The organism is Flavitalea sp. (assembly GCF_035489435.1).
Classification (GTDB): Bacteria; Bacteroidota; Bacteroidia; order Chitinophagales; family Chitinophagaceae; genus DATHKG01.
Genome location: NZ_DATHKG010000009.1, coordinates 1 through 57671 on the forward strand (window position 1 = coordinate 1; position 57671 = coordinate 57671).

The window sequence follows — 57671 nt, forward strand, 5'->3', positions numbered from 1 at the left end:
AACCCTAACAAAGCTGATCAAGGCAAAAAAAGCCGATCGGAGACAAGAACCACTCATGGCATGAGCAAAGGTATTAACCACGGGACACAGCCGCAAAAAGGCACAATCCTGCTCCCAACGGAGCGAAGAAGCGACCAAAAACTGTTGCATAATAATGCTGGTAAACAAAGAAAGCAAACCAGCATGTCGTACCGTGGTCAGCGTTACTGAAGCCGATCAGGGCAAAAAAGCCGATCGGAGACAATCCCGCACGTGCGGGACATGAGCAAAGGTATTAACCACGGGACACAGCCGCAAAAAGGCACCATCCTGCTCCCAACGGTGCGAAGAAGCGACCAAAAACTCTTGCATAGTTGTGCTGGTAAGCTATTAAAGCTAACCGGCAACTAATCGGCCGTTAATGTTTTGTTAGCGGTTAAACCCTTGGTTTAATCACTCTTCTCATATATAAGTAACAATTAAAATAGCAACCATGAAAAGTAAAATCATTATCGCACTCACAATTCTGATCACGCTGGCAGTGACCAGTGCAGACGCGCAATCAGTCAGGGAAAAAAGGCAATATCAACGTGACGGAATAAGTAAAAACTATGGCAATAGCCGGGGCAAAATATCGAAACATGACCGTCATCGTCTTGCCCGAGAAAAACACCAGTACCGTCGTGATAAGCATTTTGGCCGAAATGAACGCCGGTATAGCTATCGTGAAAAAAGATATCAGCGTCATGACAATCGTAAGTACGGACGTTATGGTTACGACTACCGAAATAAACAAAGAAGATTTGATTAAAGTAGGATGATTAATGAGTTAATCATTGAAGGTTCGATCAATGAAGGATGATTAATGAAGGATGATTAATGAGTTGATCATTGAAGGTTCGATCAATGAAGGATGATTAATGAGTTGATAAATGAGTTGATAAATGAAGGCTTGAATTAACCCGTTCGAAGGAATTAATTCAAAACAATTCCGCAAATTCGATTTAATCAAAAACGGTTAATTGATTCTATAGATAGTTTGATGATTGGTGTTTATTGTGGTGTTGACAGATCCCGCCCTCCAGGCGGGATCCTGTTTTAGACGATATAGTTGTTTAATAAAGCATATCGCTGAAAAAACTTTGTTTTCTTTCAGTCCATTCATCGCGCAGCAATCCAAAATACATGGTATCACGCCTTCGGTTCGAATGCATTTGCATATGGCTACGTAGAATGCCCTCGGGGATCAGTCCGACCTTGAGAATAGCAGCTTTTGATCTTTCATTCGAAGCATCGGTTTTTATTTCGACTCTTTCCATTTTCATTGTTTCAAAGGCATAACTCAATAAGGCAAATTTTGCCTGCCTGTTAATTCCCGTACCGATGAATTCTGTGCCCAGCCAGGTCCAGCCAATCTCAATACGTTTGTCTTCAAAGGAAATGTTCCCAAAGCTCGTACAGCCACAAATTTGCTTTGTGTCCTGGTCAAGAATCACCAGCGGCATCCGGGTTTCTGCTATTCGTCCGGCCAGTGCTTCATCCATCCACCTTTTCAATTCCCCTTGCTGGCTAAGGTCCTGTTTGAACCAGGTCCAGATATCGGCATCATGTGTCAGCGGCTCAAGCGCATCATAATCTCCCGGTATCATCGGCCGCAGAATAACTCTTGAAGTTTCTAACATAAACCCATCTGAAAAAAATTTACTGTACTCCGGTTGCATATTGCCCATTTTGTAAAGATATTAATCTGTTGGCCATTCCCCTAGCCCTAAGCGGGTAACTACCGGTTCGTCACCTGTACAATCGATTATAGTTGAAGGTACTGTGCCCCCAATACCACCATCTACAACTATATCTACCAGTTTATGAAAATTAGCGTGAATCAGCTCAGGATCAGTATATTCTTCTACCATCTCCCCGGGCAAGGTGGCGCTAAGAATAGGGTGACCCAGCTCCTTTACTATCGATAAGGCAACCAGGTTGTCGGGAATCCGTAAACCAACCGTGTTTTTCTTGCTTTTTAGCAGTTTTGGAACTTCTTTGCTTGCCGGCAGGATAAATGTGTAAGGTCCGGGGAGATGGCTTTTGATTAAGCGGTATAATGGGGTTGACAGGCTGCGGGTATACTGACTCATATCGCTGAGATCATAACATACGAAGGAAAGCTGTGCCTTTTGGGGATCAACGTTTTTGATTCTGCAGATTCTTTCGATAGCTTCCGGATGAAAAATATCACAGCCCAGGCCATAAATTGTATCTGTGGGATAAACAATAACCCCTCCTTTTCGCAGAGTCTCTACAATTGTCTTTATATTTCTGGGCTGGGGATTCTGAGGATGAAGCGGTAATAGCATGATTATGGTATAGATTGTTGTAAGAACAAAGACAAAAAGATTATGCCTATTCTAAAAGATATGTCAAAATGAACTTTTTATCGCGCTCTCAGTTATCCGAAAGATGAATTTAATATTAAATTTGCCCAAAACGGAGCTATGCAGTTACAACCTGTTGATACAGTAAATAATATAAGTGCGGGTGAATTTCAGCAGCGTTACTATAAGCCGATGAAACCCCTTGTTATCAAAGATATGGCGAAGTCATGGCCTGCATATGAAAAATGGAATTGGGACTACTTCAAATCAATCGTTGGCGATAAAAATGTTGCATTGTATAATAACGTCAAAAGTGACGCTTATACTACAGTGAACGCTGCAGATGATTATAAGACCTTTGGTGAGTACATTGACATGATCAGCCAGGGACCAGCGGGATGGAGGATTTTTCTTTTTAATATTTTTGACCATGCGCCACAGTTAACCCAGGATTTTTCGTGGCCCGATGATTACATGAAGGGTTTTATCAAAAAATACCCTATGCTTTTTGTGGGCGGCGAAACCAGCATTACCCATATGCATTTTGATATGGATCTTTCTCATATATTTCATACCCAGTTTGCGGGACGTAAAAAAGTGTTGCTTTTCCCTTATGAAGAACAACATAAACTCTATCGCAAGCCTTTCGAGGTGATGAGCATGGCTGATTTCTCCAATTATTATCAGCATAACGGAAAACCTGACTACAAACAATTTCCAGCATTAAAACATGCTAATGGTTACGAAGTGGTGCTGGATCACGGTGATACGCTGTTTATGCCTGCCGGATACTGGCACCACATGGAATACCTCGACAGCGGATTCGCCATGAGCCTTCGTGCCATGCAATCGTCTATCGGAGGTAAGTTGCATGGAGCCTGGAACCTGATAGGTATGCGTCATATAGACACGCTTATGAAAAAAACTGCCCCGAAATGGTGGTATGATTATAAAAAAGAAAAGATTTTTAAAGCGGCAGAAAAAGAGCTTTCAAGCCTTTCCTAGTCGGATTAACAGGCCTTATCAACCTCTTGACTTGCATTAAATAACTGTTGAAAAAGACTGGTTATTAAAGATTTTTCAAAAAATTATTGATATTCTAGAAACTAGTCTTTACTTTTACCGCGGCTCATGCAGCACGACGCTTTCCTGACTGCGTGTCTACAGCCCGGCTTAATCCAATCTCTCTATTATCCCAAACATCCAATTTCTATTTTCTATCAATTTGATTTAGATCCTGATTTTTTTGAAGTGGTTATCTTCAAAATTTTGGTGTCTCTGTTAACGATCTCCGCACCCCTTGAAGTCCTGATGTTTGTACCCCTATTTTCGTTTGTGCCTGCAAATTTTCGTTTGATTTAATCTTATTGCTTTAAGCATGTGCTGAGCAGTAATTCCATTCACTACCTCAAGACAATTGGTCAGGTTTTGTATGCTGATATTACTATGCTGGGTACTGTTGGCTCTGTGATAAAGATTAATTAACTGAACATATAACATCCGAAAAACCCTTCATTCAAAGTTACTATTGATACCCTCCCAACTTCTTTCTTTTTGTGGTTTCAGAGGTAAGCACAGGCCGGCGATTTCCATCGCTGGCATTTTTTTTCGTGGATCTGTTAGCGTTAGAGAGATTGTTGCCTTGTTTCCTGGTTTCAGGTAGAAGGGTCATTGGGAGCCGCTAACAATGCAGATGAATAAATTGCAACTTCATGTAGAGGGGTCATTTGAGCTGCTAACAATGCAGATGAATAAATTGCAGATATCTTTTGCACCAATTTTTTGTTGCCATGATATTATTGCTGGTTTCCTATGCGCAGATCTTTGAGTAGCCGGATAATTATTGGCAGATTTTCTGTACGCACGGGGAAGCCCAGTGATGAACGCCAGGTTTCTTCGTTTACGCCATCCGATGGGCGGCTTACCAGGTGATGCACATTCAACCTTTTCTTTTTGTTTCGCAAATATAAAAACTGGAATTCATCATTCTCTGTATCGATCGCATCGATCTCTTCAGGTTTAACTGTAAAATAGATTTTCTCAATAAGCATATTTTCGTTCAGGGCAAGGAGGTTGGTTCCTTTGTAGTATTTATATTCTATAGACAGAGAGTCGTTTCGCCAGCCGGCATCGACCGTGAGTAACACTTCCTGGTCTTTCCAGCGGGTATTAAAAACAGCTCTCAGCAACGGTAATATTGCCACCCTTGCTTTTCCTCGTTTATCCAATCCGGCAATATCCCCCTTAATCATTGTTGAAGGCGCAGCTACATATAATGTTGATGATCGGGCTGCATTCGAGGTGTTGTTTCGGGAAGATTTCGACGTTGAAGCGATTGTTTGGGCGTTCAGGCTATTCAGGAAGCCGGCGCCTGACAAAGTCAGTGCAATGGAGAATTTCTTCATAGGATACAGGTTAGTTCATAGGATACAGGTTAGATCTATAACCCCATTACTGACGGATATATTGTATGTATTTGGATCAGTTTGTCAACATGCCGGTCTCCCTCAAAAAGAAGATTGATAATCAATGCGTTACGGAACAAATCCAGGAAAGAATTTTACGTAGGAATTTTAGGCAAGAATTTTAGGCAAGAATTTCCCAGGTCTCTCTACCCCGGAGTAGTTTGTCCAGGTCGGCTTTACCTTTTGAAGCGATAACATCTTCAATCTGAAGGTTTAGAGTATCTTCATAACAAGCCCTGTCAACTTTGTAGAAAACGCCAAAAGGACGTGGCAGATGGCCTTCAATCCTGGGATCATCAAACATTCTCACGAGGATCTGGGCTTTGTAAAAATCCTTTTCGTCATGAACCCAGAGGTCATCGGCGCTATAGCCTTCGTTCAGATCCACAACTACCGGTTTAAATCCGTCGAGTTTGATTCCTTTGTTCTGGCTGGCTCCAAAAATCAGTGGGCGGCCCTGGTCCATAAACAGACCCTCCTGCGGTTTCGTACTTTTTTCGGTGAAGATCTCAAAAGCACCGTCATTGAAAATATTGCAGTTCTGGTAGATTTCAAGGAAAGATGCGCCGTGATGGGCATGACTTCTTTTCAGCATATCCTGCAAATGTTTTGGGTCCCTGTCCATGCTTCGGGCAATAAATGTGGCATCGGCCCCCATTGCAAGCGCAAGGGGATTGAAGGGATGATCCAGACTACCGTAGGGAGTCGATTTGGTAACTTTACTCTTCTCCGAAGTCGGAGAATATTGACCTTTTGTGAGTCCGTATATCTGGTTGTTGAATAGCAGGATATTTACGTCGAAATTGCGGCGCAGAAGATGAATAGTATGATTTCCCCCAATACTCAGGCTGTCTCCGTCACCTGTTACGATCCAGACGCTTAATTCCGGCCTGGTGGCTTTCAGACCTGAAGCAATAGCGGTAGCACGACCATGGATCGAGTGCATACCGTAGGTATTCATGTAGTAAGGGAAACGCGAGCTACATCCAATTCCTGAAACGATAACTATATTTTCTTTTGGAACACCGATAGTCGGCATTACTTTCTGAACCTGGGCCAGGATCGAATAATCACCACAACCCGGGCACCAGCGTACTTCCTGGTCAGTTGTAAAATCTTTGGCAGTTAACGGAACGGCATTGATAGTCTCACTCATCTATTGTTTTTTCGTTTTGTAAAGATATTTCTTATTTCCGTAACACTAAGTCCCTGAACGCGACCACCTGCAATTTTACAAATTTATTACGCCTTCTTTATTAAGCCCTCCTTTAATTAAGCCCTCCTTTATTGAGCCCCCTCATTCCGAACCTTTAGCCGCCTCATACCAACCTTCTTCTTAGTATCTCAACTCCAGGCTTTTCCAACCCGAAAATCAACCATTCAGGGCATGAAAAAAGCTTTGATAGCCGGTAGAAACCGGTGGTCAAAGCCCTTCCTAATAAACGCTCAAAAACTTATACGAATCTATCCTCATACTTTGCCCTGGCTGCCGTTTAAAAAGCCATTTGAATGGTTTTTTTCCGCATTGTGGTTTCGGGAATTTTGAGTATTTCGTTTTTCGGGATTGATTTGTAACGATAGCAGCATTATTATGCAACAGTTCTGTTTCATTCCTTCGCTCCGTTGGGAGCGTGATGGTGCCTTTTCGCGTCTGTGTCCCGTGCTTAGTTTCATTCTTTATGCCGGTGGCTACTATTGTCTCCGGTCAGCTTTTTGTGCCATGCTTAGCTTTGTGAGGTATGCTTCCAGTGGTAGTTGCAGTTGGTCCCGCACGTGCGGGATGTAGTAACTCTCGCGTAAGAAAGGGAGGACGAAGGCCGCTCAAAGGCACCATCCCACTCCCAACTCTCTCATCCATTTGGGGAATAGGCGACCAGTCATAACATTTCTTACTATTCCTCCATTGCTGGTTTTCTAGTTGGCTTCATTGCCGGTATCATCAAAGCATCATCCGTAGCGCCAATCACTTTGATCAGAATAAATAAATCAATGGGCTAAAGTTCAGGATCTGCATTTGTCTGCAGCGCTCACCTTCAACTATAGCGGTAAAACTGCAACCGGTGAAACTGCAACCAGCGCGGTTTGCAACCTTGAAACCCTTTAACGTTGCAATCAGATGATCAGCCATTCTATATTATCTGCTCGTATCATTGGTAAGCTCCAGTTATCAGGTTGCCGGGGAATTGAAGGCGGTGTGGTTCAATACAGATAAAGAAAAGAGAAAACAGAAATGTCGACAGCTGAATGTCTACCTCTAAATTGTTGAATTATAATTCGACAGGTGTAATTCAGAGAATCGTAATTCAGAGAAGCCTATTCGGATAATTGCCATTGCGACCATTGCCAAAGCGATAAATGCAATACCGATAAAAGCAACGCCGATAACTGTGCTGATAATGGAATGCAGAGACTGCAATGCTGGTAACTGCGATAAATGAATGTTGAATTTTGTTTTGCTGGTCGCATATCCCCCAAGTGATCGAGGTTAGAACGTGCAGGATGGGCCTGAGGTTGGGTTGATTTGCCACATTCGATTCCTGGGCGGAGTTACTAAAGCCGATCAGGGCGGGGCAGCAACTACCGCTGGAAGCATACCTAACAAAGCCGATCAAGGCACAAAAAGATGACCGGAGACAACAGCAGCCACCGGCATAAAGACACAAACTAAGCAGGAATCACAGTGGCAAATCAAACTAACCGAAAGGCCCATCCAGCGAAGTGAAGAACCGAGTGAACGCCATGAACATGCAAAAGAAGCAATGTAACAATAGTGTAACAGTAGCGCTATGACCGAACCGCCTCAGGAAGGCGCAAAAAAAAGAGCCACGAAGGCTCTTAAAGTATCGAACAGTGATCGATTGAAAATTAACGGCTGAAACTTCCTTTGCGTGCAAAGGGTCTGTTGCCTGTTTTTTCTTCACGTGGGCGCGCTACTGCTACACTGATGGTCCTTCCATCAACAACAGCTCCGTCCAGTTCCTGAATAGCTTTGTTAGCAGCTTCTTCATTAGGCATTTCTACAAATGCAAATCCACGTGACTTGCCAGTAAATTTGTCTTTAATAACTGTTGCAGAACTAACTTCTCCGTAGTCTGCGAAATAGCTTTCAACGTCTTCATCAATGACGTTAAAGCTAAGGTTTGAAACATAAATGTTCATACTACATTAACTGATTAAAATGATTAAATTCCAATCTGAAAAAATACAGGGGAGTAAAGATGATTACGAGCTACCAGCGTAAAACGGGGAAATGATCGTGAACTAACCTTAAAACTGTGAATCTCAAATTGAGTCCGCAAATATACTTCAATAAACTGGAATTAAATACTGATTTCAACTGAATTAATAAAAATTAACCTGATTTTTTAAAGGACCTGTAAGCAAGTACCGTGCTTATAAGTGTAAGCATTGACCCCGCCAGGAAAGGTGCTCCGGGTAGACTAATACTTCCCTCAGGACGAGTGAACCATGCAAACAAAGTTGTCATCAAAGGTGGTCCGATGATAGATGTTACACTCATGAGACTGGTAAGTCCACCCTGCAGCTCGCCTTGTTCATTAGCGGGCACCTGGTTACTGATGATACCCTGTAATGCCGGGCCGCAAATACCTCCCAAACAATAAACCACACTAAAGGCAAACATCATCCATCCCTGGTTGGCAAGACCGAATAAAACAAGACCGATACTATACAACAATAAACCTATATAAACGCTTCTCTCGTTTCCGATTATGGGGATCACTTTCCTGATCAGCAATCCCTGAACCAGGAAGATAAGCAAACCAATCACGCCAAGAGAATAACCAATGGTTTTCTCATCCCAATTAAATTTTTCGATTGTATAAAAAGTCCAGGTGCTTTGAACTGCGTGAACTGCGATATATACCAGCACAAGCGAAAAGATAAGACCTGAAATCTTCGGATATCTTCTTAAATGAATCAATGAACCCATAGGATTTGCCCTGCGCCATTCAAACCTGCGCCGGTTTTTCAGGGGCAATGATTCGGGCAGCACAAAATATCCATATGCGGCATTCAACAGGCTTAGGCCCGCAGCTGTAAGAAAAGGTGCACGGGTTCCGATGCTGCCAAGTAAGCCACCCAAAACAGGACCAATTATAAAGCCAAGCCCGAAAGCAGCACCAACCATTCCAAAATTCTGTGCTCTTTTTTCCGGGGGGCTTATGTCTGCAATATATGCTGTGGCAGTTGTGAAGCTTGCTCCCGTTATTCCGGCAATGATTCTTCCAACAAACAGCCACCAGATAGTAGGGGCAAAGGCCACGAAAATATAGTCTATGCCAAAACCCAATAATGAAAATAACAACACAGGTCTTCTGCCATATTTGTCACTCAGGTTACCAAGCACAGGCGCAAAAAGAAATTGCATGATGGCATAAGCAAAGGTCAGCCAGCCGCCATATTCAGAAGCAACGCTGTTGTTTTCCCCGGTCAGATTCATGATCAGTTTTGGTACAACCGGAATAATAATGCCTAATCCTATAACGTCGATGAGAATGGTTACGAAGATAAAACCCATCGCAGCCTGTCTTGATGGAGCCATACTAACTAATTATTACAAAGAAATGATTTATTCATTCACAGCACTGCTCACCAGGAAAGTTTCATACCAGAAAATGCAACAAGTGAAAATACAAATTACCTACTTTTACGCCTTCTTAGACAAGCTTAAACATGACAAATCAACAATTCGACTTCGGAATGATCGGTCTCGGTGTAATGGGCCAGAACTTTCTTTACAATCTTGCGGACCATGGATTCAAGGCAATCGGGTATGATAAGGACATAAAAAAAACCGCGTTACTGGAATCTTCAGCAACTCCTGGCACAACAGTAAAAGGTGTTAACAGCCTTGAGGAGATGGTATCCAGCCTCGCAAAACCAAGAAAACTGATGATGCTGGTTCCTGCCGGCAAACCTGTTGATGATGTAATCGCTTCGCTCAAACCATTGGTAGAGCCAGGAGATATTATCATCGACGGTGGAAATTCTCATTACACTGATACGCTTCGACGTGTAAACGCCTTGCATGAAACAGGTATCCATTTTATGGGCATGGGTGTTTCAGGGGGCGAACAGGGAGCACGTACAGGCCCAAGCATCATGCCGGGTGGTAACGAGATTGCATGGCATGCAGTAAAGCCGGTTCTTGAAGCAGTTGCCGCCAGGGTTAACGGAGTACCTTGCGTGGCTTATCTCGGCAAAGGTGCGGCAGGCCACTATGTAAAGATGGTGCATAACGGTATCGAATATGCGATTATGGAGCTGATCAGTGAAGCATATGATGTGCTTCATCGCGGACTGGAGCTCTCAAACGATGAACTGCATGAAATTTTCAAAAGCTGGAACGAGGGTGAACTGGAATCTTTTCTCATAGAGATCACAGCTTCTATTTTCAAACAAAAAGATGATGTTACTGATGGTTACCTGATAGACCAGATCCTTGACAAGGCCGGGGCAAAAGGCACAGGCAAATGGACTTCACAGGATGCCCTCGATATAGGAGTTCCAATTCCTGTAATAGACATGGCGGTGGCTATGCGTAACATCAGTTCCCTGCGTGATGAAAGACTGAAGGCAGCTGCACTTTATCCATCAGCTGTTAAAACAATTCCGCTGCCAAAAGAAGTATTTATCCAGGAGGTGAAAAACGCCTTGGCTTTTGCTATATTAATCAGCTATGCACAGGGGATGGCTATGTTGCAAAAAGCTTCTACAGAACTTGCGATGGATATTCCACTACCGGAAGTTATCAAAGTATGGCGCGGGGGTTGTATTATCCGTTCAGCCCTACTCGATCTGTTTGCCAAAGCTTATGCACAGGATCCAAAACTTTCCAATCTTTTGCAGGACGGAGCTATCGCCCGATGGATACTCAGCAAAGAAGCTGATGCCCGCACAGTAGCTTCATTGGTTATTCAGGCTGGTTATCCTGCCGGAGGGATGTTGAATTCCATTGCATATTTTGATGCATATCGCAGCGCCCGACTACCTATAAACCTGGTCCAGGCCCAACGTGATTTTTTTGGAGCACATACTTATGAAAGAAACGATGGCACCGGCACTTATTATCATACCGAATGGACAGTCGGAAAGTTTGAACATTTACCCTGATCATTGCAAAACGCTAACCGTTTTACAAAATAAATCGTACCAGAAATTTATTTTTCAATTGTAGATATTCTTTATGATACAGAACCACAAAAGACCACCGGCATCTCTCCTTTTTATTTTCGGAGGAAGCGGTGATCTGAATTTTCGCAAATTATCACCTGCGCTTTATAATTTATTTATAGACGAATGGATGCCCGAGAAATTCGGGATAGTAGGAATCGGAAGAACCGAATATTCAAACGAAAAATACCGCAGTCACCTTCTGGAAGGAATCAATCAGTTCAGCCGTCGTAAGGATGAACAAAACGGGAAGTGGAAAGATTTTTCTCAACATATCAGCTATCTGCAAATGGATGCTGAAAATGAGGAAGAATATATAAAGATTGCAGAGGTTGTAAAAGAAAAGGAAAAAGAATATGGCGAACATCCCAATGTGGTTTTTTACATGGCAGTTGCTCCCCAGCTGGTTCCTGAGATCGCCAGTAAACTTGGACCTCTAAACATTTGCGCAGATACAAAATGCACAAGAATAGTAGTGGAAAAACCATTTGGCAACGATCTTCAAAGCGCACATAAATTAAACCAGTTGCTTTCTTCGATGTTTTCAGAAGAACAGATTTATCGTATAGATCATTATCTCGGAAAAGAAACGGTTCAGAATATATTGGCAATGCGTTTTGCAAATGCCTTATTCGAGCCAATCTGGAATCGTAACTATATTGACCATGTCCAGATAACCGCAGCTGAAACTGTGGGCCTCGAGGGCCGCGGTGGCTATTATGAACATTCAGGGGCGCTTCGTGATATGATACAGAATCATATTCTCCAATTGGTCTGTATGATCGGAATGGAGGCACCCGTTTCTTTCGATGCGAATGAAATCAGAAACAAAAAAGTCGATGTTTTAAATGCAATCCGGCCAATCGGGCCAGATGAAGTTCACAAGTTTGTTGTGCGTGGGCAGTACTCCCATGGCTGGATGCAGGGAAAAGAGGTGCCTGCTTACCGCGAAGAGAAAGGTGTTGATCCCGAATCACCGACTGATACTTTTGCCGCAGTAAAGTTTTTTATTGACAACTGGCGTTGGCAGGATGTACCATTTTATGTAAGGACCGGTAAGAGAATGCATCAAAAAACAACCATTATCACTATCCAATTCCGCCCGGCTCCCAATTTTGCTTTTCCACCCGAAGCAACCCAAACATGGAGACCGAACAGGTTGACAATAAGTATTCAGCCCGAAATGGACATAAGGCTCCGTTTCCAGGCTAAACGTCCCGGCCAGGCTATGGTGCTCAACCCGGTAGATATGATCTTCAGTTATGAGGATGCTTATGACGGCCATGAACCCGAAGCATACGAAACATTACTGCTTGATGTAATGGAAGGAAATGCAACGCTTTTTATGCGGGCAGACCAGGTTGAGGCCGCATGGAAAATCATCATGCCTATATTGGATGCCTGGGAAGCCCGGCCACCCGTTGATTTCCCCAATTATGCTCCTGGTTCCTGGGGCCCGGAAGATGCAGAAGCTTTGATAGCCAGGGATGGGCACAATTGGATCACGCTGCCACTACCCCACAAGGACTGATTAAATCATAAAATTGAACCGTGTATGAAACTTCATATCTGTAAAGACTCCAATGAGCTGAGCAAACAGGCCGCAGTCTGGATCGGCTCCAGCATCAAACAGACCCTTGAAAAACAGGACCGGTTTACTTTAGCCCTTTCGGGTGGGTCAACCCCACAAAAACTGCATGGACTTTTAAGCAGCTATCCTTATAAGGAAGAGATCGACTGGTCGAAGATTCATATTTTCTGGGGAGATGAAAGGGTGGTACCGCTCGAAGATGACCGGAACAATGCAAAGATGGCTTTTGATACCCTTCTTGATAAAGTCGACGTTCCCATGGAACAGATTCATATCATGAGAACAGATATCGATCCGTCGGAAGCAGCTGCTGAATACGAGAAAATTATTAAAAAATATTTCGGATCGGGCGGTCATAAGCTGGACCTTCTTCTGCTTGGGATGGGCGATGATGGACACACGCTTTCTTTATTTCCCGGCACTCCCGTGGTACATGAAAAGGAAAAATGGGTTACTTCATTATTCCTTGAGTCACAGGATATGTATCGTATCACGCTTACAGCACCTTTCGCAAACCGTTCAGCAAGAGTTGCCTTTCTCACAGCGGGCAAAAGCAAAGCACCCGCTTTAAAACAAGTGCTGGAAGGCGACTACGATCCGGATCATTTTCCGGCGCAGCTTATTAAACCAGTGGGAGAACTACATTGGTTTGTAGATAAAGAAGCTGCTTCTCAACTTTCGCGAACATATTAAGTAATAGCGCGTTTAAACATCTACTGAGTCATACACCACCACCTTTTGCCAGAGTGAAGAATAGTCTTCGATAAACTTCAGGTGAATTGGATCTGTCTGATAGCTTTCCTGGTCGGCTGCATTGTTAAAATTAAGCATCCATGAAATGGAATAGGATCTTTCAATTACATCCCGATGGGTGTCGGCAGGCTTGCCTATATGAAAAGTTTTTATCGTCTTAACTTTTGATAATTTTCTCAACCCTTCTACCAGTTTATCACGATCGGCAGTGCTGGCTGGATTCTTCAGGTAAAAAAATACATGGTGAATAAAAATGTTATTCGCTGTCATAGCTGATGCTGTTGTATATGTTAATGATGCAAATGTGGTAACTAAAGCAGCCTTACCCGTATTTGTGATAAAACTGCGGCGGGAATGTTTCGACATAAGCTGGTACAATTGGTCTTAGGGCAATAAATTTATGTATTTAATACCGAATATTCTGAATTGCTAAAACGAAATCAAAATATGTTTTAAATTTAATATAATTAATCCGGCGTTCTTTAACATGGATCGCTGTGTGCTAACCTTAATCTTATCTTTTTTTTGAAAAAACCACGCAAATGGAAATTGCTACTGTTCGTGTTTACGGGCATTGTCTTGCTGATAACAGCGAGCTATTTCATCTTTATATATAAATTCAAAGAAATATTAAGGACAGTTATAGAAAAAGAGTCACAGGGAAAATACACGTTCAACGCGTCCAAGGTAAACTTATCGCTGTGGGACCAAAAGATTACACTCAATAATGTTATTGTAGCAGCGGTTGATTCAGTCCAGGCATCTGCAGATTATTTCATCTCAGCCAAAAAAGTCCATCTCTCCATTGAGTCACTTCGTGATGTAATGTTGAATGACAAGTTGGTTGTGAACGATGTTATTATCAGCGAACCATTTTTTCGTATCAGTGTCCTTACTGATAAACCCAGGGCAAATGATAACTTTCATCCATCCACCGTCACCGATATCATCAACAACCTGACCCAACGTTTGCAGGTCAGAAGTCTCCGGTTAACAGATGCCTCATTTGAGTATATTACTTTTAAACACCCGGAACCATTTAAAGCGGACCATATCAATCTGAAAATATCCAATTTCAGAAAAAAAGACTCGATGACGAATGACCTGATGTATACTGATGATATCGATCTTTCAGTTACAAACCAGTCATGGAAATTTCCTGGTGGAAATCAGGATTTGAATTTTACCAGGCTTCATTATTCTGCCAGGGATCAATATATACAGATTGATTCCAGCACACTTATTATCAGGGGGAAGAAGACAGCTGATACCGTTACACTGTATGCAGATCAATTCAGATTCAGTCCAAGACGACTTCAGGAGCACCTGGCCAATGATGAATTTGTGGTTGATAGCCTGGTCTGTGTCCGGCCGGTATTGATTCTCCAGAAAGGAGAAAACAGTAAAAAGGATTCAAGCGGATCTATTTCGGGTGCGCTTAACCAGATGTTCAACAAAGTGAACCTGCGTTATATTAATATTATCAAAGGCTCTTTTGCCATTTTTGAAAAAAACAGGACAAGTAGTTCCTATTCCACTGAACAGGCTGATATAAAGATTTATAATCTCCAGGCTCAAAGCAATCACCCGAAGCCATTAAGTGTGGATAGTGTTATGTTCAATCTTAATAATCTTACTTTCCTGACCCGGGATAGTTTGTACCAGTTAACAGTTGATAAATTCGGACTTCGAAACAATGATCTGACCTTTATAAATGCAAGTTTTGGAAACGCACCGGGTAACACAAGGCCTTCCAACATGACTTTTACTACTCCTGAGTTACGGTTCAGAGATATTGATCTTGAAGAGCTGATGATGAAAAAGCTCAAAGCACCGGCAATCTCAATATACCGGCCGACTATCAGGCTTTTTACAACTGAGAAAAAACACAATGACAGCGACAGTAGTGGAAAGTTTTCCTTCAAAAGTTTTTATAAAGCAATGCACGGGCTTGATGAACTCATCAATGTTGACAGCTTCCGCATCATCGAAGGGAACATGAGATTAAGGTCGAATAAAAATATTTTCAATGCGGATTTTAATTCCATCAACGGGGTGATTCTGATTAACAAATTGCTTAAAAGCGATTCGCTGGTTGATATTAAGCGGGCAATCCCCGATATGAATATTCAAATGGCCTCGATATCATCACCAGGATTCAATCTCGCGCTGGATAATTTTCATTTTAATGGCACATCCAGGCACAGTTATGTTGAAACATTCATGTTCTCAATCCCGACCGGTACTAATATCTCTGGTAAAAATCTGTCCTGGGATATCCTTGACTGGGACATATTTCAAAAATCAAATATCCTGCAGATAAAGAAACTTGTTATTGATGAACTGACTACAAATTTCGGGGTAGGTCCATCTTCAAAAAACAAAAAAAATGGTTTCCCGGTTCTCATCATTGATACACTTGAAATCGGGAAGTTAGGCTTCGGGATGAAAACCAAAAATTCAACACTGAATCTGAATGCCCATCAAATCAATCTACGTGATTTTAGTTCGCAGGCCGAACATTTAAGCTGGACTGACTTAAGTGCCTCTATTAATCAGTTTCATTTTCAAAAGAAAGGCCTGGAAGCTTCATTCAAATCCCTGGCCTTATCCAATAATGGGATTAATCAGCTAAAGGATGCCACATTTCATTTTGATGATCTGGACAAAGAAATCGATTTCCAGGCACCCCTGATGAATCTAAAAATGGAATTTCAAAGTTCTGATTTTTCAAAGTTTTCGATCCATTCATTGGTGTCTGATACTGCATCGATAACAATTCTTGCCAAAAAGAAACCGGAATCAAATAATGCCGTGATGGCTTCCGGGCTGCAACAGGAAGAAACAGATATTCAAAAAACTACCGTCAATAGCATTTTAGTCAGCCAGGTTGAATTAAACAATAATTCGGTTGTTTATATCAATCAGTTCGATTCAATGATGGCGAACGCAATGCTTGATTTATCCGGCAAAACAATCGTTTACCAAAACAATGAAAACCTGCCGCTCAGGTTCAAAGAATTGAATTTAGCAATGCGCGACCTTCAGTTTGATCAAAAACAAATCAAGGTCTCCACCCCTTCATTTGATGCTGGATTTACAGACGGAGAATTAAGTCTCACAGCCGATAAGTTATACAGTCTAAAGGCTGGCATTGATATCAATTGGAAATCACTTGATTTCGCAATGGGTTTCAAAGATTCAGCTACACTATCTGTAAAAAACATATCAGGAACATTGTTAACGCCAGGCTTTGAATTTTCGCCGGGCAGGAAAATAAACTGGGCGCCTTTGGTAAAACTTGCAACATGGAAGAACGGACAGGCAAGTTTTGAGAACCGCGATCTTAAGGCGGAAGCAGAAGGTCTCAGCTGGAATGGTCCTGAAAGTGCTTTCACAACAGGATATTTTTCCGTCAAACCAAAAATTAATGCTGCAACTGCGTATAAAAAAAATCTTTGGCAAAGAGATGAGCTGGTAGTTGATGGTGAAAAATTGACAATAGACGGGATTGCATACGATCCCGCTTCAGGAGATTCTACGCTTGCCATAGATAAGATCATCCTTGAAAAAATAAATCTGCAAGCCAGCCGGGATAAACGAATTCCCTTCAGGCATGGTATTGAGAAACCCATGCCAACTAAACTGATCAGTTCGTTGCGTTTTCCTGTCGTCATTGATTCGTTGATAATCACCAGGAGTAATATTACCATTCATGAGGTTTCCGCTAAAACTAAAAAGACCGGGACCATCCCATTGCGGGAGCTTGAAGCAACCATAACAAATATCCGGAACAGGGTCAGTCCTGACGACGTGCTTGGTATTTCAGCAACAGCTTTAATGTTAGACAACAGAATTAATCATATGAGATATGATGAGCTGTATGGAGATTCACTGTCTCCATTTATTATGAAATTTTATGCTTCGCCGATGAAGCTGACAAATTTCACTAAAGCAACTCAGCCCCTGGCTAATGTCGGGGTCAGAAATGGATTGTCTGACACGCTGTACGCGCACTGGATTGGGAACAAACATGCAGCGATCGGTAGAATGAATTTTCATTATAGAGGTTTAAAGATCGCACTACTGAATAAAGATGATCCTGAAAAAAAACACCTTACCCTGCGATTGGTGAATCTCTTTGCTAATTCAATTGTTCGTAACGCTAATTCTAAAGAGGCGATTATTTATTATGAGCGGGACCCCGAAAAGTTTGTATTTAACTACTGGGTGAAAACAACGTTTAGCGGACTTATGTCAAGCGTTGGGGTAAAGCGTAACAGGAAGTATATAAATCAATATAACAAGTCGAAAGAAAAGTTTTCTTTACCGGATATGCCGCCAAGTGCACCTAATGGTACACCCATCATATTGACCAGGTCTTATTAATCCTGGATCTTAAACCGGTCGTTCAAATATATTTGTTCGACAAGTTTTTGTTCATTCAGCTTTGTTTGACGGCTTTGTTTGATCGATTTGTTTGATCAGCTTTTTCAATCCAGTTTATTCAACCAGTCTTTCACTCCTTTATGTATTTGCTTTGCCACACGTTTCTGAAACTTTGGATCAGCAATCAGCTTTTCATCTTCCTCGTTGCTCAGGAAAGCGATTTCTACCAGGCAATTGGGATATTCAGTGGGGCCGCTAAGCGCAAAATTGAATGCACCCACATTGCCAAAATTTGATAGCCCCAGTGCCAGCATTCTTTGCAGAATACTTTCAGTTAGTGGTCGAAATCCGATGTAGCGGTAATAAGTACTGGCGCCGCGGATGGCAGCATTGGCGGACGAGTTCAGGTGCAGGCTAAGTAAAAGGTCAGGGTTTAGGGCACGCAACATAAGTGCCCGATCGATCATACTGATATCAACATCCGAGGTCCTGGTCATGATTACCCGGAACCCTTTTCTTTTCAGCCTTTTGTTGAGCTCGTTAGCAAACTTCAGCGTGTAATCTTTCTCCAAAATTTTTGTCATCTTGCCCGAAGCTCCTGTATTGGCTCCACCGTGGCCGGCATCAATGGCAATGGTAAGATTTTTTGATTTCAGTGAAGGTTGTCTTTTGATCCTTATGAGTAATTTTTTCGAAGCACTATCATATGAAATATAATGACCCCAGTGTTGCTGATGTTTGAGTTGAATATGGATCCTGATCACATCGTCTTCAACCTGGTCGTACCAAACGTTTTTGATTTCTGTTGCTGTACCCGTTTGAGTAATCCAGTTTGTGTTACTTGTTGCACCAAAAATATCAATAGTGAGACCAGCAGGGGTCAATGTTTGCTGACTACGATATGGCAATCTCTCATCGAGCTGCACACTGATGAAATCCTGGTGCTGATCGCCATAAACCTTCCAGCTGCCACTTAGGTAATAGGGCTTTTTGATAGCAAGGGAATCTGGTTTTGTATTTGTTTTCTGGATATATGCTGAATGATTTTTTGATAGCTGCACTTTGTAGTCGGTTACGGACGAGTCGACGATTCTCAAAAGAAGATTGCTATCCAGGTAAGTCATTTTCGCTCCGCCAAGACGATCATCCCCAAGGCCATATTCGAGATAAGGCATCGGCCCGGTGCTCCTTACAAAAAAAGATGATTTAGCTACGATTGTATCGTACGGGGTTGAATAAAGAACATTGGTATCCTGGGCGATTGAATTCAAACTGACAAATAAGAGCAGGATTGCGCATTTCATTTCAGGAAGTTAAGAAATCCCGCCAAAATGAAATCACTATCCAACTTATTCTAAGCAAATTTCAACTCCACTTATGCCTGATTTCTCAATAGCATAGATTTAGCGGACTTAACCGTTAAATCTATGCGCTTATATTTCAATTATAAAGGATACTTATTATCAGCTATAAGTTTATCGGCTATACGCCTGCGTGAAAGTTTCGAATTAAATGATTCCGCCTTGGTAAATCGTTTTATGCCGAGCAACATCATCCTTTGTTCATCACCATCAGCAAATGAATTGATAGCATCTTTTCCATATTTGTTTATTCTGTCGGCCGTATCATAAATGAAAGTCTGAACGATATCCTGTTCATAGCTGCAGGCAGCTATCCCTTTTTGTTCAGCTAATTTGATCAGCCTCAATAAGGCACTTTCAGCATGATAGGTCTCGATAGCCATATCTGCAATGTTCATAAGAATCTCCTGTTCAGATTCAAGCTTCAACATTAATTTTTGAACAGCTGCACCGGCAGTCATCAAAATTGCTTTTTTAAAAGAGACGATCATTTTTTTCTCTTTTGCAAATTCACCATCATCATCGCTGTTGAAATCCGGAATACTCATTAGTTCTTTGGAAACAGCCATGGCGGGCTCCATCAGATTTATTCTTCCTTTCATTGCCCGTTTCAGGACCATGTCAACTGTCAGTAAACGATTGATTTCATTGGTGCCTTCGAAGATCCTGTTGATACGGCTATCGCGATAAGCTTTTGAAACCAGGTACTCATCACTGAATCCGTTACCACCATGAATCTGTACCCCTTCATCAACTACAAAATCCAACACTTCTGAGCCGAAAACCTTCAGCATGGCACATTCAATCGCATATTCCTCAGCAGCACCCAATAAAGCTTCATTAAAAGGTTTACCCTTTTGGACGAGTTCATGTTCTTTGTCATCGATCCATTTTGCTGAACGGTAAAGTCCGCTTTCACATACCCAGATGCGAATAGCCATTTCCGCAAGCTTTGATTTTATCGCTCCAAAATTTGCGATTGCCATTTTAAACTGCTCCCTTGTATTTGCATACTGAATGCTGTTGGAAGCAACACGTTTTGAAGCCCCGAGCGCTGCTGCACAAAGCTTCAACCTGCCTATATTTAATATATTGAATGCGATGATATGACCTTTGCCAATTTCACCAAGCACATTCTCAACAGGAACTTTACAGTCCTGGAAATACAATTGTACAGTAGATGATCCCTTGATACCCATTTTATGTTCTTCAGGGCCCTGGGTAAATCCCTCAAAGCCGCGCTCAACAATAAATGTGGTGAATTTATCGCCGTCGATTTTTGCAAACACGGTATAAACATCTGCAAACCCGCCGTTCGTTATCCAACATTTCTGGCCATTGAGTAAATAATGTTTACCGTCAGCAGAAAGTGTCGCTGTTGTTTTAGCACCCAATGCATCGCTTCCGCTGTTTGGCTCCGTAAGTCCATAAGCGCCTTTCCATTCACCGGTAGTAAGTTTTGGAATATACTTCTGCTTTTGTTCGTCATTGCCAAAATAAAGTATAGGCAAGGTACCAATACCGGTATGCGCGGCTACTGCAACAGAAAATGAATAACCTCCACCGAGCCCTTCGTTCACCAGGGTGGCTGTTATAAAATCCTTACCAAGCCCCCCATATTCTTCAGGTATTGAAATGCCTAAAAGCCCCTGGTCACCAGCTTTTTCAAGCAGGCCCGGCATCAATCCAGCCTCCATCTTATCGATGCGGTCTATAGCAGTCATAACCTCCGTGTCAAGAAAAGACCGGCACATATCCTTAACCATCTGTTGTTCTTCGTTGTATTCTTCAGATGTATAGGTATCAGCGGCAGTACTTTCGCGAACCAGCCATTCTCCGCCTTTCAGCAATGTTTTATTTTCTGTGATGGTGCTCATATCTGCAAGTTTTATGATTAGCTAATGATTTTAAAACTTCTGCTTATTTAAGATTGTCATAAACGATTTTCAACACCTCTTTACATACTTCGATTCTTTCCTCGGGAACACCGGTCAAAGCTTCGTTTAAGGTCTCTTCTGCAAGACCCATTGATTCATCCTGCAGGGTCTGGGATTGTTTGGTAAGATAGATGAGGTTGATTCGGCGGTCTGAATCTGAAGGAACTCTTTTAACCAGGTCGAGTTTCTCCAGGTTGTCTACCAACCTGGTGATACTTGGCTTATCCCTGAAACTGGCATTACATAATTCCTGCTGGCTGATCCCGTCTTTTTTCCAGAGATGATATAAAACGCTCCATTGCTCAATAGTAAGATTGAGACCTGCGTTGTTGAACTTTTTTTGCAGCCTCCTGGCTATTGCGATTGACGCGATTCCCGTGATAAAGCTATAAAGTTCTCCCTTCTTAAAATGGTTGTTTGGCATATAGTTGTTTATGCAACTATCCAAAGTTAATTCATTTCTTTGGTTTCATCAAGTGCTTGGCCGGGATTTTTTTTGCACGATTATGTTAAAACGGCGGAATCGGGAATTCGGGCAGTACTGATGGTAATACAAGTTTCCGGCAGTAGATTGCGGACGGAGATGCATGCAGAATTCATAGAACACCAGACATCGCTGATTCACTATCATTTTGTTGACCGGGGGCACCGTCTCATAGTTTGTTTCCATGGATATGATGAAAATGGATTGTCTTTCGATATCATGAAAGAAGTATTACCTGCCAGTTGTTCCTTGTTGGCTATCGATTTGCCGCATCATGGAAAAACAAACTGGGATGACTCTGCGCGGTTTGATGTGACGATACTCTGGGATCTGATCAGTAGTATCTGTAAGAAGCATGGACGTACCAATGGCAGGATTGAGCTTGCAGGTTTCAGTATGGGCGGTCGCATTGCGCTTAGCCTGCTGGATTATCAGCCGGAACATATAGACCGGATGATTTTGCTGGCACCGGATGGTCTGCGTAGTAACTACTGGTACTGGATCTCAACAAGCACTATTGTTGGTCGCAGGATTTTTGCAATTACGGTAAAAAACCCCGGTTGGTTGTTGTTTACGCTTCGGGTGGCAAACAAGTTGAAGATTATCAATCCCGCTGTATTCAAATTCAGCTGGTTTTATCTGAAGGAAGCGGGGACCCGGAATATGCTGTATAAAAGATGGATGGCCATGCGCTGGATGCGTCCCGATATAAAAAAAATCAAACAGCATATACATAACCGTGATATTCCCGTGCTGCTGATTTATGGCGCTTACGACCGTATTATGCCGGCTGAAACAGGACTCGCATTTTGTCGTGATACCCATGATTTGTGTAAAGTTGAGCTATTGCCATGCGGGCACCAGATCATGCAGCTGAAAAACAAAAAAAATCTTTCAAAAATTTTCAGGCGCCTGAGGTTTTGATAAATGCCCGGGCATGAAAAAGATCCTTGATTTAGCTTCGAATCATTATGGTTTTATTCTACTTTTTCTTTATCATCCTGATGATTGGTTATGCGGTCCTGATCGCATATTATCATCGTGAATGGAACAGGATAAAAGAGGTCGGGTTGCCGGATGCTCTTTCAATAAATGCAACAAATGCGGAAGAAACAAGGAACGGAACCCGGATCTCTCTGATCATTCCTATGAGGAATGAATCAAAAAACATATCGGGTCTGTTAGAATCTTTGAAACGCCAGGATTTTCCCGTTGAACTAACTGAGATTATTTTGATTGATGACCATTCAACAGATGATACCTGGCAACTGATCAGCGCTTATAATCAACCCGGTTATATCCGCGCGATCAGGCTGCAGGATATAGCCGGTCTAAGTCCCGGATCTTTTAAGAAACAAGCGATCAGCGCAGGCATTGATATTGCGTCCGGGAAACTGATAATAACCACTGATGCAGATTGCAGCTTTCAGCCACAATGGTTAAGCACTATTGTCGCATGTCATCATGCCACAGGTAGTGTATTCATAGCTGCACCAGTCAGGTTCAGAACAAAAAATAGTTTTTTGTCCATCTTTGAAACGCTGGATTTTATAACTCTTCAGGGCATCACCGGTGCTTCGGTTGCTTCAGGATTTCACACGATGTGTAATGGAGCAAATCTTGCTTATACCAAAGCAGCTTTTATAGAAGCAGATGGTTTCAATGGCATAGATCATATTCCAAGTGGTGATGATATGCTGCTTATGTATAAGATATTTAGGAAACACCCTGATAAAGTCTCCTATCTGAAGGCCAGGCAGGCCATTGTTGATACATCAGGAGCTGATTCTCTACGTACTTTTTTTAACCAGCGGATTCGCTGGGCGAGTAAAGCCGTGCATTATGATGATAAAAGGATTTTTTGGGTATTGATGACGGTTTATCTTGTCAACGTTTCTTTTTTGATTGCCGGCATTGCATCATTCTGGAAGACAAACTACTTCATATTTTTTTTGCTGATGCTGATTGCAAAATTGTTGATTGAATTCCCGTTTGTAAACAGGGTAGCAATGTTTTTTGGCCAGCAGCGGCTGATGCGGTATTTTCCCTTTATGCAACCCTTTCACATTATGTATACGATTATTGCCGGCTGGCTTGGCAAATTCGGATCATATGAATGGAAGGGAAGAAAAATAAGTAATCATGGCAAAAGGATCAAAGGAACGTAGTACCTGGCGAAGGCTCCGGAAAAACAGGGGAGCACTTGCCGGTATTGTGATCATTATCATAGCCTTGTTGATAGCCTTGTTGGGTTACATGATTGCACCTGATAGTTCTTCCAACGCAAATCGCATGATCGTTGAAATTGGTGGCCAGAAGCCCGGCTTTAGTATGTTGTTTCTGAAAACCCCGACACAACGTGAGCAGGCGCAGCCTTCATTCCTGGAGAAGTTGTTTTTTGGCGGTAAGGATTTGTATGACTATACGCCAATAACCAGCTATAACGAAAACCGCGACAGCCTGGTGATTACACAATACATCGACGAGGGGCTGGAAGAACGAAAAGCATTTTTACTTGAGAAGCCGGGTATTAACAACCCCAACAGTGGCAGTAAAATTAAAAAGGCCGGTAGTCAGAAAATTAACAGTGATTCGAATATCAATCTGCTTAATAACGGGGAACGGATAATCAGCGAATACCATATTGAAAAAATCCGTTTTCATCTTGGAACAGATAAATACGGTCGCGACATATTAAGTCGTTTGTTGATTGGCGTTAGGGTAAGCCTTGGTGTTGGGCTTATAACAGTCATTATCTCGTTAAGTATTGGGGTAATGCTTGGCGCAGTTGCCGGTTATTATCGTGGTTGGGTAGATGAGCTTGTGATGTGGTTCATAAACGTAATATGGAGCATACCCACCTTATTACTTGTGTTTGCAATCACACTGGTTTTGGGCAAGGGTTTCTGGCAGATATTTATTGCCATTGGATTAACGATGTGGGTAAGCGTTGCCCGTATTATTCGCGGCCAGGTATTGGCCGTCAGGGAAATGGAATATGTGGAAGCTGCACGTGCTCTTGGATTTACCAATGCCAGGATCATTGTGAGACATGTTTTGCCGAATGTGATGGGCCCGGTGATCGTGGTTGCAGCTTCAAACTTTGCTTCTGCTATAGTTATTGAGGCAGGTCTTAGCTTTTTAGGAGTTGGAGTGCAGCCTCCTCAACCGAGCTGGGGACTGATGATTAAGGAAAATTATAATTTCATCATCACCCATAATCCGATGCTGGCTCTTGCACCGGGTATTGCTATTATGATACTGGTGCTTGCATTTAACCTGCTGGGAAACGGGCTGCGGGACGCGCTGCAGGTTAAAGATTGATTCAGTACAGAATCGGATTCGCTTTCCTGTTATTATTTCTTTGAGTACCTGTAGTTACCGGTGAATTTGTTGGTAGCGCAACTTTTTGAGGTAACTGTGATCTCAACAATTGCCGGAACGCCGACCGGGGTAGCGGTAATAGTGAAATTGGTCATCGCAGCTGTCGCTGTTTTTGTTTCGGTATAGAATGCTGTTGAAGACGATTCAGGTCTTGCTTTTACTTCGATGGTTACTCCTGCCGCCGGAAGATTGGCTGAAACATTTACAGCGAGCGGGAAAGTGGTTCCTGCTGACGGTGTTTGCACACTGCCAATAGCCGGGTTTGTTGTCACGGTCATCGCAGTTTCGGTGCAGGATCCTGTACCGCCACCACCGCTTTTCTTACAAGCAGCAATACTGGCCAGGAAAAATATTATGATTACAAGAGGGTTTAAGGTTCTTTTCATGTCAGGTGCGATTAGCTTCGGTTGAAATTAGTTAGGTATCTAAAAATAATCTTAATATTCAATGTTCAGAAACACTAATTTATTGTGTAATGACAATATAATTATTTGAATTGCTGTCTAAAGCGTCCCGTTTTCTATTGTTTATATACCTGCACATTCCTGCTGAGGCTTTCTTCAAGTGAAATAAATGTTTCCGTACGTTCTATTCCTTTGATCTTCTGTAGCTCGTCGTGTAACACAAACCTCAGTTGTCCAATGTCTTTGCAGATAATTTCAGCAAACATGCTGTAATTTCCGGTAGTGTAGTTTAACCTGACGATTTCAGGAATCTTATGGAGCTCTTTTGCAACGGAATCATACAAACTGCTTTTTTCAAGATAAATGCCTATAAACGCGATCACATCATAGCCTAATTGCTTTATATCTACATTGAGTTTGGTACCTTTCACAATGCCCGCTTCCTGTAGTTTTTTGATTCGGACATGTATGGTTCCTCCTGAAACAAACAGTTTTTTGCCGAGGTCGGCATAGGAGATTTCTGCATTGTCCATCATTTCGTGAATGATCTGCAGATCCAGTTTGTCAAGATTTAATTTAGCTCCCATTTTTGCAATGTGTTTTTAGATTTCATCAACGGTATCCACAAATATTTGAATAAAATCGAATTTTTCAAAATTTTTATTGAAAATATTACAAGGAAATGAGCATTTTGATATAATATTGCACTATCAACGTTTAATTATAGCGGGAGATTATCCAAGATACTCCATAAATCCGCAAAAATCGTTGAGAATATTGTGGGATGATGAAATTTTGGCAGACATACCCTCTTGTCTCGGGGGTGGGGAACATAGGATAAACGTGACGTAATGCCGGCTTCCGCTTCGGCGAAATTCGACTGGGGTTGACCACCACACATTGCGTTATGGCTAACTACCCCGTGGAGGTTCGAGTCCTCCTCCTACAGCTAAAAAATCCCGTAAAAGTTGTAACTCAATTTTTACGGGATTTTTGCTTTTTCCCCGGCTTCAGTTATGAATATAAGGTTGGCCGGGTTTTCAACAAACTGGTTTTATTCATCATCATCTTTTTCTTGCTTTTGTTTGAAAAAAGCTGCCCTTACAGGAGCTGGCATCCGGGAATTTTCACCATACACAAATTTCCAAAGTATTTCATTCATCAACTGGTCAGGTATACGGTCTTCGTTTGAAAAATCAAGCTTTGCGGAGGCCAAAGCCATCTTATTCTCGTCCTTGTTCTTGTCGTTCAAATCTACCTGTGCGGGCAAGGACACAAATCCACTGGGATTAACTTCACTGGCAAAACAACGCCACATGGGCGTAGCCGCCGCATCGTATTGAGTCATAGGCGGCATTCCTAAAATCAGCTCAATGGTACGTAGCACAGAACTAGTGGAATACATAGTGTGATCAACAAAGCCGCGCTTTACAAAGGGCCCTGCAACATATGCGGTGGATCTGTGAGCATCCACATGATCCGGCCCGGCCTGGGCATCATCTTCGATTATAAAAACCACACTTTCTTTCCACACAGGGCTCTTGCTCAGGTATTCCACAAACATTCCCACTGCCAAATCATTATCAGCCACATGTGCAAAAGGAGTAGGCCGGCCGACAGCAGTACCTTCAGTATGATCGTTAGGAAACTTTATAGTCATCAACTGTGGCAAGGCATTTACCGCCACAAGTGAGTCAAATTCCCTTCTCCATAAACCAAATCGGGTAGTATCCCTGATTTTTCCATTAAAGCTGGGAAAATAAGGACAAACATGCCCTTCTAAAACAGGCACTTGCGGACGGAATTTATTGTCAGAAAATTCACCGTATGTTCTAAAGGTAACTCCGGATCGGCTGGCATTATCCCAGATAAATCCTGCTTTATTATTGGCCACATTACGCATCCCCGAGGAAGCTTCGGAACCACCTTTCCTGCCATAATAAGCTGGCCAGGTCTTCTCCAGAAAATCTGTTGCATAAGCGCCCATGCTCCAGTTATGTCCATCAGAACTCACCTCTCCATCTACATAAAAATTATCCAGCAGAACAAACTGTCTTGCCAGTGCATGTTGGTTGGGTGTAATTTTTTCACCAAATAAAACCAGCTTTTTATCACCGTTACCCTCTGGCATATCACCAAGCACCTGATCGTAGGTTCTGTTTTCCTTGATTATATAAAAAACATGCTTGATAGGTGATACATCTCCCTTCTTTTGAGGGATAGGATTACCCTTCTCTCCTTCGGCTGATACCTGTTGTTCTTTATTAAAAGGTGCATTGTTATATACTGCCTGTGCATAAACAGCTAACTGCTTTTCTGAAGGAACATCAATAATGCTCATGTCGCCCTGAAACATGCCGGCAATGTATTGCACCTCTTCGGGCTTGTTAGGGATGCCTTCATGAAGCACTACCGGTTGTTTTTTTACCATTGGATTAGGTCCTTTGGGATTTGCAAAAGGTTTAAGCCCCTTTCCATTACTTATGAACAGTTTTTTTCCGATTACTCTCACGCATGTTGGATACCAACCGGTGGGAATAAATCCTTTGGAGGTGCTTTTTCCCTTTTGACTTACATCATATACCGCCAGGCAATTGTTATCTGCATTGGCAATATATAAGGTCTTCTCATCCTGGCTAAGGGAAACACTATTGGTAGTAGAACCGCTTAGCTGAGTGGCATATAAAGCAGTAGTAAGTGTTTCCAACACTTTCCGTTTTTTGATATCGATCACTGATACACTATTGTCATTGGCATTGGCAACAAAAAGATAAGCTCCTTTTGAATCAAGACAAATATCATTGGGATTATCTCCTACGGCTACACTGTCAATCATTGTGTGTTTAAAAGTATCATAGACCAGGATCTTATCGCCTGCCCATACGCTGATATACAGCTCTTTTTTGTCGGGTGACAAACGACAGGTATAGGCCTCACCTCCCAATGCCAGTTTTTGCGGTATCGCTTTCGTTTTAAGATCAACTACATAAAGGCTATTATCTTCCTTAGTTACCACATACAACAACTGACGCTGATCATCAATGGTGATTCCGGATGGAGATATTTTGTTGGGCCAGGGTATGCCTAGTTTAAAGGTATCAACAGTATTCAGCTTACCATTTTTGATCGCGTATTTCAGGATCCAGTTATCGTTACCCCCGGAAACATACAGGTATTTTTCATCACTGCTGAAAACAATACCGCCCCAGCTATTTTGAATGATTTTATTATCCAGAATCTTTTCGGATTTTGTATCAACCAACTGAATCGAATGGATACTCTGGCCATTATTGGTAACAGCCAGGTAACGTTGTGAACGGCTCACTGCTATATTCAGAGGCAGATCACCTAATGGCAGGTGCCGGCCCACTGGTGTAAGGCTCCAGCCGTTTGGCAATAACACCCTCGTTTTTTCAATGTCTTTAAGTTCCTGGGCAAATACAAGCTGTCCAAAGCTCAGAGTAAATGCAAGCACTATAATAATCTTCTTCATCTGTTTATCCGTATTGTTTATCTCTATTTTATTTGCGCAAGAAATTACCAACTTTGTGTGTTCATGAAATTACCAACCCGGACTCTGGGTGAGTTTTGGATTTAATACAAGTTGGTTGGTAGGGATAGGGTTATAATAAAACTTGTCATTCCATTTACGGGTGGCATCATAATTTACCAGCCAGTGAATATTGCCGGAATTACCATTCGTTAAGGAAACGAAACTGCCGTTGATCAGATAATAACTCACTCCTGGTACAGGGTTAGCAGGTGTAGCGGTTACAAATGAAACATTCTTTACACCGTCTCCATTCATGTCATAAAGCGTATTCATTTGTGGAACATAAACACCATGGTAAGGCATCTCCATCAGATAACCTGCTTTCCAGCGCCGGACATCATCAAAACGAAGCCCCTCACAAACCAGTTCTACTCCTCTTTCTCTTCTTATTTCCAGCAATGCAGGGTCTGAAATATTGGGGAAATAAGTGTTATGCAGATATGGATCGATAGTAGCAGGATAAGCCGTGCCCGTTATACCTGCCCTGGCTCTCAACGGCACTATGGTTGTATTCCAATCTTCCGCAGAGAACTGCCCAAGTACTGCCTTTGCTTCGGCATAGTTTAGTAATATTTCTGCATACCGGAATATAGGAAGGGAATTATTATTCTGAGATCTGAAATCAAGGTTCTTGTCATCAAGAGTATACTTCAGGAATTGATAACCCGTGAAAGTATAAGCATAATCTGGTGGTGCCGAAGAACCATCCAGACGCTTATACCCGTTACAGCGAATGGTTTGCTGAAGACGCAGGTCCCTGTTCTTCATTTCATTTACAAAGGGGATGTTGTCAAACAAAGGCTGGTCCGTAAAACGGGAACCGTCCCGGTTGAGGTAAGTATTCACAAACTGCTTGTTCAGTCCTGACCTGTTGCCAAGGGTAGGACTGGTAAAGTACTGGTTTAACTGGCTCCAGAGTCTCAATGAATTGCTGTAGACAGAGGATAAGATTACTTCATCTGACCAGGGGATTTCTGTGGTGAACAGTTCCCTGTAATCTGAAACAGGCTTACCTGTATTGTGCAGTTTGTAATTGCCGGAGTTAATTATTGCCCTGGAAGCATCCAGCGATTTATTAAGGAAGTCATCTGCGGATGCTGCCAGGTTCAGTTCTGTGTGATATTTACGGAATGTGCCTTCAAACAAACATATCCTTGATTTAAGGGCCAATGCAGCCCACCTGGTGATGGTAGAAGCGCCGTTATCCTTGGCAGCCGGCACATTCGCAATGGCAAAATCCAGGTCGGCCAAAATGGAATCCATTACCAGTGTTCGGGCATCCCTGGTTTTATACATCGCAGAATCACTGATACTTAAAGCATGGCTAAACCAGGGTACATCTCCATACTCTTTTACCATGCCAAAATAAAACAAGGCGCGGAAATACCTGGCTATACCCGCATAACCATTACGGGTAGCTTCAGGAATATCCGGGTTATTATTATAATTGTCCAGGAAATAATTGATATTCCTTAAAACGCTCCAGGACCAGCCCCCAACGTTGTTGGCGTTGGTGGAAGGTGACATAAGCCCCGGTATATTGTTCCCTGATATGTAATCAGAAAGGTTATCACCAGTAGCGATAGTGATAGCCGATGGTATCTGGTCTATATAAAAAGAATTCACATACAAGGCCATGTTATTGGCATTCTGAAAAACCTTGTCTGATGTTAGACTTGCAATAGGCTGCTTGTCCAGTAATTTTTGGCAGCCCTGTAAACCTGCTGCGACAATCAGTAAAAAGAATATTTTTTTCATGTTTCCAGTTAAAATATTTAGAAAGTCAGATTTACGCCTACAGAATAAGATTTCAGCATAGGGTAGGCATACCCGTTACCCGCATTGGCGTTTACCTCAGGATCAGAACCATCGATAACTTCGGGATCAAAATTCGCCGCATATTTATGCATCGGTGTAAACGTGAGTATATTTTGGCCGGTCACGTACACCCTGGCATTGGTCAATTTTAGCAGCCTCACCCATTTTTGCGGCAGGGCCCAGGTAAGATTCACGTTTTTCAAGCGCAAATAAGCTGCATTTTGCAAATAACGGGTTTGTTTTACTGCCAGTTCCCTTGTACCGCTCAGAGCCACGTAGCCCCTGTATCTCGGAAAATAAGCATCAGGATTTTCAGGTGTCCATACATTTTTCATCATATCTGCGGGTATCGATTCATAAGGCCGGTTATATTGACCCCAGAAAGGACCAGCTTCGATGCCAGGCCACCAATCCCTGTATCCTATGCCCTGAACAAAGGCACTGAACGAAAGGCTTTTCCAGTTCATGCCAAGGTTAACTCCAAAATTATAGCGTGGAAGGGAATTGCCTATAATCTTCAGATCTCCATGATCTGCCAGGGTTCCCTTTCCTATATTAATAGAATCATCTCCATTAAGGTCTCTGAATTTGATATCGCCCGGTAAAGGAATATTAGAGTTGGAAACTGAGATATAGGAGGTCTGATTGGGATGCGGCTTGTCAAGATCTTCCTGGGTATATAAACCCTCTGTTTCAAATCCCCATATCTCGCCTAAACGTTGTCCTTCATAATAGGTGCCTGCATTACCCCCATAAGGTAAAACTCCATTGGGATTATTGTACTTGGTGATATAGGCCTTGTAGTCAGATAGCACCAACCCCAGGCTATAACCCAGATTCTCATTGATATTATCATGCCAGTTGACGGATAGCTCCCAACCCGATGTTTTCAGATCAGAGTAGTTACCGTAAGGCACTGTTGCCCCGAATGTGGATGGCAATGGCTGGCTGGGTGTGAACATGTTAGTGGTATACCTCTGATAATAATCAAAGGAAACATTCAACCTGTTCTTCAGCATTCCAATATCAATTCCACCGTCAACAGTAGTGGATGTTTCCCAGGTAAGATTGTCTGGCAGAACGCTGGGATTACGAACGTAAGTAGGATAGGCACCGTTCAGCGCTATAGATCTTCCCTGTGTTACATTCATCAGGGATATAAAACGGTAAGGCGCAATCTGTCCATTACCCAGGCTACCTACAGACACCCTAAGTTTCAGGTTATCCAGCCAGTTGTCGCTGAAGTTCATAAAGGGTTCCCTTGAAACGAGCCATCCTGCAGAAACAGAAGGGAAAAATCCGAACCTCGAATAGGAAGGGAATTTAGAAGATCCGTCGTACCTCCCGTTCACTTCTACCAGGTATTTATTTTTGTAAGAATAGTTACCCCTGAAGAATAATCCTGCAATAGACCATTCATTGCCATCGCCTGAAAGAATATAGTTCTGGCCGTTCAGCAAGTTAATATTTGGCAGGGAAGGGTCGAGGATACCATCCCGTTGAACCAGCGTACTATCGTTCTGGCTAACTTCAATATTCATCCCTCCCAGCAGTTTTATAGAATGGTTGCCAAAATCCTTTTTCGCTTCAGCGTAAATGTTAGTTGCATAATAGTTAGTAATATCTGTCGTTTTTGTAAGCCTGTTATTGGTGTTGGCACCTTCAATACCAGGACCTGCGCTATAGCTAACCGGATAAAGTTTTTCATCCATCGTATTATTAGTATAGGCATAAGTGAAGTCGCCTTTCAGGTTCAGGACGTTCTTGATAATATCTGCACTAAAAGATAAGGTGTTCCTGAAATACATCTGTTTGGTAATTTGATTATTATTACCGGTATACATATCCCCTACAGATTGATAAGAAGAAGGTGTCAACGTACCATCAGGATTAAACATAACCGCCATAGGAACAGCAGACACGTCCATATAGCGCCATACAGGCGATCCGCCATTCACTATGGGATAAAAATACTTATAGGCATTAAAGTCTATATTGTTGCTAAGCGTAAACCAGGGCGTGAGTTTGATATTTCCTTTCATACGCAGGTTATACCGGTTGAACTCATCAGTGTTATAACGGAAAACACCACCTTGCTTATAATACCTGCCTGAAATTAAAAAGTCGCTGTTAGTATTACTTCCGGATACGGTCAGGGCATTATCAAAAGCTGGCGCACTTTTGCGGTATAATTCATTGTACCAGTCGGTGCTTCCATAATAAATATATCTGCCGGTAGCCGGATCAATAGTTACTTTAGGCAATGAAGGATCGGCTGATCTTGCCTTCAGCGAGTCGAGATAAGCAGGTGTGTACGGAATAATACCGTTGATAGTAGCCGGGAGCGACTTATAATCATACCATGCATTATAGGAGTCTCCAAAATTTTTGGTCCACTCATAACCATCATTTACAAGCTTCGGATTCACTGTTTTCTGATTAATGGTATAGCTGGAATTGAAGTTCACCTGCACTTTCCCTTTATTTGGATTTTTTGTAGTGATCAATACTACACCGAAAGAGCCCCTGGCACCATATATAGCAGCAGACGCTGCATCTTTCAATACGGTTACAGTTTCGACATCATTAGGGTTAAGTAAATTTGGGTCGCCAGCAACGCCGTCTATCAGCACCAGCGCCTCTCCTCCGGTACCGATAGATGTGATACCCCTGATATTATAACCAGGGGAACGGGTAGGCTTTCCATCGGTCATTACAATATTCAGGTTGGGTATAAGTCCCTGCAGACCTCTTGAAATATTCGGCATAGGCCGGTCACTCAACACTTTGCCGCTCACCTGTGTTACAGCGCCAGTAAGATTTACCTTCTTCTGCGAGCCATATCCTACCACAACTATCTCGTCCAAAGAATTATCATTAACAGCCAGTTTAACCAATAAACGGATCATATCACCTCCTTTAAAAGTATAGCCCCCCAATACTTTTTTTTGATAACCGACATGTGTAAAACTAAAGGAGTATGAATCCCCTGCTGTCAATGTTACAAAAGTAAAAGCACCGGAAGAATCAGTTTGAGCTGTAGCAGAATATTGCCCCGATTTGTTTGTGACAGTCACGGTTAAATTTGGCAAAGCCTCACCTGTTTCACTTTGTACCATGCCTTTAACTGCCGGTTGTTGTTGTTGGCCCAATGCCTTGTTACCCGCACAAAAGATTACGAAAGCCGACAGTACGAGCAAATAAAATAGTTTCATTTTATGGATTGATTTAGACAATACAATTCCTGTCCCCAACAAGGGGATAATTTTCATCCTTAGCAAGCTTGATTAATTTAGAATCACTACATATTGCCTGCCAGTGTCTGCCACTTTTATACAGGCGCATATCAATGAGAAGCAGAAGGCCAGGTATACAATAACTATACGTTTTACAGGTTGGGTTACACCCACCGGTAATAATTTGTTAACACAGGCTTTGTTGAATGGGGAATCCTTAAGTGTTAAGCAGGAATAATATTAAGAAAGGAAAAGCTATGTTAGTAGCAGAAGCGATATGAATGCGAATTTCTTTAACAGCTTTATTGAGTTGATTTTCGACTGTCTTTTTAGATATACCGAGTTGTTCGGCAATCTCTTTATTGGTCAATCCTTTCAGACGGAATTTAATAATCTTGCTTCGTTCAGGAGAAATTTTGTCCAGTGTTGCATTAACCTCATCTAACCGATGATGTGAAGAAGCAGGAGCATCAGGAATATCCATAACTGAGGTACAACCCTCCAGGCTCACCAGCCTTTCATTAGCTTTTTGACGCAACAGATCAATAAGTGTTGTTTTAGCAATGCGGAATAATTGATGGGACAAAGCAATATCCTGGCTCAGATGTTTCCGATAGTTCCAGCATTTAATAAATGTAGTTTGCACCAGGTTGGCGCTGGTAGCTCCTGATTGTGCATTCCTGCGAAAGTAAAAATAAAGCCTGGCTTCATATTGCTTATATACTGTTGAAAAAATCGCTTCGTCATTTCTTTGAATTCCTTCTATCAGATACACATCCATAACGCTCACATTATCATTATCAGAAAAAGGTGTAAAATTTGTATTGTAAACAATTTTCAAAAATATTTACCCGCTTGCCTGACTGCGCGAAAATTTTTCTGGTGCAAAGAAAAAACCTATATGTTAAGTAACCAAGAATTCAGATTAAAAAAGATTACTCATTAATTAATGAGCAAGAGCAAATAGAAAAATTACATTGAGCAATTACAACAATCATAACTTTCCTGGTGATAAATAAAAAATATCAGGCATTACTATGTCCCTGGATCGCTATATTACCCGGACAGAGATCTCTAAGAAATTACCCTTAGTAAAAAAAGTAAATTACCTGCCAATGATCTTAGATATTCTTATCATTTCAAAATTTACACAGACGTATTTGCCTTTGTAATGTCTAACAGTTATATATAACCGAATTTAAAGAACTATAACATCATTCGTAAATGAGTCGCTGCTCAATTATCCAATTTGCTACAAACTTTAACCCGATGATTTTCGTCATTTTAACCAGGATAACAACAAGATTTACTCTTGAAGCTACAATCCCGTGAACCTTAACAGTATTTTTCAAAGTTCCCATTTCGGCAGCAAGCATGGAGTCATCTGATTGGTCGAAAAAAACTTTGCTTTCCCCAGTTTTTTTACACGTTCGATGTTATTTTATCTAAATTCCAGTTTATGATAGACCGTAGAAAATTTATCAGCATGTCTTCGACGATTGGAATGGGTTCATTGCTATGGCCAGCGCTTATTGAGAAGGCCCTTGCGGTAGAAGCTGATAGTTCCACCCGATCTATTAACGATGTCAAACACATAGTTATCCTGATGCAGGAGAATCGTTCTTTCGATCATTATTTTGGAACAATGAAGGGTGTGCGGGGATTTGGGGACCGTTTTCCTATCCCTCTCGAAAGCGGAAAAAGGGCATTTTTTCAGTCAGATGGATCGAAAACAATACCTCCCTACCGGGCAAACTTGAGAACCAGTAACGCCGCACTTGTTAAGCCAACACCGCATGATTTCCCGGACATGCAGGCTGCCTGGAACCAGGGAAAATATGGCTTCTGGCCAAAGTTTAAAACGCCACACTCGATGGCCTATTACACTCGTGAGGAAATCCCTTTTCAATATGCGCTGGCTGATGCATTTACAATTTCAGATGCTTATCATTGTTCCATTGCAACAGGCACCGACCCAAACCGGATCATGTTCTGGTCCGGAACAAATTCGGATCCCGATAAACGTGCAGCTGGAATAAATTGTACAGACAAGGATTCGGAGCCGGTCAATCAACGTTGCTGGATAACAGGAAAACATCCCGATCCGGGTTATACTTACAAAGGCAGTGCTTTTAAATGGGCGACTCTACCTGATGTGCTTGAGGCAGCCGGGGTTAGCTGGCGCTTTTACCAGGATCCCAACAATAACTGGACGGGTGCAATGCATGGTTGTCTCGCATTTGAAAGTTTCCGGACCGCAAAACCCGGCTCCCCTATTTATGAAAAGGGTATGAAACATTGGTCGCTGGAACACTTAACAAATGATGTTGCCAATGATACACTTCCCGCGGTTAGCTGGATCCTTCCATCCAGGGATGATTCCGAGCACCCGGGTGGTCCATCCAGTCCATATCGCGGTGCTGATTTTACTCATGCGGTATTGACTGCCCTCACTTCAAATCCGGAAGTTTGGTCTAAGACGGTGTTTTTTTTGACTTTCGATGAGAACGATGGTCTTTTTGATCATCTTCCTGCCCCTGCAGTTCCTTCTTATAACCTTGATGGTACAATTGCGGGAAAGAGTACGATTGATTTGGCAGGTATGTACTTCGATAACAACAGGAAGTTGAATAAAAGAAATTATCTCGATCCCGTTGATACTATAAGTGGGGATCTACGGCCCTGGGGTATGGGGCCGCGGGTTCCTCTTTATATTATTTCACCCTGGAGCAAAGGAGGATGGGTGCATTCTGAAGTGGCTGATCATACTTCGGTCGCACAATTTATCGAGAACCGGTTTAGTGTTCAGCTGCCTGGAATCAGTCCCTGGCACCGGGCTGTAAGCAGCGACCTGCTTTCAGCTTTCGATTTTAAGCACCCTAATGACGCAGTTTTTCCGGCAATGCCTGCAACCAATGATTACGCTTCGGTAGAGGCAGCGCTTAAAAGTTTGCCCCGGGCATCTCCCCCGGAAATCCCTGAACCTTTATTCCAGGAAAGAGGCGTGAAATATTCCCGGTCCCTGCCTTATCGTTTGAATACAAGCGCCGAAGTTGCGCAAACTGCTATCAGTTTAAGTTTTGAAAATACAGGTGAGGCAGGTACCGTTTTCCATGTTTATGACTTGAAACACCTGGAAAAGATTCCGGGGAGATACACCGTTGAAGCTGGAAAATCGCTTACTGATAGCTGGGCATTTAATGAATCCGGATATGACCTGGAAGTTTACGGACCAAATGGTTACTTCCGAAAGTTTACCGGCAAAGGGTTTGAGTTTGAGCCTGAGATTTCGTTAACCTACAACCATCGGAGAGGTGGTATCGGCCTGGAGATCGTTAATAAAAGCAGCGAAACCATTGATGTTATTATTACCGGTAATGCATATGATTATGGTTCGCCATTGAAGGTTAAAGTGCCTGGGGGCAAATCTGTAAAAAAGAAATGGAAACTGGAGCCAAGTGGAAACTGGTATGATTTTTCAGTTAACACGGGCAATACCTATCTCAGGCGTTTTGCAGGCCGGGTTGAGACTTCAAAACACGGCATCAGTGATCCTGCAATGGCAACGGAGATTTGAGTTTAAGAAGATGAATGATAATAAGCAGCCGTTTAGCAGTTTAACTTATTACAGTTTAGCTTTTTGAATTAACGATTCATGTGCTTGTTTTTGCAACTCACCCGTTTGTGGCATTTCCTGCCTTTCTATTAAAGAAATTGCATTTATGTCAATCAAACCCGCCCTTTTTTTTCTCCTCTTTCTGAACATAAGCAATGCTTTCGCGCAAAGCGGAAATGAGCAGGGAGTTATTAATCTAACGAAGATTAGCTTTTTAAGCCCCGGCATCAGTTATGAACAGAAAATTGGTCGGTTTCAAACACTATACGGAAGGGCATATTTCAACCCTTCAGGATATCTGGGCTATTCCAGTACTTTCGGTACAACTTCCCATCTTTATCTTGACCCTGCAATTACAATCCAATATCGTTATTACTACAACGCATTCCGACGCGGAACTAAAGGAAGAAACATCGATATGAATAACCTGAATTATGTGGCCCCTGTTTTCAAAATAACATTCAACGCGGAAAACAGCCAACGTTCAATACATAAAACCGGGATTGTCTGGGGCCTTCAAAGAAATTACCGCAGGCGTTTTAGTCTCGATTTAAATCTTGGCCTTGGCTACGCCTTCGCAAGGGAAGGTCGTGCAGAAAGTGGCGAAATAACAGGTGAGCAAATAAGTGAATTCACAACAATCGGACAATTGAACCTGGGTATCTGGTTAAACATGCGTTCTTAGCCGACTAACTTCGGTGCAGGGTTTCGTTACCTGGTTGCTGGTTTTATAAGTCGACGATTAAATAGATTTTTCCATCAGTGCTGTTGGAATTGATTTCAGTATCTCCTGGAGTGGCAGGAGGCTATTTTTCAGCAGCCATTTTGATAAAATGCAGACGATTTCCTGCCATTTTTTCTGCATCTTTGTCGAACAGACCGACAAGGTTTGATGCGACAATTAAGCTCGGACAGGAGGTTGTTCCTGTTCTCAGCCGCAGATCATCAATCAGATTGTGGAGTGATGGAATTTTGGCAGACATGCCCTCTTGTCTCGGGGGTGGAGAGTTCGGGATAAACATAGTGTAATGCCGCCTTGGTTTCGACTTTAGGCGACTGGGGTTGACCACCACATTAATCATTGCGCTATGGCTAACCGCTCCGTGGAGGTTCGAGTCCTCCCTCTACAGCCAGATAAAGGAAGGACCGGATTAACTTCTAACCGGTTCTTCCTTTTTATCGAACCAGGGATTTACTTATTTACCTGGTTGTCTGTTCCTGGATTGTGACGCACCATTATCAACTATTGCTTGTGCCATTGCCTGTGCCATGTAAAGCCTCATACCATTAACTTTGCAGAAATGGGTCAGAAAAAATTAAAACGTTTTGCGGAACTACTCGGGTTCCCAAACGTGCTACAGTATCCGGAAGGAACAGCTGGAAAATGGCATGAACGATTCCAAAACAAAAATCCGATCACGCTGGAACTGGCCTGTGGAAAAGGCGAATACGCCCTTGGCCTGGCAAGGATATATCCGGATCGGAATTTCCTGGGAATTGATGTAAAAGGAAACCGTTTATGGGTCGGGGCCAAAACTGCACTGAAAGAAAATCTCGGCAATGTATTTTTCATGCGTACCCAGATCGACCGGATTGCCAGCTATTTTTCGCCCGGGGAGGTTGAATCAATCTGGCTGACTTTTCCGGATCCACAGCTCAGGACTTCTAAAAATTCCAAAAGACTTACTCATCCAAAGTTCCTGAGTTTTTACCAGCAGTTTCTTATTCCCGGTGGGAGCATTCATCTAAAAACAGATTCCCCGAGTCTTTACAGGTTTACAAAATGGGTGATAGCGCTGCATGGGCTTGAGCTGGTTGAGGACGTTGACAATCTTTATGCCGTGGGGGAGCCATCGCGTGAACTGAGAATTAAGACGCACTATGAAAACCTGGATATCGCCCAAAGCAGGACCGTTCATTATCTTCACTTCAGGCTGCCGGCAGGGCCGTTGGAAGATAAATCCAATGAGCTAAAAGAATTATTACTTGAAGAACAAACTGACAGAAGGAGTTGATTATTATTTCAACGAAGACGGGCTTATGGTCATGACCGCTGCTTATCACCTGGAGCGTGGATCCTGTTGCGGTAATGGATGCAGGCACTGCCCTTTTGATTATGAGAAAGTGCCGGAACCAAAAAGATCAGCATTAATTCAACAAAGAAAAACTACCAATGGCAACAAAGACAAATAAGCCTGCAAAAAAAGGAGCTAATCCGGTTGTTAGGAATGTCAAAGCTGTGCCTAACCAAAGATTAAAGCCTGTCGATCAAAAAGTTGAAACCCTGCCCAAAAAAAGAAAAATACCTGCTGATCAAAAAATCCAAGCCCAGGATAAAAAGGATACCAAACCAGGAAGGAAGAAAAGCAAAAAATCGGTTGATAAAACAAAGCAAAATAAAATTCCATCGAACAGGGATAAAACAAATGAAAACAGCAGCCAGGAAAAACTATCGGTCATAACTCCGTCTGGTAGAAAGGATCAATCCTTTTTTCAACTCGTCTATGAAGTTGCCAGGCAGATCCCGAAAGGCCGGGTTACTTCATACGGAGCCATAGCCGCTTGCCTGGGCACAAAACTTTCAGCACGAATGGTGGGATGGGCAATGAACGGTGCGCATAATATCCATCCAAAAATTCCCGCACACCGGGTTGTAAACCGTAATGGTATGCTGAGCGGTAAAAATCATTTTGAAACACCCGATAAAATGAAGGAGTTGCTGGAGAAAGAAGGTACAGCGGTTGTTGATGACACCGTAGTAAACTTCAAAGAGAAGTTCTGGGACCCGGCTTCAGAATTCTGAATCTTAACTAATCTGATTCTTAACTAAATTAAAAACTTACTTTCTGAATCAATCAATTCATCAAGTACTTTTTTCTAACTTAATAATTTACTTTCCGAATCAAACAGCTCATCAATTATTTTTTGAGCCAAAGATCTGATCATCTTCTTTTCTGAATCAACATGTCATCATTTTTCTATTTCCTGTAGCTCCTGGCTGCTGACATTCAACAAGAGAATAATATTATCCTTTCGCGGAGCAAACATAATCAGTATCATCAGGTGAAATATTCCCAGCGCGAAAAAGGCATAGTTCCCGGTAATCATAAAACAGGCAAACGAAATCAGTGCGGGCACCTCTATCATTACCCACCATACCATACAGGCGGTCCGGTAATCTGCAATCCGCTTTTCAGCATTGATGCGGCTTTCACGGATTTTCAAAATCCGGTTCTTAAATAATTTAAATCCAAAAAATAACATCAGTCCCGAAAATACCACTACGATAACCTGCAGTGCCCGGTCAACAGAAGACTCTACCGGCTCCTGCAATTCTTTCCGCACGATAATTAAGGTGGCAATTCCGAAAATAGTCACAACTAATACCTGCGCCAGGTGTATCAGACGGAATACCTGGAAAAAATTAGTCCTTGTCTTCATTAAAAAATTATTAGCCTCGAAGATATGGCTTCCGGCAATTGCATTGAACGGCAGATTCAGTTTATACAAATTCCGGTAAGCGAAAGGAAGGGGAACCAAATTAAATCCTGGCATTGCTGAGTAACATACAATTCAACATCCCTGAATTTCGTATTAATAATATGGACTGATCATCAGGTAAACAATCACCCCGCTAACTGAAACATAAAACCAGATTGGCCAGGTTATCCTTGCGAGCTTCATGTGTTTATTATATTCACCGGTCAATGCACGGTATGCAGTAAATAAAATGAAAGGAAGTATTATAGCTGCGAGAAATATATGTGTAATCAGGATAACAAAATACATTATACGGATAGTGCCCAGTCCCCCGAATTTTGTATCACCGGCAAAAAGATGATGACAGATATATGAAACGAGGAATAGTGCAGATAATAAAATCGCAGCAATCATGATCCGTTTGTGAAGCTCATATTTTTTCTGCTTTACCATCAGCAATCCACCTAATAACAACACTGAAACCATGCTATTGACGATTGCATTAAAGGTGGCAAAAAGATGTACATCAAAGCCAAGATCTACATTAACCGTGACCCTTGATAAAATCACAACCGCTGCAAAAACCACGACAGACAATATCGCAATGATCAATTTTGCTACCTTGTCATTTTTCTTTATGACTGGATCCGGCACTGTGTTTTGAATGGCGATTTCCGGTTTCATAGTATTAATATATTGCTTGATAACTAAATTTTGTACTGAATCAGAAAAATTTTCTCTTCTTTTTCTTATCCCTCTCCAGCATCAACATCGTAATATCTTCGGCCAGGTTTGATAGCGCAAAACTGTCAAGTCCGCTATAATAGCCCCTGATAACATGGTCCCGATCTAACAAAACAAACCTTTCTGTATGTATGAAATTGGAATCAACTGATTCTCCGTCCTGTAGGGGTAACTTGATCTCGTTTAATGCAAAATCGTAAATGGTTTTTTTCGGACCTGTGAGCATCCACCATATATCATGATTAACACCGTATCGATCAGCATATTTTTTTAGTACCGGCACAGAGTCGCGCTCAGGGTCTACTGAGAAAGATAAAAACTGGACAAAAGCAGTGTCTATATTTTTTCTTGTGTCTTTAAGCCGCAATCCATCCTGTAGTGCTTTCATGTTTTTTGTCAGCGTTGGACAGATTGAGGGGCATCGGGTGAAGAAGAAATCCGCTACAATGATTTTGCCTTTAATATCGTCAAGAGAGATTTCTTTGCCAAGCTGGTTGGTTAGCGTAATATTTTTTACTTTATGCCAGATTGTATCGTTTTTCTGTTTGCCATCAACGATCCGGGTCACGACTGAATCAGGATAATAACGTGGAGGCATCTCGATGGCGGCAGCGCTGTAAAATCTTACCAGTAGATAACTAAATACTGGCAAAATAACCACTAGGCATAAAGTAAAAACTGATTTTTTGCTCAAAATAGCTGGGTTTTTATTCTATTTGGTGAAGCTTAAGCGCGATTTGTGTTCAGGATATGAACCGGATTTCAGAGCGCAAAGTTACTACACGAATCTTTGCCCATAGGAGATTTCACAAAATAAAAACCACCCCGCACGTGCGGGATGGCTCAGTATAATTTAATCTTTTATTAAGGACTCGCCTTGTTAATGTATTGCGCCCGGCTTCTGTGCTTCACCTCCGTGTGCTGGTGTAACCTTTTCAGTTCTTTTCGCATCGTGATTGCGGTCGAAACGGTTTCTCAGATTTTTGAATGAATTACCATCCCAGAGAAATGCTGTCAGGAACCAGATAAATAATAATGCCGGTACCGCAATAGTCATGATCATGTTTTTGATCTCATGCTTTAAGTGCATGAATTCAGCAATGATATAAAAGGCTTTGGCGCCAGTTAGTATCATATACAGGATATTAAACATCAGCTTCAGTGAATGAAAATTCGGGGCTATAAACATACCTACTATTAACTCCACGCAAGTGATACCAAGAAGGATCCAGAATGTTCTCCAGATTGCCCTGCTATCGAAACTGTGCTCATGATGTGTAACCTCAGGTGAATGTGTGTTACCATGGTACGGTTGCGATGCGTGTTCAGTATGTGTATGTGAATCCGTATGTGCCATAAGAAAATCTTGTTGCTTAAAAATATTGTTTAATCGCCTGGTGGTTTTTTAATCGCTGATCAAAACAAGTAAAAACAAGTGAATACAAAAACCCAGACCAGGTCAACAAAGTGCCAGTACAAACCAGCTTTTTCGATCATCAGGTAATGACCACGCCTGTCAAATACACCTGTATAAGCCATGATCAACATGATGATATTAATAATAACACCAGAGAACACGTGAAATCCATGGAAACCTGTGATGGTAAAAAAGAAGTTACTGAAATTAGTATTCGGTTTTGTTCCATCAGCATTAAGGAATGCACTGCCCGCTTCAGTTGGTATTTGTCCCCACCATGCACCCTGGTGATAAAGGTGATTCCATTCCCATGCCTGGCAGCTAAGGAAGGCGATACCCCCGATAATTGTCCAGATCATCCACTTAACAACGCTTTTACGATCGTTGGAATGACCGGCTCCAACGGCAAGTACCATTGTTACCGAACTCATGATCAGGATAAATGTCATCAAACTCACAAACACTAACGGCAAATGTGCATGCCCGGCAAACGGGAATGATGAAAACACATGATTGGGATCGGGCCAGCTGTTTGTTGAAAATCTTGCCGTTCCATAAGAAATGAGGAATGCTCCGAAAGTAAACGCATCACTCATCAGGAAATACCACATCATCAGTTTACCATACTCAACGTTGAAAGGACTTCTGCCGCCACTCCACCATTTTTGATTCGCCGGTATCGCTTGTGCCATGTTTGTTATTTAAGATTGATAGTTAATTATTTATCTAATATTATTTAATTGTTGTTTGCCGGGCCCTGATCGAATTTTCTTCAACTGAATTTTCATCAACTGATTAAATATTCATCAAAAAGAACACAAACAAATAAATCCACAACAGGTCCACAAAATGCCAGTAAGTTGCTGCAACCTCAACCGGCACCGGGCTATAATTGCGTATCCGCTTGCTATATGCCCTGAAAAACATAATCAGTAAGGCAATAATTCCACCCAGTACGTGTATTGCATGCAATCCGAAAATGATATACAGGAACACACCGGCACCACTTCCTTCCAGCAAAACACCACTGTTATAAAGCTGTGAAAATCCCCAGATCTGTAATAAAATAAAAACAAATCCAAGTACGATAGTCGCTGTGCTCAACCGGCGGTACTGCCTCATGTTCCTCTCCTTAAATGCTTTCAGGCCACTCTGGATTGTAACGCTGCTGATTAACATCACAGCAGTTGAGTAGTAAAAAATAACCGGCATTGTAACCTTGCTCCATCCTGGCAAACTTCCTTTTACTATGTATGCACTTGTTAAACCGGCAAACATCATTACGATACTGCCGATTGCTACCCACAAAGTAAATTTATGGGGATGGATTTTATTTCTTGATTGTGTACTCACTGCCTGATTCATTCTCTCTCCTTTATCAAAACTTAATTCTAATATCAAACCTAACTCAACTTACCACTAACCACTAACCACTCACAACTCACAACTTCTTTTACCATACTTTATCGGCAAGAAGCACCAGCAATACAACCGGCAGATAAATATAACTGCTAAACATCACTCTCCTTGCTGCCTTAACCTCCATCTCACGGTACAATCTCACGGATTGCCAAACCATCAAAATATTAGCAATAAAAACAGTAACCAATGCTATCGTACCACTCATGCCAATCAGGAAGGGTAAAACTCCTACCGGTATCAACACCATTGAATAAATGATCGACTGTATCGCCGAATATTTTGTTGGACCCTCAACAGAGGGCATCAACTTGAAACCTGCATTAGTATAATCTTTGTGTGCTATCCAGGCAATAGCCCAAAAATGCGGGAACTGCCAGAAAAACTGGATAGCAAACAACACCCATCCACCAGCACTCAGATCATCCTGGCCCGCAGTCCAGCCAATCAGGCAAGGAAACGCACCGGGAATTGCACCAACCAGCACAGATATTGAACTTACTTTTTTCAACGGGGTATACAAAAATGCATACATGAACCAACTGAAAAAAGCCATAAATGCTGAAAGGGCATTGAAATAATAATAAAGTATAAACAGACCAGCCACCAGGCTAACCGCCGCAAAAACCCAACCTTCAGACTGTGTCATTCTTCCTGAAGCTATAGGCCTTTTCGCAGTGCGCTTCATCAGCGCATCTGTATCTTTTTCAACAACCTGGTTTACTGCATTTGCACTCCCGGTCACCAGTAAACCACCGATGAATAAGAGCATGATCATACCCCAGTCATAACTCACAATATTTGGCGCAAGGAGGTAACTAATTACCGCCGAAAACACGACCATGAAGCTAAGACTGAACTTGATCAACAGCATGTAATCTCTCACCTTGCTGGCGATTGTAAAAGAACTGGACGACTTCACGGTTTCCTGCTGCATCATTTCATAACCTGTTATTTATAGTGAGCTCCAAACAACTAGTGTTTGCTTTCATTTGCACTCACTGGTTCTGTCTGTGGAATAAACTCTCTTCCATCTTTTGAATAATCATAAGCCCAACGGTGAACTTCAGGGATTTCGCCTGGCCAGTTCCCGTGACCTGGATTGATTGGTGTTGTCCACTCAAGTGTTGTTGCACCCCATGGATTTAGAGTTGTAACTTTTCTTCCCTTGAATATTGAGTAGAAGAAATTGAACACAAACATCAGTTGCACAGCAAAAACAACCATTGCAACTGTTGATATGAATTTATTTAGTTCGGTGAAATGTTTAAATGATTCCCATCCGCTGTAATCCATATAACGGCGTGGCATACCCGCCAGCCCCTGGTAGTGCATTGGCCAGAAGATCAGGTAAGCGCCTATGATGGTAACCCAGAAATGGATATAAGCCATAGTGTTATTCAGGTATCGGCCGAACATTTTAGGGAACCAATGATAGATACCCGCGAACATTCCGAAGAATGAAGCCACACCCATTACAATATGGAAGTGCGCAACAACGAAATAGGTATCATGCAGGTGAATATCCAGCGTGGAATTACCCAGGAAGATACCTGTAAGACCACCAGAGATAAAAAAACTCACGAAACCAAGGGCGAACATCATACCCGGGGTAAACCGGATGTTCGCACGCCAGAGTGTTGTAAGCCAGTTAAATACCTTGATAGCTGAGGGAACGGCAATTAACAATGTAAGCAGCACAAATACAGAACCCAGGAAAGGGTTAAGACCGGATACAAACATGTGGTGAGCCCAAACAAGGAACCCTAGAATAGTAATGGCGAATAATGAGCCGACCATCGCCATATAACCAAAGATTGGTTTTCTTGAGTTGACCGATAAGATTTCTGAAGCCATACCCATGGCTGGCAACAATATAATATATACCTCGGGGTGACCAAGGAACCAGAATAAGTGTTGATAAAGTACTGCGCTTCCACCTTCGTGAGGCAATGCCCCGCCCCCGGAGATAAAGATATCAGAAAGATAAAAACTGGTGCCTGCATGACGATCAAACAACAACAGGATGAAACCTGAAAGTAAAACGGGGAATGACAATACTCCGAGTACGGCAGTAAAGAACAAAGCCCAGATAGTAAGCGGCAACCTTGTCATGCTCATTCCCTTTGTACGCATGTTCAATACTGTGCTGATATAGTTAAGGCCGGCAAGTAACTGTGAAACTACAAACATGGCCATAGCTGTGATCCAGAGATCCATCCCTACTTTTGAACCCGGCGATGCTGCGCCAAGTGCGCTTAATGGGGGATAAGCCGTCCAACCGCCGCTGAACGGACCAGTTTGAACAAACAATGATGATAACATCACTATACTGGCTCCGAAAAAGAACCAATAAGACATACAGTTCATCAGTGGAGAAGCCATATCCCTTGCTCCAACTTGCAGGGGAATAAGAATATTAGCGAAAGTACCACTAAGACCACCGGTCAAAACGAAAAACACCAGCACCGTTCCGTGCATCGTCACCAGCGCATAATAGTTTTCTGCACTGATTTTTCCGCCTTCGGCCCAACGTCCGAGAATTGATTCCAGCCATGGAAAAGATTCATCAGGATAACCGATCTGCAGCCGGAATAATACTGACATCAGACCACCGATAATCGCCCAAACCATTCCTGTGATAAGGAATTGTTTACCGATTGTTTTGTGATCGAGGCTGAATATATACTTGGAAATAAATGATTGTTTATGATGATGCTCATGATGTTCATCATGATGCACTTCATGAGTTGTAATCACTTCAGGGTGTCCATGCATTGCCGCTTCGTTGCTCATGAGAATTCTGTTTTTTTGACTTTAAAAAGGTTTTCGGATACTTTTTAATTCTTAACTATTGCTTTAACCGGTGGGGTAAGCGAAACTTTTTTGGTGCTGTCAAGAGCCGGAGTTGCTGGTGTCGGAGCTGCTCCACCTTGTGGAGGGAATAGTTCCGCATACTTTGCTTTCTGACTTGCTCTCCACAAAATGAACTCATCCTGGGTTACCACTTTTATTACACCACGCATTGAATAATGACTATTTCCACACATCTGGTCACAGGCGATTTCATATTCAAACGCTTCATTGTTTGTAATCTTGCGCATCTCTTCAGTTGTATACCGGGGTGTGAACCAAAGAGTGGTAGGCGTTCCCGGAACCGCATCCATCTTCAATCTGAAATGTGGCAAACCTACATCATGGATAACATCTCTTGAGCCAATAACCAATTGTACGGGCTTTCCTTTTACCAGGTACATCGGCTGGCCTGCAATGATAACATCGTCATGCCCCGCAGGATCATCCCATAACAGACCAAGTTCATTTCCTTCTATTTCGCTGATGTTTTTAAAATACTTTTTTCCGAAAATGTTGTCTTTACCCGGATAACGGTAAATCCAGTTAAACTGCTTACCGGTAATCTCCACAACCATCGAATTTTGTGGTGGATCACCGGTTATTTTAAACCAGTACAATAATCCAAAGCCTACCATGATAACCAGCGTAATTGCCGGTACGGTTGTCCAGAGTATTTCAAGTTTGTTATTATGCGGAAAAAAGTAAGCTTGTCTTTTCTCCTTGTACTGGTATTTATAGGCGAACCAGAAAAGAAGAACCTGCGTGATTACAAATACGACACCCGTTACAGCGATGGTGATGAACATCATGGTGTCTACATTTTCACCATGGTCAGAGGCTGAAGGATGAACCAGCAGGGTTTTGTGATAGAACAATTTATTGCACCACCAGACTCCAATAAGCCCCAGCACCAGGAAAACCACCATAAGAAAGGCGTTCACCCGGTTAGTTTGCTCAAAGGCTTTCTTTTCACCTTTCAGGACCGACACATACTCACTCGCCTTGGCGATCTGGAACGTAATCAGAAAGCCCAGACCCAGGATCGATAAAAGAAAAATAGCTGTTGTAGACATGATATACTAAAAGATTTTAAGTATGATGTATGATACTTTCTTTCACAAATGGATGGTTCTTTGCCACCAGGGCATTTTTACTTAACACATTTCCGGTTACCAGCATAATAGTGCCAACAAAGCCGGCAGCTACCCCTATGTCATACAATCCAAGTTCTACATGCTCCTTTAAAACACTGGCGAAAATCATTTGGTAGAAATCGAGCCAGTGACCAACGAGGATGAGCACTGACATAAAAGCCATCATTGTATAGTTTCTCTTTGAACCCCTTTTCATTAGCAATAACAAAGGTGCAAGGAAATTGATAATAAGTACGAGCCAGAAGATTCCACTATAGGCTCCGTCTTTGATCCGGGATTTGAAATAAACGGTTTCTTCAGGAATATTTGCGTACCAGATCAGCATATATTGAGAGAACCACAGGTAGGTCCAGAACACAGAAAAAGCAAACATAAATTTACCGACATCATGCAGATGTTCATCGTTTACATACTCGAGATATCCCTGGTTTTTCAGATAAATAATATATAAAGCAATCAACGACATTCCGGCCACAAAGATACTTGCAAATGAGTACCAACTATACATTGTGGAATACCAATGTGCATCGATACTCATCAGCCATAGCCAGGGAGTGACTGACATTGCTGTAAGAGAAAACCAAACTATAAAGATTGCAGCCCAAACGGTATTTTTCCAGATGTATTTGCGCCCTTCTTCCCGGCTGGCGACCGGTTTTTCGTCCAGCTCTCTTGAAAGTTTACGCATTTTATAACCCAGGATACTCCAGAATCCGATTGTAAGGATGGTCCAGATGGCGAAAAATTTGACATTCAGGAAACCGCTTTTGCCGCTCAATATGCTATCATTTGCAACAGCTTCAGTATCAGTCCAGTGATAAATATGGGACATATGATGACCGCCCAAAGCTATAGACATGAGAACTACAAATGCAATTACCCCGATTACCGGCACCGCTGCCGAAATTGCTTCCGGAATACGTTTGAACGCTATTTGCCAACCGCCCCAGGCCAGTGTTGTAGCACAGATAAAGAACATGCTTGCATTGCAGATAAGCAGGAAGTAAACGCTGTTATGCAGCAGTGTTGCCCAAAACCTGGTTTTATGATGAACATCTCCGGTCCCGTACAAAAAGAACCCAACTATCACTGACAACAACCCTACACCAATCAGGGCTAATGACCAGGTTCTGTATCGGTTAGGGACTGTAAAAAAATCTTTAGTAGCCATTATCAACAATTTTTGTATTCTGTAATCGTGACCTTATTTTTTTGATTTTGAAGTATCTCCTGTTGCGGGCGCCAGTGTACCCGGAGCACCGGCTGCTTCTGCCGGACCGGCTTTAGCTGCAGTAGAATCACCTGCAGGTTTAGTACTTCCACCGCCTTTTTTTGCTATTTGTTTGTCCTTAACATATTTCACAACCATCCAGCGCTGTGTGGTGCTAAGCTGTGAAGCGTAAGGACCCATTTGATTTTTTCCATAGGTAACAGAGTAGAACATCTGTCCTTCAGGCATAACCGAAACTATCGGATCATCGACCAGGTTTTTTGGAGCTACACCAAATGGACCGGTACCATCTTTATATAATGGTCCGTTACCATTCAATGTTGTACCGTGGCAGATACCGCAATTCACGAGATAAAGTCTTTCTGCTTCTTTCGCTTGCTGAGGGGTAAGGGTAGTAATCGGGTTAGAGATCCCACGTGAGGCAACATAATGTACAGAATCTCCGGGCTTGTCAATAGGAATCGGGAACGGAAATAATTCTCCTCTTTTGATAGTCCCGCTTACAGGTGTTGCCGTATAACGAATGCCCTGAGCTTTCAGCGTATCCAGGTTTGCATAAGTTTCATAAGCCCTGCTCTTAGACATATCCGGCATATAAGCTCTTGAAGGCTCTCGTTGTATACTGTCTCCACAGCTCCACATCGCAATGGCCAGGACAAAAACAGTTATGATTGATAATTTTTTCATCTTAATGGTTATTCGTCAATTATGCTGAAACAGGTTCTGGACTATCTGCGTATAATTTTTTCTCTTTGTCATAAGTTCCGAGCCACCAACCGGTTTCGGCAATCTGCGTATTCACTTCAACCGCGCCGTTTGCAGCAAGGAAAGCAGATACTTCCGCTTCATTTGTTTTTGCAGAACACTCAATTACCATCACGAACAGGTCGTCTGTTGCGCGTTCGTGAAAATGATGCTTTTTTACAAATGGAGCGAGTTGGCAGAGGTAACAAAATGTGAGTACCATCCCAACGCAAGAACAAAGCACTGTAAATTCAAAGGTAATCGGTATCCAGGCTGGCAATGCGAAATGTGGCTTACCACCAATATTCAGGGGCCAGTCTTTGGTAAACACCCAGGTTATAAAACCTAAAGCTGTACTTGTACCGAAGATAGCATAGAGAAATCCGGCGGTATGGATACTTGTATCACGCAAACCCATCACGCGGTCGAGGCCGTGGATCGGGAAAGGCGTATACACATCATGCATTTTATAGCCGGCTTTACGAACTTTCTTTACCGCATTAAATAAAACGCCTTCCTCATCGAAACATCCTACAACAAATTTTTTACGAGCCATATAGCGATTTGTGTTTGTGAATTAAAGTCAGTGATGTTCACTGTGTTGATCATGATAAAACTCTTCGGTCTTCTGGTGTTCAACCACATCCATTCCTGTTTTATAGTTGTCACCTGATCTCTTCAGAATATGCTTGATCTCCGCGATTGCAATAACCGGGAAGAATTTTGCAAATAGGAAAAAACAGGTAAAAAATAAGCCGAAAGTTCCCAGGTAAAAGCCGACTTCATAAATAGTCGGTGAATAGTAAGTACTCCAGCTACTTGGCAGATAATCGCGGTAAACAGAAGTAACGATGATCACAAAACGTTCGAACCACATTCCGATATTCACGATGATGGACATGAAAAATGTAACCAGGATATTCCGACGCATTTTCCTAAACCAAAAAATCTGCGGAGATAGAACGTTACAACCCATCATCAGAAAGTAACTCCAGCCATATGGGCTGAATATATTTGCCCTGTTCTGGAAGAATGCCCAGGATTCATATTTATTCTGACCATACCAGGAAATAAACAACTCAGTAAGATAGGCGATACCGACAATCGAGCCGGTAAGCACAATTACTTTGTTCATGACCTCGATATGCTCAACAGTAATATAGTCTTCAAGATCCAGCACTTTACGTGTGATAAGCAATAGCGTCTGCACCATGGCAAAACCTGAAAAGATTGCACCCGCAACAAAGTATGGGGGGAAGATAGTTGTGTGCCAGCCCGGTACTACCGAGGTTGCGAAGTCAAAGGATACTATGGTGTGAACTGAAAGTACCAGCGGAGTACTTAAACCTGCAAGTACCAGTGATAGACTTTCATGACGTTGCCAGTGTTTTGTTGAACCGGTCCATCCAAAAGCGAGGAGACCATACATATATTTTCTCCATTTCAGCCTTGCACGGTCACGAACCGTTGCGAAATCCGGAAGTAACCCGCAATACCAGAATAAAAGCGAAACGGTAAAGTAGGTTGATATTGCAAATACATCCCAAAGCAATGGTGAGTTAAAGTTAACCCAGAGAGGTCCTCTCGTATTCGGATAAGGGAGTACGAAAAACGCCATCCAAACCCGGCCCATGTGCCAGATCGGAAACTGGCCGGCACACATAACCGCAAATATCGTCATCGCTTCCGCTGCCCTGTTTACACCTGTTCTCCAACCCTGGCGGAACAATAGTAGAATCGCAGAAATCAATGTTCCGGCGTGACCGATACCAACCCACCAAACGAAGTTAGTAATGTCCCAACCCCATCCGATCGTTTTATTCAGGTTCCATTGTCCCACGCCGTAAGTAACCTCCCTGTAAACTGAATAAATACCAAACGTCAGGAAAATGACAGAGATGATAAATCCAAACCACCATAGTTTGCTCGGGCTTGCTTCAATCGGGCGCACAATGTCTTCAGTAACCTGATGGTAGGTCTTATCTCCATCTACTAGTGCAGGCCTGACTTGCGATTCGTACCTTAATAATGACATATATTTTGCGATTTTCGCCTTACCTGCTTAACACTGGCAAGGCCCGGTATTATTCGTTGTTCTATAATTTGTATTTTATCAATGCTGGCCTTCCCCTGCCTCATGGCCGGCTCCGGTTGCAGCAGGTCCCGACATGTGTTCGGCAGCTTCTGCATGTGCACTGATATGTTCTGTGTTCCTGATCTTGGCGAGATAACTCACATTTGGTATTGTGTGAATCTGTTCCAATGAATAAAATTGCCTGTTGCTGTTTTCCCTTCTTACCCGACTAAGTTCTGATTCCGGATTGTTTGCATCACCAAACACGATAGAGTCTCCTGCGCAAGCCTGTTGACAAGCTGTTTTCACATCTGAATCATCAAGTCTGCGGTTTTCTCTTTTCGCTTTGAGTTTGCCTTCCTGGGTTCTTTGAACGCAGAAAGAACATTTCTCGATAACACCACGGCTACGAACAGTGACGTCAGGGTTGAGCACCATACGGGTAAGATCATCGTTCATCGCAAATACTGCGTCGTCGAGTTTGCCTACTCCTTCTTTCAGTTGATTATCGGGGAAGCTGTCAGCTCCTGTATAATCAAGCCAGTTGAAGCGACGTACTTTGTAAGGGCAGTTATTACCGCAATATCTTGTACCGATACAGCGATTATAAATCATCATATTTATTCCTTCGCTGCTGTGACTTGTAGCTGCAACAGGACAAACATTCTCACAAGGAGCGTTATCACAATGCTGACAAAGCATCGGTTGGAATATTACCTGCACTCCATCTGCATCATCAACATTATTATTGGCGGCAGAATAATAACGGTCAATTCTTAACCAATGCATCTCATGGAAGCGCAGCACTTCACTTTTACCTACAACCGGAACATTATTTTCCGCGTTACAGGCAACCACACAAGCTCCGCAACCAAAACAGCTGTTAAGATCAATTGCCATCCCCCATTTGATCCCTGGTCTCTCATAGACCGGGTAAAGGGTTCCATCTTTTTCAAATTTTTCGATGCCACCGTAGGCTTTGAGTTCTACATTCCGCTCTTCACGAACCAATTCAGGGTTCTTTTTGAGATCAGCAAGGGTGAATTCCTTGATTACTTCGTGGCGGCCTTCGTAGGTACTATGAGTTTGTGTTTGCGCAACTTCATAATCTTCCGATTTCAGGTACTCGGCAGTAGCTTCTCCTGCGAGCCAGCTTACGGATGTTCCGTTAAAAGCAAGCAATGGATAAGCATTCTGCCCGATTCCTGCAATCGCACGGCCGAGGTTTATTTTGGAATTATCTTTATTAGTGCTGTTTCTTCCGTAACCAACTGCAACTGCTATCGTGTTGGCCTGGGTACCGGGTATGATCAGTACCGGGATATTCATTTCTTTGCCCCCGACCTTTAATTTGATTACGGGCTTCTTCATGAATACCTCGTAATCATCTGCTTCACCCTGATTGTTCAGGTCTATACCAAGAACTTCTTTACCAAATTGCGGCGACACAATCGCATAGTTGTCCCAGGTAGCCTTAGTAATCGGATCAGGGAGTTCCTGCAACCATGGGTTGTTACCTTGTCTGCCATCACCGATTGAAACTTTCTGGTAAACAACCACTTCATATTTACCGGTTTTCTTCAAACCTGCTACTGTAGATATAGCACTTGCTGTGCTGCCTGCATTGTAAGCGGCTGATGCCAGTGCCGGCGCGGCTGGTTCAATTACTCCTTCCTGTAAAGCTTTATTAAAGAGATCCGGGTTTCCAAGTCTGGTCAGCCAGAAATTTCTGAAATAAGCTTCATAATTACCAGTGGCCCCGCTCCATTTCAACAGAGAATCCTGGAAAGGACGTGTTTGAAAAAGTGGATAGATAGTCGGCTGCAACATGCTGAAATAACCGGTTTTGATCTCCACATCACCCCAGCTCTCTAAAAAGTGAGGAGCTGGAAGTACGTATTTACATAATTCAGTAGTTTCATCGAGCCTGTCGTTAAATGACAAGGTTGTTTTTACCCGGGCTAAAGCTTTTTTGAATCGTTCGCCATCGAAATATTCGTAAGCAGGGTTAACACCATAGATAAGCAAACTGCCTACGCGGCCAGCTTCCATATCTGCTACAAGTGCAGTCATCTCACTGTCTAAACCCTGGTAAGAAAGCAATGGTGCGGACCAGTCAATAGTTGTTCCATTTGCTCCAACAGCTTCGTTGATGGCGTTTACAATCAACTGGATTTCCCTGTTATTGCTTCCGCTAACAACCAGCGCCCTTCCCCTGTTTGCAACAAGTTCTTTAGCGGCCTTTTCAATTCCGGCTTTTACCTTTCCTTCAACACCTGTTGCACCCTGACCGTTAACAGCACTTAAGAGAGCTGCTGCGACCAGGCCGGATTCTGAAGGTCTGTGAGTTATCCTGTCATCGGCATTTGCCCCGGTCATACTCATCATACTTTCAAACTGAAAGTGTTTGCTCATCTCGGGGTTCGCCTGGTTAATTTTTCTTCCTGCTGTATAGGCTTTCTGGTACTCAACGGCGTTTAGCCAGGTTCCGAGAAAATCAGCACCAAGGCTCACGATTACTTTAGCTGTTTCGAAGTGATAAGAAGGAATTGCCTTTTTACCGTAAGAATCCTGGTTCGCAAGAAGGATACCGCTGTAGGAAATCGGGTCAAATTGAATGTGACGATTTGCGGGATCCTTTGAAAGAAAACCTGTAATTATTTCTTTTGTAGAAGGTGATGTTATGGTTGAAGTTAGTAATACAACCGGGCCAGTCATTTCAACTGCTAATTTTTTATCCAGGTCGTCATAGCTGATTGCGTGTCCTTTTTGCATAGGGAAGCGGATCCTCGCACTGTCATAAAGATCCAGCACAGCTGCCTGCACACGCGCGGAAGTATTTCCCTTTGTTATAGTTGATAATGTGTTCCCTTCGATCTTAATTGGTCTGCCATCCCTCACTTTCGCAACAATAGATACCGCTTCTCCGCCGTTCACATAAGTGGTAGCATAAAAGTCAGCCATTCCAGGCACAAGATCCTGGGGCTTGTTCAGGTAAGGAATCATTTTGTTTACAGGAGTCTGGCAACTTGCTGCCATGGCCGCAGCGGTGGTAAATCCCATATATTTCAGGAAGTCCCTGCGTGAAGTGCCGTCAGCCCCAAGATCAGTTCCATCTTCTCCAACAAAAGGCAGATCTTCCTGAAACTCATTTTCCGACAGTTTTTTGTGCGCTTTGGATCTGTTAAGCTCCCCAAAACTCTGCCAGTATTTTTTATTAGCCATTTATTATCAGTTTGAAAAATTTGTAATCAATAAGAAATATGTTCCCGACCTGTTTAAATCTTACATTAACAGGCTCAGGCATACACTTTCAGATATATTAGTAATGACATTTTTGACATTCCAGGCCGCCGATTTCATTAACGGTAACGCTGTCTCTTTGCTTCGACTTGATTTCGTTGTGGTACTTTTCATAAATGCTATAGAACTTGTTGCCTTTCTCACCAGTTGAATCAACAAAATTGACATTTGTTTCACGGTGACAGTTAACGCACCAGCCCATACTTAAATCTGATGCCTGGTACACCTCGTTCATAGCGGTGATTTCGCCGTGGCAGGTCTGACACTGCACCTGGCCTACTTTGGTATGTTGTGAGTGATTGAAATATACGTGATCAGGAAGTGTATGAATTTTAACCCAGGGAATTGGTTTGCCTTCTTTTACATATTTGCCCTGCTGGGGATCCCAGCCCGCGTAATCGTATAATTTCCGGATCTCGGCAGTTCCGTTAACCTCAGAACCATCTTCTTTGTAAATAGCCGGTCCGGAATATTCAGCAATGTTCATGTGACAGTTCATACAAACATTAACCGATGGAATAGTGGCCTGTTTGCCTTCGAAAGCAGGTCCATGGCAATAAAGACAACTGATCTGGTTTTGACCGGGGTGAACTTTGTGGGAGAAATATATTGGTTGTTCAGGCTGATACTTCTGATTGCGGCCCAGGCCTATCGCTCCTTTTACTACGAAGAAACCGCCAACTACAAATAAGATAAGTGTCAGGAGCGTGATATAAGTCTTATTCCTGTAAAAAGGAATCGGTTCGTGGGTTCTGAGCCCGTCTTTTTCATCTGCAAGTTTGCGGAGATTGCTGTTTACCTGCAACATGATCAGGGCAACAACAGCCAGGATCAGGGTAAGAACACCATATAGAATTGCATTATCGCTTTCACCATATTTACCCTCGCCTCCAGGGGTACTTGGGTCACCGGTGGGACCAGCCGGAGCCGGTTTTACACTCTGAATATAATCAGCAATTGCATCAATTTCTTTAGTAGTTAAAGATGGAAACGCAGTCATCACAATGCCAAACTGCGCTTTCAACCCCGAAGTGTAGGGGTCGTTCTGCATGAATTTGGCGGGATTATGAACCCAGTCGTACAATTTTGCGCGATCACTCCAGGGTCCCCGGGTTTCAAAGCCGGTAAGTGCCGGACCTGAACCTTTTTTCAACACCCCATGACAGGAAGCACAATTGATCGTGAACAATGTTTTACCGTCCTGAGCCGATAATTTATTACCGAATGAGAATGCCGTGATAATTAGTAAGGATAAAAATACTCTGTTAGCTTTTCGTCTCTGGCCAATCATATCAATTGAATATGATGAAATTATGTGGAAAAATTTCCTGGATTGGCTGCAAAAATAAGTCAGGATTTCAACATTATATCAACATGTTAAATATTTTTTTGACGCAGTCGTGACGCGGGTTTTGATAAAATGTAACCCACTTTTTTAATATGTCTGAGCTATTATGTCATGTTTTTGTCAATTCGTCTTTATCGGCCCTTCCGGTATAACTCTTAATAAAAAATCCGGTATACAAACAGGGCCAAAATTTTAATGTGTGTTCTTCCATTTTGAATGTTTTAAAATAGGTTTGCTGGATGTTCGACAGGCTTCAAAAAAAATGGGGAGTTTCGGGAATTCGCTTCGTACTGATCTTTTGTGTTTTTGCAATTGGCGGAAGTCTGACCGGTTTGCTGGCGAAAAAGCTCATGCCTTACCTGGA

Annotated in this window: 48 protein-coding genes (1 of these 48 running past the window's edge); 16 read left to right on the plus strand and 32 right to left on the minus strand. The window is 42.5% G+C overall.

From position 1 onward, the window contains the following. Together VK664_RS00660 and VK664_RS00665 are read left to right on the plus strand one after the other, a co-directional pair. Positions 1 to 210: hypothetical protein (locus VK664_RS00660; RefSeq protein ID WP_461396660.1), on the plus strand; the 210-nt coding region annotated here is incomplete at its 5' end. A 262-nt stretch (positions 211 to 472) separates the two neighbouring features. Further along, positions 473 to 790, plus strand: a complete 318-nt coding sequence (locus VK664_RS00665; protein ID WP_461396661.1) for a hypothetical protein — start codon at positions 473 to 475, stop codon at positions 788 to 790. A gap of 304 nt (positions 791 to 1094) precedes the next feature. Here the strand turns inward: VK664_RS00665 and VK664_RS00670 are convergent, their stop codons facing one another. Next, on the minus strand, positions 1095 to 1700 hold the full coding sequence (locus VK664_RS00670; RefSeq protein ID WP_461396662.1) for a GNAT family N-acetyltransferase: 606 nt from the start codon (positions 1698 to 1700) through the stop codon (positions 1095 to 1097). Positions 1701 to 1721: 21 nt separating this feature from the next. Continuing rightward, positions 1722 to 2333 (minus strand): L-threonylcarbamoyladenylate synthase, encoded by a 612-nt coding sequence (locus VK664_RS00675; RefSeq protein WP_461396663.1) that lies wholly within the window; start codon positions 2331 to 2333, stop codon positions 1722 to 1724. Positions 2334 to 2471: 138 nt separating this feature from the next. On the opposite strand from VK664_RS00675, the gene VK664_RS00680 reads away from it, so the two are divergent. After that, positions 2472 to 3356, plus strand: a complete 885-nt coding sequence (locus VK664_RS00680) for a cupin-like domain-containing protein (RefSeq protein ID WP_461396664.1) — start codon at positions 2472 to 2474, stop codon at positions 3354 to 3356. 791 nt (positions 3357 to 4147) lie between these two features. Here VK664_RS00680 and VK664_RS00685 read toward each other — a convergent pair. The 4 genes from VK664_RS00685 to VK664_RS00700 all read right to left on the minus strand — a co-directional run bounded on the left by VK664_RS00685 (position 4148) and on the right by VK664_RS00700 (position 9380). Beyond that, the gene (locus VK664_RS00685; protein WP_461396665.1) at positions 4148 to 4756 is read right to left on the minus strand and encodes a hypothetical protein; all 609 of its coding nucleotides are present in this window, start codon (positions 4754 to 4756) and stop codon (positions 4148 to 4150) included. 181 nt (positions 4757 to 4937) lie between these two features. Beyond that, positions 4938 to 5972, minus strand: coding sequence for a 2-oxoacid:ferredoxin oxidoreductase subunit beta (locus VK664_RS00690; RefSeq protein ID WP_461396666.1), 1035 nt, complete (start codon positions 5970 to 5972; stop codon positions 4938 to 4940). Between the two features lie 1709 nt (positions 5973 to 7681). Further along, complete coding sequence (locus VK664_RS00695; RefSeq protein ID WP_458921968.1) at positions 7682 to 7975, minus strand: RNA recognition motif domain-containing protein; 294 nt, start codon at positions 7973 to 7975, stop codon at positions 7682 to 7684. A 193-nt stretch (positions 7976 to 8168) separates the two neighbouring features. After that, positions 8169 to 9380, minus strand: a complete 1212-nt coding sequence (locus VK664_RS00700) for a TCR/Tet family MFS transporter (protein ID WP_461396667.1) — start codon at positions 9378 to 9380, stop codon at positions 8169 to 8171. Between the two features lie 131 nt (positions 9381 to 9511). On the opposite strand from VK664_RS00700, the gene gndA reads away from it, so the two are divergent. The 3 genes from gndA (at position 9512) to pgl (ending at position 13295) form a co-directional block, all read left to right on the plus strand. Next, positions 9512 to 10951, plus strand: coding sequence for an NADP-dependent phosphogluconate dehydrogenase (gene gndA, locus VK664_RS00705; protein ID WP_461396668.1), 1440 nt, complete (start codon positions 9512 to 9514; stop codon positions 10949 to 10951). A 73-nt stretch (positions 10952 to 11024) separates the two neighbouring features. Further along, positions 11025 to 12542 carry a glucose-6-phosphate dehydrogenase gene (zwf, locus tag VK664_RS00710; RefSeq protein ID WP_461396669.1) on the plus strand — a complete coding sequence of 506 codons (1518 nt, stop codon included), beginning with the start codon at positions 11025 to 11027 and terminating at the stop codon, positions 12540 to 12542. A 24-nt stretch (positions 12543 to 12566) separates the two neighbouring features. Beyond that, complete coding sequence (pgl, locus tag VK664_RS00715; protein ID WP_461396670.1) at positions 12567 to 13295, plus strand: 6-phosphogluconolactonase; 729 nt, start codon at positions 12567 to 12569, stop codon at positions 13293 to 13295. Between the two features lie 12 nt (positions 13296 to 13307). On the opposite strand, the gene VK664_RS00720 is transcribed toward pgl, so the two are convergent. Then, entirely contained in the window at positions 13308 to 13721 is a 414-nt protein-coding gene (locus VK664_RS00720; RefSeq protein WP_461396671.1) for a Dabb family protein, read from the minus strand. A gap of 159 nt (positions 13722 to 13880) precedes the next feature. On the opposite strand from VK664_RS00720, the gene VK664_RS00725 reads away from it, so the two are divergent. Beyond that, a complete protein-coding gene (locus tag VK664_RS00725) occupies positions 13881 to 17744 on the plus strand; it encodes an AsmA family protein (protein ID WP_461396672.1) in 3864 nt (1287 codons plus the stop codon). 104 nt (positions 17745 to 17848) lie between these two features. Here VK664_RS00725 and VK664_RS00730 read toward each other — a convergent pair whose 3' ends face one another. The 3 genes from VK664_RS00730 to VK664_RS00740 form a co-directional block, all read right to left on the minus strand. Continuing rightward, positions 17849 to 19048 (minus strand): N-acetylmuramoyl-L-alanine amidase family protein, encoded by a 1200-nt coding sequence (locus tag VK664_RS00730; RefSeq protein ID WP_461396673.1) that lies wholly within the window; start codon positions 19046 to 19048, stop codon positions 17849 to 17851. 140 nt (positions 19049 to 19188) lie between these two features. Further along, positions 19189 to 20982 carry an acyl-CoA dehydrogenase family protein gene (locus VK664_RS00735; protein WP_461396674.1) on the minus strand — a complete coding sequence of 598 codons (1794 nt, stop codon included), beginning with the start codon at positions 20980 to 20982 and terminating at the stop codon, positions 19189 to 19191. Between the two features lie 43 nt (positions 20983 to 21025). Beyond that, complete coding sequence (locus VK664_RS00740; RefSeq protein ID WP_461396675.1) at positions 21026 to 21466, minus strand: MarR family winged helix-turn-helix transcriptional regulator; 441 nt, start codon at positions 21464 to 21466, stop codon at positions 21026 to 21028. A gap of 159 nt (positions 21467 to 21625) precedes the next feature. Between VK664_RS00740 and VK664_RS00745 the strand changes: the two genes are divergently transcribed. Genes VK664_RS00745 through VK664_RS00755 form a run of 3 tightly spaced genes read left to right on the plus strand, consistent with a single transcriptional unit; the run spans position 21626 to position 24850 of the window. Next, on the plus strand, positions 21626 to 22450 hold the full coding sequence (locus VK664_RS00745) for an alpha/beta fold hydrolase (RefSeq protein WP_461396676.1): 825 nt from the start codon (positions 21626 to 21628) through the stop codon (positions 22448 to 22450). A 47-nt stretch (positions 22451 to 22497) separates the two neighbouring features. Further along, the gene (locus VK664_RS00750) at positions 22498 to 23694 is read left to right on the plus strand and encodes a glycosyltransferase (protein ID WP_461396677.1); all 1197 of its coding nucleotides are present in this window, start codon (positions 22498 to 22500) and stop codon (positions 23692 to 23694) included. Further along, entirely contained in the window at positions 23669 to 24850 is a 1182-nt protein-coding gene (locus VK664_RS00755) for an ABC transporter permease (protein ID WP_461396678.1), read from the plus strand. The genes VK664_RS00750 and VK664_RS00755 overlap by 26 nt, the downstream gene beginning before the upstream one ends. Before the next feature lie 32 nt (positions 24851 to 24882). Here the strand turns inward: VK664_RS00755 and VK664_RS00760 are convergent, their stop codons facing one another. The 6 genes from VK664_RS00760 to VK664_RS00785 all read right to left on the minus strand — a co-directional run bounded on the left by VK664_RS00760 (position 24883) and on the right by VK664_RS00785 (position 34762). After that, positions 24883 to 25296, minus strand: coding sequence for a hypothetical protein (locus VK664_RS00760; RefSeq protein WP_461396679.1), 414 nt, complete (start codon positions 25294 to 25296; stop codon positions 24883 to 24885). A gap of 134 nt (positions 25297 to 25430) precedes the next feature. Beyond that, positions 25431 to 25901 (minus strand): Lrp/AsnC ligand binding domain-containing protein, encoded by a 471-nt coding sequence (locus VK664_RS00765; RefSeq protein ID WP_461396680.1) that lies wholly within the window; start codon positions 25899 to 25901, stop codon positions 25431 to 25433. Positions 25902 to 26368: 467 nt separating this feature from the next. Beyond that, positions 26369 to 28807: a bifunctional YncE family protein/alkaline phosphatase family protein gene (locus tag VK664_RS00770; protein ID WP_461396681.1), complete on the minus strand. Its 2439-nt coding sequence runs from the start codon at positions 28805 to 28807 to the stop codon at positions 26369 to 26371. Between the two features lie 69 nt (positions 28808 to 28876). Beyond that, positions 28877 to 30625, minus strand: coding sequence for a RagB/SusD family nutrient uptake outer membrane protein (locus tag VK664_RS00775; RefSeq protein WP_461396682.1), 1749 nt, complete (start codon positions 30623 to 30625; stop codon positions 28877 to 28879). 17 nt (positions 30626 to 30642) lie between these two features. Further along, on the minus strand, positions 30643 to 33900 hold the full coding sequence (locus VK664_RS00780; RefSeq protein WP_461396683.1) for a SusC/RagA family TonB-linked outer membrane protein: 3258 nt from the start codon (positions 33898 to 33900) through the stop codon (positions 30643 to 30645). 238 nt (positions 33901 to 34138) lie between these two features. Then, complete coding sequence (locus tag VK664_RS00785) at positions 34139 to 34762, minus strand: RNA polymerase sigma factor (RefSeq protein ID WP_461396684.1); 624 nt, start codon at positions 34760 to 34762, stop codon at positions 34139 to 34141. Between the two features lie 645 nt (positions 34763 to 35407). Between VK664_RS00785 and VK664_RS00790 the strand changes: the two genes are divergently transcribed. Together VK664_RS00790 and VK664_RS00795 are read left to right on the plus strand one after the other, a co-directional pair. Beyond that, complete coding sequence (locus VK664_RS00790) at positions 35408 to 37498, plus strand: phosphocholine-specific phospholipase C (RefSeq protein ID WP_461396685.1); 2091 nt, start codon at positions 35408 to 35410, stop codon at positions 37496 to 37498. Between the two features lie 145 nt (positions 37499 to 37643). After that, positions 37644 to 38222: a hypothetical protein gene (locus VK664_RS00795; RefSeq protein WP_461396686.1), complete on the plus strand. Its 579-nt coding sequence runs from the start codon at positions 37644 to 37646 to the stop codon at positions 38220 to 38222. A gap of 121 nt (positions 38223 to 38343) precedes the next feature. Here VK664_RS00795 and VK664_RS00800 read toward each other — a convergent pair whose 3' ends face one another. Beyond that, positions 38344 to 38520 (minus strand): hypothetical protein, encoded by a 177-nt coding sequence (locus VK664_RS00800; RefSeq protein WP_461396687.1) that lies wholly within the window; start codon positions 38518 to 38520, stop codon positions 38344 to 38346. A 318-nt stretch (positions 38521 to 38838) separates the two neighbouring features. Between VK664_RS00800 and trmB the strand changes: the two genes are divergently transcribed. The 3 genes from trmB to VK664_RS00815 are packed head-to-tail and all read left to right on the plus strand — an operon-like array spanning position 38839 to position 40340. Beyond that, on the plus strand, positions 38839 to 39552 hold the full coding sequence (trmB, locus tag VK664_RS00805; RefSeq protein WP_461396688.1) for a tRNA (guanosine(46)-N7)-methyltransferase TrmB: 714 nt from the start codon (positions 38839 to 38841) through the stop codon (positions 39550 to 39552). Next, positions 39524 to 39730 carry a DUF5522 domain-containing protein gene (locus VK664_RS00810; protein ID WP_461396689.1) on the plus strand — a complete coding sequence of 69 codons (207 nt, stop codon included), beginning with the start codon at positions 39524 to 39526 and terminating at the stop codon, positions 39728 to 39730. Before trmB ends, VK664_RS00810 begins: the two co-directional genes overlap by 29 nt. Next, a complete protein-coding gene (locus VK664_RS00815; protein ID WP_461396690.1) occupies positions 39711 to 40340 on the plus strand; it encodes an MGMT family protein in 630 nt (209 codons plus the stop codon). Before VK664_RS00810 ends, VK664_RS00815 begins: the two co-directional genes overlap by 20 nt. Positions 40341 to 40507: 167 nt before the next feature. On the opposite strand, the gene VK664_RS00820 is transcribed toward VK664_RS00815, so the two are convergent. The 15 genes from VK664_RS00820 to VK664_RS00890 all read right to left on the minus strand — a co-directional run bounded on the left by VK664_RS00820 (position 40508) and on the right by VK664_RS00890 (position 57148). Then, positions 40508 to 40978, minus strand: coding sequence for a hypothetical protein (locus VK664_RS00820; protein ID WP_461396691.1), 471 nt, complete (start codon positions 40976 to 40978; stop codon positions 40508 to 40510). A gap of 153 nt (positions 40979 to 41131) precedes the next feature. Beyond that, a complete protein-coding gene (locus tag VK664_RS00825; RefSeq protein WP_461396692.1) occupies positions 41132 to 41701 on the minus strand; it encodes a DUF420 domain-containing protein in 570 nt (189 codons plus the stop codon). A 40-nt stretch (positions 41702 to 41741) separates the two neighbouring features. Further along, positions 41742 to 42455 (minus strand): SCO family protein, encoded by a 714-nt coding sequence (locus VK664_RS00830; RefSeq protein WP_461396693.1) that lies wholly within the window; start codon positions 42453 to 42455, stop codon positions 41742 to 41744. Positions 42456 to 42641: 186 nt separating this feature from the next. Continuing rightward, positions 42642 to 43118, minus strand: a complete 477-nt coding sequence (locus VK664_RS00835) for a cytochrome C oxidase subunit IV family protein (RefSeq protein WP_461396694.1) — start codon at positions 43116 to 43118, stop codon at positions 42642 to 42644. A 59-nt stretch (positions 43119 to 43177) separates the two neighbouring features. Next, positions 43178 to 43870: a cytochrome c oxidase subunit 3 gene (locus tag VK664_RS00840; protein ID WP_461396695.1), complete on the minus strand. Its 693-nt coding sequence runs from the start codon at positions 43868 to 43870 to the stop codon at positions 43178 to 43180. A 103-nt stretch (positions 43871 to 43973) separates the two neighbouring features. Then, positions 43974 to 44543: a cytochrome c oxidase subunit 3 gene (locus tag VK664_RS00845; protein WP_461396696.1), complete on the minus strand. Its 570-nt coding sequence runs from the start codon at positions 44541 to 44543 to the stop codon at positions 43974 to 43976. A gap of 88 nt (positions 44544 to 44631) precedes the next feature. Beyond that, entirely contained in the window at positions 44632 to 45537 is a 906-nt protein-coding gene (gene cyoE / locus VK664_RS00850; RefSeq protein WP_461396697.1) for a heme o synthase, read from the minus strand. 35 nt (positions 45538 to 45572) lie between these two features. Beyond that, entirely contained in the window at positions 45573 to 47393 is a 1821-nt protein-coding gene (locus VK664_RS00855; RefSeq protein ID WP_461396698.1) for a cytochrome c oxidase subunit I, read from the minus strand. 44 nt (positions 47394 to 47437) lie between these two features. After that, positions 47438 to 48526 (minus strand): cytochrome c oxidase subunit II, encoded by a 1089-nt coding sequence (locus tag VK664_RS00860; RefSeq protein WP_461396699.1) that lies wholly within the window; start codon positions 48524 to 48526, stop codon positions 47438 to 47440. A gap of 16 nt (positions 48527 to 48542) precedes the next feature. Beyond that, entirely contained in the window at positions 48543 to 49778 is a 1236-nt protein-coding gene (locus VK664_RS00865) for a quinol:cytochrome C oxidoreductase (protein ID WP_461396700.1), read from the minus strand. Positions 49779 to 49811: 33 nt separating this feature from the next. Next, a complete protein-coding gene (locus VK664_RS00870; protein WP_461396701.1) occupies positions 49812 to 50525 on the minus strand; it encodes a c-type cytochrome in 714 nt (237 codons plus the stop codon). A 19-nt stretch (positions 50526 to 50544) separates the two neighbouring features. After that, positions 50545 to 51138, minus strand: a complete 594-nt coding sequence (locus VK664_RS00875) for a DUF3341 domain-containing protein (protein WP_461396702.1) — start codon at positions 51136 to 51138, stop codon at positions 50545 to 50547. A gap of 27 nt (positions 51139 to 51165) precedes the next feature. Continuing rightward, positions 51166 to 52617, minus strand: coding sequence for an NrfD/PsrC family molybdoenzyme membrane anchor subunit (nrfD, locus tag VK664_RS00880; RefSeq protein WP_461396703.1), 1452 nt, complete (start codon positions 52615 to 52617; stop codon positions 51166 to 51168). Between the two features lie 78 nt (positions 52618 to 52695). Further along, complete coding sequence (locus tag VK664_RS00885; protein WP_461396704.1) at positions 52696 to 55881, minus strand: TAT-variant-translocated molybdopterin oxidoreductase; 3186 nt, start codon at positions 55879 to 55881, stop codon at positions 52696 to 52698. Between the two features lie 97 nt (positions 55882 to 55978). After that, positions 55979 to 57148, minus strand: a complete 1170-nt coding sequence (locus tag VK664_RS00890; protein WP_461396705.1) for a c-type cytochrome — start codon at positions 57146 to 57148, stop codon at positions 55979 to 55981. A gap of 398 nt (positions 57149 to 57546) precedes the next feature. Here VK664_RS00890 and VK664_RS00895 point away from each other — a divergent pair, with 398 nt between their 5' ends. Then, positions 57547 to 57671, plus strand: partial view of a DUF6787 family protein gene (locus tag VK664_RS00895; RefSeq protein ID WP_461396706.1) — the 5' portion only. 163 nt of this gene lie beyond the right edge of the window; the window shows 125 of its 288 coding nt (coding positions 1-125); the start codon lies at positions 57547 to 57549; the stop codon falls past the right edge of the window.

Bases quoted from the DNA above. Each gene is read 5' to 3' on its own strand.
- VK664_RS00695 (WP_458921968.1), bottom strand. From the start codon at position 7,975: ATGAACATTTATGTTTCAAACCTTAGCTTTAACGTCATTGATGAAGAC.
- VK664_RS00795 (WP_461396686.1), top strand. From the start codon at position 37,644: ATGTCAATCAAACCCGCCCTTTTTTTTCTCCTCTTTCTGAACATAAGC.
- VK664_RS00755 (WP_461396678.1), top strand. From the start codon at position 23,669: ATGGCAAAAGGATCAAAGGAACGTAGTACCTGGCGAAGGCTCCGGAAA.
- VK664_RS00780 (WP_461396683.1), bottom strand. From the start codon at position 33,900: ATGAAACTATTTTATTTGCTCGTACTGTCGGCTTTCGTAATCTTTTGT.
- nrfD (WP_461396703.1), bottom strand. From the start codon at position 52,617: ATGTCATTATTAAGGTACGAATCGCAAGTCAGGCCTGCACTAGTAGAT.
- VK664_RS00815 (WP_461396690.1), top strand. From the start codon at position 39,711: ATGGCAACAAAGACAAATAAGCCTGCAAAAAAAGGAGCTAATCCGGTT.
- VK664_RS00790 (WP_461396685.1), top strand. From the start codon at position 35,408: ATGTCTTCGACGATTGGAATGGGTTCATTGCTATGGCCAGCGCTTATT.
- VK664_RS00760 (WP_461396679.1), bottom strand. From the start codon at position 25,296: ATGAAAAGAACCTTAAACCCTCTTGTAATCATAATATTTTTCCTGGCC.
- VK664_RS00885 (WP_461396704.1), bottom strand. From the start codon at position 55,881: ATGGCTAATAAAAAATACTGGCAGAGTTTTGGGGAGCTTAACAGATCC.
- VK664_RS00870 (WP_461396701.1), bottom strand. From the start codon at position 50,525: ATGAAAAAATTATCAATCATAACTGTTTTTGTCCTGGCCATTGCGATG.
- VK664_RS00875 (WP_461396702.1), bottom strand. From the start codon at position 51,138: ATGGCTCGTAAAAAATTTGTTGTAGGATGTTTCGATGAGGAAGGCGTT.
- VK664_RS00675 (WP_461396663.1), bottom strand. From the start codon at position 2,333: ATGCTATTACCGCTTCATCCTCAGAATCCCCAGCCCAGAAATATAAAG.
- VK664_RS00735 (WP_461396674.1), bottom strand. From the start codon at position 20,982: ATGAGCACCATCACAGAAAATAAAACATTGCTGAAAGGCGGAGAATGG.
- VK664_RS00765 (WP_461396680.1), bottom strand. From the start codon at position 25,901: ATGGGAGCTAAATTAAATCTTGACAAACTGGATCTGCAGATCATTCAC.
- VK664_RS00685 (WP_461396665.1), bottom strand. From the start codon at position 4,756: ATGAAGAAATTCTCCATTGCACTGACTTTGTCAGGCGCCGGCTTCCTG.
- VK664_RS00825 (WP_461396692.1), bottom strand. From the start codon at position 41,701: ATGAAACCGGAAATCGCCATTCAAAACACAGTGCCGGATCCAGTCATA.
- VK664_RS00770 (WP_461396681.1), bottom strand. From the start codon at position 28,807: ATGAAGAAGATTATTATAGTGCTTGCATTTACTCTGAGCTTTGGACAG.
- VK664_RS00750 (WP_461396677.1), top strand. From the start codon at position 22,498: ATGGTTTTATTCTACTTTTTCTTTATCATCCTGATGATTGGTTATGCG.
- VK664_RS00865 (WP_461396700.1), bottom strand. From the start codon at position 49,778: ATGGCTACTAAAGATTTTTTTACAGTCCCTAACCGATACAGAACCTGG.
- VK664_RS00700 (WP_461396667.1), bottom strand. From the start codon at position 9,380: ATGGCTCCATCAAGACAGGCTGCGATGGGTTTTATCTTCGTAACCATT.
- gndA (WP_461396668.1), top strand. From the start codon at position 9,512: ATGACAAATCAACAATTCGACTTCGGAATGATCGGTCTCGGTGTAATG.
- VK664_RS00680 (WP_461396664.1), top strand. From the start codon at position 2,472: ATGCAGTTACAACCTGTTGATACAGTAAATAATATAAGTGCGGGTGAA.
- VK664_RS00720 (WP_461396671.1), bottom strand. From the start codon at position 13,721: ATGTCGAAACATTCCCGCCGCAGTTTTATCACAAATACGGGTAAGGCT.
- VK664_RS00845 (WP_461396696.1), bottom strand. From the start codon at position 44,543: ATGAATCAGGCAGTGAGTACACAATCAAGAAATAAAATCCATCCCCAT.
- VK664_RS00800 (WP_461396687.1), bottom strand. From the start codon at position 38,520: ATGTCTGCCAAAATTCCATCACTCCACAATCTGATTGATGATCTGCGG.
- pgl (WP_461396670.1), top strand. From the start codon at position 12,567: ATGAAACTTCATATCTGTAAAGACTCCAATGAGCTGAGCAAACAGGCC.
- trmB (WP_461396688.1), top strand. From the start codon at position 38,839: ATGGGTCAGAAAAAATTAAAACGTTTTGCGGAACTACTCGGGTTCCCA.
- VK664_RS00840 (WP_461396695.1), bottom strand. From the start codon at position 43,870: ATGGCACAAGCGATACCGGCGAATCAAAAATGGTGGAGTGGCGGCAGA.
- VK664_RS00835 (WP_461396694.1), bottom strand. From the start codon at position 43,118: ATGGCACATACGGATTCACATACACATACTGAACACGCATCGCAACCG.
- VK664_RS00730 (WP_461396673.1), bottom strand. From the start codon at position 19,048: ATGAAATGCGCAATCCTGCTCTTATTTGTCAGTTTGAATTCAATCGCC.
- cyoE (WP_461396697.1), bottom strand. From the start codon at position 45,537: ATGATGCAGCAGGAAACCGTGAAGTCGTCCAGTTCTTTTACAATCGCC.
- VK664_RS00665 (WP_461396661.1), top strand. From the start codon at position 473: ATGAAAAGTAAAATCATTATCGCACTCACAATTCTGATCACGCTGGCA.
- VK664_RS00775 (WP_461396682.1), bottom strand. From the start codon at position 30,625: ATGAAAAAAATATTCTTTTTACTGATTGTCGCAGCAGGTTTACAGGGC.
- VK664_RS00745 (WP_461396676.1), top strand. From the start codon at position 21,626: ATGCATGCAGAATTCATAGAACACCAGACATCGCTGATTCACTATCAT.
- VK664_RS00740 (WP_461396675.1), bottom strand. From the start codon at position 21,466: ATGCCAAACAACCATTTTAAGAAGGGAGAACTTTATAGCTTTATCACG.
- VK664_RS00820 (WP_461396691.1), bottom strand. From the start codon at position 40,978: ATGAAGACAAGGACTAATTTTTTCCAGGTATTCCGTCTGATACACCTG.
- VK664_RS00855 (WP_461396698.1), bottom strand. From the start codon at position 47,393: ATGAGCAACGAAGCGGCAATGCATGGACACCCTGAAGTGATTACAACT.
- zwf (WP_461396669.1), top strand. From the start codon at position 11,025: ATGATACAGAACCACAAAAGACCACCGGCATCTCTCCTTTTTATTTTC.
- VK664_RS00690 (WP_461396666.1), bottom strand. From the start codon at position 5,972: ATGAGTGAGACTATCAATGCCGTTCCGTTAACTGCCAAAGATTTTACA.
- VK664_RS00860 (WP_461396699.1), bottom strand. From the start codon at position 48,526: ATGTCTACAACAGCTATTTTTCTTTTATCGATCCTGGGTCTGGGCTTT.
- VK664_RS00670 (WP_461396662.1), bottom strand. From the start codon at position 1,700: ATGCAACCGGAGTACAGTAAATTTTTTTCAGATGGGTTTATGTTAGAA.